General features: G+C 39.4%; 44 protein-coding genes and 1 riboswitch (1 of these 45 running past the window's edge). Of the genes, 32 read left to right on the top strand and 12 right to left on the bottom strand.

Features of this window, described 5'->3' with window-relative positions:
• The 3 genes from H6G59_RS16375 to H6G59_RS16365 form a co-directional block, all read left to right on the top strand.
• Window positions 1–489, top strand: a 489-nt coding sequence (locus H6G59_RS16375; protein ID WP_479686172.1) for a photosynthetic reaction center family protein, incomplete at its 5' end; no start/stop codon positions are given.
• Window positions 490–824: 335 nt separating this feature from the next.
• Window positions 825–3,014 carry an HAD-IIB family hydrolase gene (locus tag H6G59_RS16370; protein ID WP_190716210.1) on the top strand — a complete coding sequence of 730 codons (2,190 nt, stop codon included), beginning with the start codon at window positions 825–827 and terminating at the stop codon, window positions 3,012–3,014.
• A 208-nt stretch (window positions 3,015–3,222) separates the two neighbouring features.
• Window positions 3,223–3,819 (top strand): hypothetical protein, encoded by a 597-nt coding sequence (locus tag H6G59_RS16365; RefSeq protein ID WP_190716208.1) that lies wholly within the window; start codon window positions 3,223–3,225, stop codon window positions 3,817–3,819.
• A gap of 76 nt (window positions 3,820–3,895) precedes the next feature.
• Here the strand turns inward: H6G59_RS16365 and H6G59_RS16360 are convergent, their stop codons facing one another.
• Window positions 3,896–4,327: a hypothetical protein gene (locus H6G59_RS16360; protein WP_190716206.1), complete on the bottom strand. Its 432-nt coding sequence runs from the start codon at window positions 4,325–4,327 to the stop codon at window positions 3,896–3,898.
• Window positions 4,328–4,612: 285 nt separating this feature from the next.
• Here H6G59_RS16360 and psbQ point away from each other — a divergent pair, with 285 nt between their 5' ends.
• Together psbQ and H6G59_RS16350 are read left to right on the top strand one after the other, a co-directional pair.
• Window positions 4,613–5,065 (top strand): photosystem II protein PsbQ, encoded by a 453-nt coding sequence (psbQ, locus tag H6G59_RS16355; protein ID WP_190716204.1) that lies wholly within the window; start codon window positions 4,613–4,615, stop codon window positions 5,063–5,065.
• 280 nt (window positions 5,066–5,345) lie between these two features.
• Window positions 5,346–6,488, top strand: coding sequence for an NAD(P)/FAD-dependent oxidoreductase (locus tag H6G59_RS16350; RefSeq protein WP_190716202.1), 1,143 nt, complete (start codon window positions 5,346–5,348; stop codon window positions 6,486–6,488).
• 287 nt (window positions 6,489–6,775) lie between these two features.
• Here H6G59_RS16350 and H6G59_RS16345 read toward each other — a convergent pair whose 3' ends face one another.
• A complete protein-coding gene (locus H6G59_RS16345) occupies window positions 6,776–7,951 on the bottom strand; it encodes an RNA-guided endonuclease InsQ/TnpB family protein (RefSeq protein WP_190716200.1) in 1,176 nt (391 codons plus the stop codon).
• A 105-nt stretch (window positions 7,952–8,056) separates the two neighbouring features.
• On the opposite strand from H6G59_RS16345, the gene H6G59_RS27625 reads away from it, so the two are divergent.
• Window positions 8,057–8,179, top strand: a complete 123-nt coding sequence (locus tag H6G59_RS27625; RefSeq protein ID WP_256376162.1) for a hypothetical protein — start codon at window positions 8,057–8,059, stop codon at window positions 8,177–8,179.
• Window positions 8,180–8,331: 152 nt separating this feature from the next.
• On the opposite strand, the gene aroA is transcribed toward H6G59_RS27625, so the two are convergent.
• Window positions 8,332–9,681 carry a 3-phosphoshikimate 1-carboxyvinyltransferase gene (aroA, locus tag H6G59_RS16340; protein WP_190716198.1) on the bottom strand — a complete coding sequence of 450 codons (1,350 nt, stop codon included), beginning with the start codon at window positions 9,679–9,681 and terminating at the stop codon, window positions 8,332–8,334.
• A 359-nt stretch (window positions 9,682–10,040) separates the two neighbouring features.
• Here aroA and H6G59_RS16335 point away from each other — a divergent pair, with 359 nt between their 5' ends.
• Complete coding sequence (locus H6G59_RS16335; RefSeq protein WP_190716194.1) at window positions 10,041–10,556, top strand: hypothetical protein; 516 nt, start codon at window positions 10,041–10,043, stop codon at window positions 10,554–10,556.
• A gap of 377 nt (window positions 10,557–10,933) precedes the next feature.
• Here the strand turns inward: H6G59_RS16335 and H6G59_RS16330 are convergent, their stop codons facing one another.
• Window positions 10,934–11,149: a chlorophyll a/b-binding protein gene (locus tag H6G59_RS16330; protein ID WP_190716193.1), complete on the bottom strand. Its 216-nt coding sequence runs from the start codon at window positions 11,147–11,149 to the stop codon at window positions 10,934–10,936.
• Window positions 11,150–11,427: 278 nt separating this feature from the next.
• Here H6G59_RS16330 and xseA point away from each other — a divergent pair, with 278 nt between their 5' ends.
• The 5 genes from xseA to bioF all read left to right on the top strand — a co-directional run bounded on the left by xseA (window position 11,428) and on the right by bioF (window position 16,051).
• The gene (gene xseA, locus H6G59_RS16325) at window positions 11,428–12,678 is read left to right on the top strand and encodes an exodeoxyribonuclease VII large subunit (RefSeq protein WP_190716192.1); all 1,251 of its coding nucleotides are present in this window, start codon (window positions 11,428–11,430) and stop codon (window positions 12,676–12,678) included.
• Complete coding sequence (gene xseB / locus H6G59_RS16320) at window positions 12,672–12,905, top strand: exodeoxyribonuclease VII small subunit (protein ID WP_190716191.1); 234 nt, start codon at window positions 12,672–12,674, stop codon at window positions 12,903–12,905. The genes xseA and xseB overlap by 7 nt, the downstream gene beginning before the upstream one ends.
• 460 nt (window positions 12,906–13,365) lie before the next feature.
• Window positions 13,366–14,112, top strand: coding sequence for a sucrose-phosphate phosphatase (locus H6G59_RS16315; protein WP_190716190.1), 747 nt, complete (start codon window positions 13,366–13,368; stop codon window positions 14,110–14,112).
• Entirely contained in the window at window positions 14,109–14,747 is a 639-nt protein-coding gene (gene ruvA / locus H6G59_RS16310) for a Holliday junction branch migration protein RuvA (protein WP_071191897.1), read from the top strand. Before H6G59_RS16315 ends, ruvA begins: the two co-directional genes overlap by 4 nt.
• A 134-nt stretch (window positions 14,748–14,881) precedes the next feature.
• The gene (bioF, locus tag H6G59_RS16305) at window positions 14,882–16,051 is read left to right on the top strand and encodes an 8-amino-7-oxononanoate synthase (RefSeq protein WP_190716189.1); all 1,170 of its coding nucleotides are present in this window, start codon (window positions 14,882–14,884) and stop codon (window positions 16,049–16,051) included.
• 350 nt (window positions 16,052–16,401) lie between these two features.
• Here the strand turns inward: bioF and aspS are convergent, their stop codons facing one another.
• Together aspS and H6G59_RS16295 are read right to left on the bottom strand one after the other, a co-directional pair.
• Window positions 16,402–18,189, bottom strand: coding sequence for an aspartate--tRNA ligase (gene aspS / locus H6G59_RS16300; protein ID WP_190716188.1), 1,788 nt, complete (start codon window positions 18,187–18,189; stop codon window positions 16,402–16,404).
• 202 nt (window positions 18,190–18,391) lie between these two features.
• Entirely contained in the window at window positions 18,392–18,589 is a 198-nt protein-coding gene (locus H6G59_RS16295; RefSeq protein ID WP_190716187.1) for a hypothetical protein, read from the bottom strand.
• A 155-nt stretch (window positions 18,590–18,744) separates the two neighbouring features.
• Between H6G59_RS16295 and H6G59_RS16290 the strand changes: the two genes are divergently transcribed.
• Both H6G59_RS16290 and H6G59_RS16285 read left to right on the top strand, forming a co-directional pair.
• Window positions 18,745–20,868 carry a pentapeptide repeat-containing protein gene (locus H6G59_RS16290; protein ID WP_190716186.1) on the top strand — a complete coding sequence of 708 codons (2,124 nt, stop codon included), beginning with the start codon at window positions 18,745–18,747 and terminating at the stop codon, window positions 20,866–20,868.
• Between the two features lie 145 nt (window positions 20,869–21,013).
• Window positions 21,014–21,589, top strand: a complete 576-nt coding sequence (locus H6G59_RS16285) for a Uma2 family endonuclease (RefSeq protein ID WP_190716185.1) — start codon at window positions 21,014–21,016, stop codon at window positions 21,587–21,589.
• 44 nt (window positions 21,590–21,633) lie between these two features.
• Here H6G59_RS16285 and H6G59_RS16280 read toward each other — a convergent pair whose 3' ends face one another.
• Together H6G59_RS16280 and H6G59_RS16275 are read right to left on the bottom strand one after the other, a co-directional pair.
• A complete protein-coding gene (locus H6G59_RS16280; RefSeq protein ID WP_190716184.1) occupies window positions 21,634–22,035 on the bottom strand; it encodes a hypothetical protein in 402 nt (133 codons plus the stop codon).
• Between the two features lie 119 nt (window positions 22,036–22,154).
• Window positions 22,155–23,018, bottom strand: a complete 864-nt coding sequence (locus H6G59_RS16275) for a zinc metalloprotease HtpX (RefSeq protein WP_190716173.1) — start codon at window positions 23,016–23,018, stop codon at window positions 22,155–22,157.
• 362 nt (window positions 23,019–23,380) lie between these two features.
• A riboswitch (Fluoride riboswitch) is annotated at window positions 23,381–23,444 on the top strand.
• 88 nt (window positions 23,445–23,532) lie between these two features.
• Between H6G59_RS16275 and H6G59_RS16270 the strand changes: the two genes are divergently transcribed.
• From H6G59_RS16270 to H6G59_RS16255, 4 genes are all read left to right on the top strand, one after another.
• On the top strand, window positions 23,533–25,170 hold the full coding sequence (locus H6G59_RS16270; RefSeq protein WP_190716172.1) for a cation:proton antiporter: 1,638 nt from the start codon (window positions 23,533–23,535) through the stop codon (window positions 25,168–25,170).
• Window positions 25,171–26,481 carry a voltage-gated chloride channel family protein gene (locus H6G59_RS16265; RefSeq protein WP_190716170.1) on the top strand — a complete coding sequence of 437 codons (1,311 nt, stop codon included), beginning with the start codon at window positions 25,171–25,173 and terminating at the stop codon, window positions 26,479–26,481.
• A gap of 109 nt (window positions 26,482–26,590) precedes the next feature.
• A complete protein-coding gene (locus H6G59_RS16260) occupies window positions 26,591–27,895 on the top strand; it encodes an AAA family ATPase (RefSeq protein WP_190716169.1) in 1,305 nt (434 codons plus the stop codon).
• Window positions 27,888–28,487 (top strand): RloB family protein, encoded by a 600-nt coding sequence (locus H6G59_RS16255; RefSeq protein ID WP_190716167.1) that lies wholly within the window; start codon window positions 27,888–27,890, stop codon window positions 28,485–28,487. Before H6G59_RS16260 ends, H6G59_RS16255 begins: the two co-directional genes overlap by 8 nt.
• Before the next feature lie 183 nt (window positions 28,488–28,670).
• Here the strand turns inward: H6G59_RS16255 and galE are convergent, their stop codons facing one another.
• On the bottom strand, window positions 28,671–29,666 hold the full coding sequence (galE, locus tag H6G59_RS16250; protein WP_190716165.1) for a UDP-glucose 4-epimerase GalE: 996 nt from the start codon (window positions 29,664–29,666) through the stop codon (window positions 28,671–28,673).
• A complete protein-coding gene (locus H6G59_RS16245; RefSeq protein ID WP_190716163.1) occupies window positions 29,663–31,066 on the bottom strand; it encodes a sugar transferase in 1,404 nt (467 codons plus the stop codon). The genes galE and H6G59_RS16245 overlap by 4 nt, the downstream gene beginning before the upstream one ends.
• 1,424 nt (window positions 31,067–32,490) lie before the next feature.
• On the opposite strand from H6G59_RS16245, the gene H6G59_RS16240 reads away from it, so the two are divergent.
• The 14 genes from H6G59_RS16240 (at window position 32,491) to H6G59_RS16175 (ending at window position 50,831) form a co-directional block, all read left to right on the top strand.
• Window positions 32,491–34,665: a GumC family protein gene (locus H6G59_RS16240; protein ID WP_190716162.1), complete on the top strand. Its 2,175-nt coding sequence runs from the start codon at window positions 32,491–32,493 to the stop codon at window positions 34,663–34,665.
• 127 nt (window positions 34,666–34,792) lie between these two features.
• Complete coding sequence (locus H6G59_RS16235) at window positions 34,793–36,118, top strand: nucleotide sugar dehydrogenase (protein WP_190716160.1); 1,326 nt, start codon at window positions 34,793–34,795, stop codon at window positions 36,116–36,118.
• Window positions 36,115–37,059 carry a Gfo/Idh/MocA family oxidoreductase gene (locus H6G59_RS16230; protein ID WP_190716153.1) on the top strand — a complete coding sequence of 315 codons (945 nt, stop codon included), beginning with the start codon at window positions 36,115–36,117 and terminating at the stop codon, window positions 37,057–37,059. The genes H6G59_RS16235 and H6G59_RS16230 overlap by 4 nt, the downstream gene beginning before the upstream one ends.
• A complete protein-coding gene (locus tag H6G59_RS16225) occupies window positions 37,052–37,633 on the top strand; it encodes an N-acetyltransferase (protein ID WP_190716151.1) in 582 nt (193 codons plus the stop codon). The genes H6G59_RS16230 and H6G59_RS16225 overlap by 8 nt, the downstream gene beginning before the upstream one ends.
• A 53-nt stretch (window positions 37,634–37,686) precedes the next feature.
• Complete coding sequence (locus tag H6G59_RS16220) at window positions 37,687–38,826, top strand: DegT/DnrJ/EryC1/StrS family aminotransferase (RefSeq protein WP_190716149.1); 1,140 nt, start codon at window positions 37,687–37,689, stop codon at window positions 38,824–38,826.
• Entirely contained in the window at window positions 38,826–40,127 is a 1,302-nt protein-coding gene (locus H6G59_RS16215) for an oligosaccharide flippase family protein (protein WP_190716147.1), read from the top strand. The genes H6G59_RS16220 and H6G59_RS16215 overlap by 1 nt, the downstream gene beginning before the upstream one ends.
• Window positions 40,128–40,237: 110 nt before the next feature.
• On the top strand, window positions 40,238–40,984 hold the full coding sequence (locus H6G59_RS16210) for a class I SAM-dependent methyltransferase (RefSeq protein ID WP_190716145.1): 747 nt from the start codon (window positions 40,238–40,240) through the stop codon (window positions 40,982–40,984).
• 24 nt (window positions 40,985–41,008) lie between these two features.
• Window positions 41,009–42,073: a hypothetical protein gene (locus H6G59_RS16205; RefSeq protein ID WP_190716143.1), complete on the top strand. Its 1,065-nt coding sequence runs from the start codon at window positions 41,009–41,011 to the stop codon at window positions 42,071–42,073.
• 33 nt (window positions 42,074–42,106) lie between these two features.
• A complete protein-coding gene (locus H6G59_RS16200) occupies window positions 42,107–43,507 on the top strand; it encodes a polysaccharide deacetylase family protein (protein WP_190716141.1) in 1,401 nt (466 codons plus the stop codon).
• 44 nt (window positions 43,508–43,551) lie between these two features.
• Window positions 43,552–45,471, top strand: a complete 1,920-nt coding sequence (asnB, locus tag H6G59_RS16195) for an asparagine synthase (glutamine-hydrolyzing) (RefSeq protein WP_190716139.1) — start codon at window positions 43,552–43,554, stop codon at window positions 45,469–45,471.
• Between the two features lie 382 nt (window positions 45,472–45,853).
• The gene (locus tag H6G59_RS16190; protein ID WP_190716137.1) at window positions 45,854–46,873 is read left to right on the top strand and encodes an O-antigen ligase family protein; all 1,020 of its coding nucleotides are present in this window, start codon (window positions 45,854–45,856) and stop codon (window positions 46,871–46,873) included.
• 108 nt (window positions 46,874–46,981) lie between these two features.
• Window positions 46,982–48,124, top strand: a complete 1,143-nt coding sequence (locus tag H6G59_RS16185; protein ID WP_199332054.1) for a glycosyltransferase family 4 protein — start codon at window positions 46,982–46,984, stop codon at window positions 48,122–48,124.
• Window positions 48,125–48,182: 58 nt separating this feature from the next.
• Window positions 48,183–49,325 carry a glycosyltransferase family 2 protein gene (locus H6G59_RS16180; RefSeq protein WP_190716135.1) on the top strand — a complete coding sequence of 381 codons (1,143 nt, stop codon included), beginning with the start codon at window positions 48,183–48,185 and terminating at the stop codon, window positions 49,323–49,325.
• A gap of 120 nt (window positions 49,326–49,445) precedes the next feature.
• Entirely contained in the window at window positions 49,446–50,831 is a 1,386-nt protein-coding gene (locus H6G59_RS16175) for a hypothetical protein (protein ID WP_190716133.1), read from the top strand.
• 35 nt (window positions 50,832–50,866) lie between these two features.
• Here H6G59_RS16175 and H6G59_RS16170 read toward each other — a convergent pair whose 3' ends face one another.
• Both H6G59_RS16170 and H6G59_RS16165 read right to left on the bottom strand, forming a co-directional pair.
• Window positions 50,867–52,102: an LL-diaminopimelate aminotransferase gene (locus H6G59_RS16170; protein ID WP_190716130.1), complete on the bottom strand. Its 1,236-nt coding sequence runs from the start codon at window positions 52,100–52,102 to the stop codon at window positions 50,867–50,869.
• Between the two features lie 447 nt (window positions 52,103–52,549).
• Window positions 52,550–54,041: the 3' portion of a peptide ligase PGM1-related protein gene (locus tag H6G59_RS16165; RefSeq protein WP_190716128.1), read on the bottom strand. Its footprint extends 104 nt past the window's final position; 1,492 of the gene's 1,596 nt are visible here — the last part of the coding sequence; its start codon lies beyond the right edge, outside the window; it ends in the stop codon at window positions 52,550–52,552.

Genomic DNA, 54,041 nt, shown 5'->3' with positions numbered 1-54,041 from the left:
ATGTTGGGAGTAGCAGGTGTATTCGGTGGTTCCTTGTTCTCTGCAATGCACGGTTCTTTGGTAACATCTTCCTTGGTTCGTGAAACAACCGAAACCGAATCTCAAAACTACGGTTACAAATTCGGTCAAGAAGAAGAAACCTACAACATCGTTGCCGCACATGGTTACTTCGGTCGCTTGATTTTCCAATACGCATCCTTCAACAACAGCCGTTCACTTCACTTCTTCTTGGCTGCTTGGCCAGTAGTTGGAATCTGGTTCACCGCTTTGGGCGTAAGCACAATGGCGTTCAACTTGAACGGTTTCAACTTCAACCAATCAATCATTGATTCTCAAGGTCGTGTAATTGGTACTTGGGCTGATGTAATCAACCGCGCTAACTTGGGTATGGAAGTAATGCACGAGCGTAACGCTCACAACTTCCCCTTAGACTTGGCTGCTGGTGATGTTGCTCCTGTTGCTCTCACTGCACCTGCAATCAACGGTTAATCTTTACACAAGAGGCTTGGTTAACCAAGTCTAATTAATAAAAAAGCGTCTTCTGTTAGCAGAAGGCGCTTTTTTTATTATCTACTTATCTGCGTTTCCAATTGCTAGAGATAAAAGGTTGACCGATGTATCTTCACACTGGTAACTCAGTTAATTGCTATGAACTGAAAAACCATAAATTTTCCGAATTTTTTATAGATTCAGATACTTTAAAAAAAGTGTTAAACTGCTCAACCTACCTGTATGATGGATGTTTCACATATAACAGTCAAGTCCATTCAGTATAAAAAGGCTAAAGATAGCCTGCAATACGGTTAATTATGGAGGAAGACAAGATGTCACAAAATCCAGGGTTATACATTCTACTCGTTAGTGTTCATGGTTTAATTCGTGGTAACAATCTAGAATTAGGAAGAGATGCCGATACTGGTGGACAAACAAAATATGTAGTCGAACTTGCCTGCACATTAGCCAACAACCCCAAAGTAGAAAGAGTTGATTTAGTCACGCGGTTGGTGAATGACCCAAAAGTGAGTCCTGACTATGCTCAACCAATAGAAATTCTCTCAGACAAAGCCCAAATTATTCGTCTTGCCTGTGGTCCCCGTCGCTACCTTCGCAAAGAAGTTCTCTGGCAGCATTTAGATACCTTTGCAGATGAATTGCTCAGACACATTCGCAAAGTTGGCAGAATACCAAATGTGATTCATACACACTACGCTGATGCTGGATATGTGGGCTGTCGGGTTGCAGGCTGGTTAGGAACGCCCCTTGTACATACGGGTCACTCCCTTGGACGTGTTAAGCAGCAACGATTACTAGAACAGGGAACCAAACAAGAAGTCATTGAAGATCATTTTCATATCAGTACGCGAATTGAAGCAGAGGAAACCACACTTGGTAGTGCAGCCTTAGTTATAGCCAGTACTCATCAAGAAGTTGAGCAGCAGTACAGCGTTTATGACCACTATCAACCGCAAAGAATGGTGGTAATTCCTCCTGGTGTGGCTCTGGAGCGTTTCTACTCAGTAGGAGATGATTGGCAGAACCCACCGATTCAAAAGGAATTAGAGCGTTTTCTGAAAGAGCCGCAAAAGCCAATGATCATGGCAATTTCCCGTCCGGCTATTCGTAAAAATGTGCGTAGTCTCATCAAAGCTTATGGCGAAGATCCAGAACTGCGTAACTTAGCCAACCTAGTGATTGTACTGGGAAAACGCGAGGATATCATGACGATGGAATCAGGTCCACGCCAGGTATTTATCGAGATATTGCAATTAATAGATCGCTATGATCTTTATGGTCATATCGCTTATCCCAAACACCATAATGCTGACGATGTGCCTGACTTATATCGGCTGACGGCTAAGACAAAAGGAGTTTTCATCAATCCCGCATTGACAGAACCATTTGGACTGACTCTGATTGAGGCCAGTGCTTGCGGTGTACCGATTATTGCTACTGCTGATGGTGGTCCAAGAGATATCCTATCAGCTTGCGAGAATGGTCTGCTGATTGATCCTCTGAATATTCAAGAAATACAAGATGCATTGCGAACCACTCTGACAGATACTGAACAATGGCAACGCTGGTCTAACAATGGTTTGGTTAATGTCTGCAAACATTTCTCCTGGGATAGTCATGTAGAACAATATCTGGAGCGATTGCATTTGTTTCCCCAAAGACGAGTTCAATCTCTGCTTAGTCCGCTGAGTGAATCTCCAGCAGTTGACCATCCAGACTGGAATATACCTGATACAAACCACCTACCAACCGCTGATCGTTTCCTCGTATGCGAAATAGATAACACATTATTAGGTGATGAGGAAGCCTTGCAACAGTTGATTGAGCAAATTGGGAATAAGGGGGATACAACTGGAGTTGGGATTGCGACTGGTCGCAGCCTCGAAAGTACCTTGAGTATGTTGGAGGAATGGCGATTCCCAATGCCAGATTTGCTAATTACATCAGCAGGAAGTGAAATTTACTATGGTCCCCAAGTGGTACTAGATACAAGTTGGCAAAAACACATTGGCTACAATTGGAAATCCAAGATAATTCGTGCAGCGATGAAGGATATTCCTGGGGTTGAATTACAGCCACCAGAAGCTCAAGGCAAGTTTAAAATCAGCTATTTTGTGGATGAAGAAAAATCGCCTAGCTTCCGGGAAATTATCCGTCATCTGCGTCGCCATCAACTTCCTGTCAAGGGCATTTATAGTCATAATATGTATCTTGATTTAGTACCTATTCGCGCTTCTAAAGGAGATGCGATTCGTTATGCGGCTTTGAAATGGGGTTTACCTGTTCAACGGTTCTTGGTGGCAGGGGCATCAGGTAATGATGAATCTATGCTGGCTGGGAATACATTAGCTGTTGTGGTTGGGAATTACAGCCAAGAACTTGAAAAGCTGCGGGGCTGTCCACAGATTTATTTTGCTCAGGGGCATTATGCTTGGGGCATTTTGGAAGCGTTGAATTACTATGACTTTTTTGGTAATTTGTCGCAAACTAAGTCTGGATGAAAACCCTATTTTAACACAGATGCTGTGTATTGGTGCAGTTTCACCTCTGAGAATAACGGTATGGTTTGGAAATGGGTTGAGCATTAGCTTACCGTAGATATCGCTCCGCTGGAAAAGGGTCTATTTCCAGCGAAGTTTTACAATATTTTCTTATGTGGATATAATTATAGAAAATACTTAAAAATTAACACTTTTTTATACAAAAATTATGTCTGAGACAGTAAAAACATCAAATGAATTAACAAAATTGGCTACAGAAAAGGAAAGAGAAGAAAAACTTATGCAAGATGTTCTCCTCTTGTTAGAAAATTTAATTGATAGAGAGGAAATTACAATTAAGTTAATCTTGAACTGTCTCTACGATGTAGGAGCAACTAATCTTATTAATCAAAAGATTCAGTTTCGCACTCTCAATAGAACGCTGAAAGTAATTTCCAAAATGTCTAAACCAGCATTCAGGATGATTGCTTGGCAATGGTTTAAGAAAAATTGCCCTAACTTGATTGCTAATTGGCTGCGAAGTAAAATTGAGTTCACAAGAGTAGAAAATGTAACTGTAGAAATAGTCAGAGAAAATCAAGATGCCAATCTCAATTCTCTTTCACCGACGGAATATCAAATTTATGAAGTGAAACATCTTCGTTCCCAGGTAAAATTGCTCAGGGGTATTTTAGTTGGCGCAGTTACAGTATTAGCTGGTAGCTTTATTTGGGCAAGTTACTTGGTAGAGCGATCGCATATGAACATAGTAGAAGAACTGCAAACTCAGGTCAAAACCTTAGAGGCTAATGTTAACAAGCGGTGACATACTGCCAAGTTTCAAGGGTTTTGGGATGGTTAACCTGAATTATCGCCCCCAAATTTTTTGCTCTCCAACTAATTTAGGGCGCAGGATGTGGGTTAAATATTTCTAATATTTGTCGGCAAATCTGTTTGAGCTTTTCCCCAATTGGATCAGAAGGAACAGACTCACCCACAAAACTCCATTTTTCTATTGTTGAAAGTCGCCAAACTTGACCACGATGGTCAAATCCAGAGACTTCAATACCGATCGCTCGCTGGGATTGATTGATAGGATCTTGATAAAAACGGATTTGAATCAAAATACTGCGACTGCGCCAAGATTTGCTGATTCCCGGAAAATGAAACCCGATGTCTATGGAATCTGGATCTACTAATTCCCTTGTTTCTGGGTCATTATGCCAAGGTTTCAGATCCGATTTGGCATCAGGAAACTCCAATTTGAACAAGTTAACTACCGTGGCAATCTTGCTGGCGAGTTCAAGGTTTGTTGCCTGTTCAGATGCGTTCACGACAAAACACTCCTAATCTTGGGTCAGCTTGTGGGGGATATGAAAACAGAAAAATCGCCAGAAGGCTTATCTTATTAGTGTTTCAGCTTATCAATCCCTTGGAAATTTCGCAACTCTCAATCACCGAAACAGTGCGGAATGTGGGTTATAAGTAGTCGTGCAAACAATTTATGGTGTGGTTAGGAAATTTTCTGCAAAAACCTTTGCTGACAGAACGATAAATCACACAAGCGATCTAAAATGACACTGTAAATCGGCAAACAAACAGCAAATTTATTGGGATTTATGGTGCCTCAACGCTCTATTTTTTCATTGATTCTAGTATTATTGGCAACTTTCCTGATCAGTTGTGGCGGACCTAGTGTCGCAGCTGCACCTCCCACTTATACACCGGCGCAAGTGGCGAAAATTCAGGAATATGTTCCAGATATTCAGGTAGTGCGCGATCGCTCAGAAGAACTAAAAAGCTTGATTAAAAACGGCGAATGGATTAATGTAGGTAATTTTATCCATGGGCCAATCACAGAAGCTAGGCTGAATATGACTTATGTCATCCCCAACCTACTACCTCAAGACCAACCAAAAGCACGGCAGATCACCAGAGATTTATTGAGCCACTTGGTGAAAATTGACCAAGCTGCTACCGTCGGTAACACTAGTCTGGCTTTGAGTAACTACAAGGAAACCGTTGCAGATTTTGATAAGTTCCTGCAACTGATTCCAGAAAGCAGTAACTAAAAAGATGCGGGGATGCGGGGACACGGGGAAAGAGGGACACGGGGATCTGAGTCTCCCAGAAAAATCGAATATTTGGTAGCTAGCTTCCAATTGGTGGATCTTTTAAGCCCCCACTATATCGGAATCCCCCATCTTCCCATCTCCCCATCTCCCCATCTCCGCGTCTCCCCATCTTCTTCAGACTTTCTTAGCGTCTTCAGTCACAAAATGCTGGGGTGATGGGGTGATAGGGTTAAGGGAGAAACTCCTGACTCTTCACTCCTCACTCTTAACAAAAGTCATGAATGTAGTAATTATCGGTTGTGGTGTAGTTGGGGCGGCGATCGCCTATGAACTGAGCCAAGTTAAAGGTTTGAATATCACGGTTTTCGATAAAAACCCACCAGCACAAGGTTCTACCAGCGCTGCTCTCGGTGTGCTAATGGGCGTAATCAGCCACAAAATCAAGGGTAAAGCTTGGCAAATGCGCCAATCTAGTATCCAACGTTATGAAACTTTGATTCCTGAACTAGAAGCTGTTACAGGTCGCAAAATCCCTTATAACCGTCAGGGAATTGTCATGCTGTTGTCGGAAGACGCAGAACACCCTTTGGAAAGTGGGGTAGAAGTAATGAAAGAATGGGAGCAATTACGAGAAGTTCGTAAATCTCAAGGTTGGCAGTTAGCCGTTTGGGACAATGAACAACTCCAGAAATTCTGTCCGCAAATCAATCACCCCAAAATCATTGGTGCTGTCTATTCTCCTCAAGATCGGCAACTGAACCCCACGGCTTTAACTTTAGCTTTAGTGGATGCGGCTCAACGTAATGGGGTTAATTTTAAATTTGGTGTGAGTGTCCTTAGTAGCCCAACTCCATCATCTCAATTATTGCCGGCAGTTATTGAGCAACTTAAATCTATTGAAACTTCCGAGGGTAAAGTTACTGCTGACTGGTTTATCGTTGCTGCTGGCTTGGGTTCTACGCCACTGACTGCACAATTAAATCAAAAGGTGAATATTCGTCCGGTGCTAGGGCAAGCTTTATACCTCAGTTTAGGGCGGATTTTAGGCAATGCTGATTTTCAACCGGTGATTACTGGTAATGATGTCCATCTTGTACCTATGGGTAGTGGTGACTATTGGGTGGGTGCAACGGTGGAATTTCCCAATGAAGGCGATGAGATACCTCCCAACAAAGAATTGCTAGAATTTGTGAAAGCACAAGCGATCGCATTTTGCCCAGATTTAGCTACAGCTAAAATTCTCCGCACTTGGTCGGGTTTACGTCCCCGTCCTGAAGGTAGACCGGCACCAGTAATTGATAAGTTACCAGGTTTTAGTAATGTCCTCTTGGCTACTGGTCATTATCGCAATGGTGTTTTACTCGCACCGGCAACTGCTTTGGCTATTCGGGAAATGATATCTTCTTCAGATTCTCGATAAACAATACTTTGTGCGTAACAGCTAAAATAAACCCATAGATATCAGATGTCATCGCCAAACCCATGACTCTCACCAAAGAATTAGACTCTCCGCTTAATTAGTTATGGGTCTACTAAAAAACCGCTTTATCAGCGGTTAAGGATTTTTTGTTGAATATTTTATTTTAAGATAGTTCTTCCTTATCAAGATTAAGCATAGCAAATTCAGAGCCGGAAGTCAACATCCTCAACACGTGACATACTCCACACACTCACCAGAAAGGGAGTGTGGGCTTCTCAACGACTCCTCTATGAGGACATTGATTGAGCTTTAAGACCGTGTGTCCCACGGTTCTTGATATTTATAGCCGCGTTCAAGTCCCTACACAAACTTGTATGACATACAGGGCAATTGTGCATTCTTTGAGATAGCGGCTTTATTACCTTAGAACCACAATTAGAGCATTCTTGGCTCGTACCGTTGGGATTTACAGATACTACTTTCAAACCAGCATTTTCGGCTTTATTTGAAAGTATAGTGATGAACTGTCCCCAACCAGCATCGTTAACACTTTTAGCCAATATTGTTCTAGCGAGTCCCTTTATATTCAATTTCTCAACAGCTACTACATCATACTTTTTGAGTAAATTGTTTGCAGTTTTAAAGTGAAAATCTTTGCGGGTATCTGATACTTTTTTGTTTTGAATACCCAGTTTTTTAATAGCTTTTTTACGACGATTAGATCCTTTGTTTCTGCGAGAAACACGACGTTGTGCAGATTTTAATTTACGTTCAGCTTTACGCAAAAACTTAGGGGCTGCAATTCTTTCATCGTCTGAGGTGACAATAAAATCAATTAAACCTACATCAATACCAACAATATTATTAGCATTAAAATCAGGTTTAATTTTTGGAACTGTTTTGTCGTCAAGGCTTAGGGTTACATAATACCCGTCTGCTTTTTTAGTGACAGACACAGTTTTAATATCAAACTCATTGGGTATTTGACGATGAACAATTACTTTAATATCGCCTATTTTTGATAGCGTGATCTTATTATTAACAAAGTGATGTTGTTTGAATTGAGGAAACGTAAATGTTTTGTATTGCCCCGCACTTTTAAATCTAGGTCTACCCGATTTTTTGCCATTGCTGTCACCTTTTAGCCATCTATCAAAAGCTATTTCAACTTTCTTCGGAACTTCCTGTAGCACCTGAGAATAAATATTTTTGTACCAAGGACGATCTTTTTTAAGTTGAGTTAATGATGCTTGCTGACTAAAGCGGTTAGGCTTATCTTTCAGTTCTGGTAAATGGCAAACGAAAATGGAACATCTATCTATATAGCAACGATTCTGCTCATACCAATCAAAGCGTTGAGCAAGTTGATAATTGTACTGACACCGCAGCATATCTAGTGTTTTATCAATATTTTCTACTTGTTCTTTTGTTGGCTTTAATCGGTACTGATAAGATATTTTCATTTTATTCTTTTTTTTTCGACCTATTTATAGGATAACATAAAGGATAGCCAATGACCACCCGTTATGAAAAATAAAAGACTAAGCCTGAGAATCAGCGAAAGAAGAATGCAAATCTTGCAAACTTACGCCGCCACTAAAGATAAAACTATTACGTCTTTGGTAGAAGATTGGATAGATTCTCTTAAATCAGAAAATGTTCATTCGTCATTGACCAACGATCCTGATTGAACTGCGTTCAATTTCGCCTGTTGGTTAATTCCTCACTCACGCGCATTCATCCCACACTCCTAAGAGTGAGATGTGGGACTTCTGCTGTTTGTGTTAAAAATTGAAAATTAAAAATTGAAAAGAGTGATGCTTACGGCTCTGTTTTGGAATTGTTAACGACAAACTGCTGCTAAAGTGTGGGTGAAGTTGGGGTAAGAAATAGCCGCAGCTTCGGCGCGGTGAATGGTTGTGGTTCCGGTAGCATTGAGAGCAGCGATCGCTAAACTCATAGCGATGCGATGATCTGTATGGCTATCTACCTGAGTTCCCACCAAGGTCGTACCACCAGTAATTTCCATCCCATCTGGTAATTCGGTTATTTTAGCGCCCATTTGATTAAGCTGTTGCGCCATCACAGTAATGCGATCGCTTTCTTTAACTCGCAATTCCGCTGCATCCCGAATAATGGTAGTACCTTGGGCAAATGTCGCCGCTACAGCCAAAATAGGAATTTCATCAATTAATCTCGGTATAATATCCCCAGCAATGGTGCAGCTTTTTAACTGACTAGAACGCACCCGCAAATCTGCAACCGGTTCCCCAGCTACTTCCCGCTGATTTTCCAGTTGAATATCTGCTCCCATCATTGACAAAGCTTCTAAAATTCCCGTACGGGTAGGATTGACACCGACATTTTCCACCACCAAATCAGAACCGGGAACAATAGATCCAGCCACTAACCAAAAAGCCGCTGAACTGATATCACCAGGAACAACAACTTTTTGACCGTACAATTTTGCATTACCAGTCACCGTAACACTATTGGTTTCTGGGTCTATAGTCAATTCTGCCCCAAAAGCCCTTAACATCCTTTCGCTGTGATCCCGTGATAAAGCAGGTTCAGTGACAGTTGTTTTACCTTCGGTGTTTAAACCTGCAAGGAGAATACAGGATTTAACTTGAGCCGAAGCGATGGGAGAATGATAGTGAATAGGTTTGAGGGCTTGTCCTTGGATAGCTAAAGGTGCTAAAGAGTTACCTTTACGTCCCCAGATTTCTGCGGCCATTTGTTGTAAAGGTTTGACAACACGGGACATGGGACGCGATCGCAAAGAATCATCACCTGTAACTGTAAAAAACCGCCCTGGGTGGGAAGCTAACAGCCCTAACATCAATCTGATGGTTGTACCGGAGTTACCCGCGTTTAACACATCCACAGGTTCTTGGAAATTCCCCAGTCCAATTCCTTTTACCCGCACAAATTCTGTATTTAATTCCGAAATTTGGGCACCTAGCAATCGAAAACAGCTAGCAGTGCTGCGGGGGTCTTCACCTAAAAGCAGTCCTTGAATTTGAGTTTCACCTTCAGCGATCGCACCCAACATTAAAGCCCGGTGAGAAATAGATTTATCCCCAGGAACTTGGAGCCGACCCTGTAGAGACAGTCCAGAGGGGGGTCGCTGAATAGTCAAGTTATGAGAACTGTTTTCTTGAGTTTCTAACGTTATCACAGCAGCCGACATTAGGATACACTGGCTTCTAAATAGACTGAAAATCTTTGAGTGACTTTATTTGCTGTCACTTGGGACTTCCTCCCTAGTATCCTATCGCTTTTTGTTATCTAAAAACACTCCCTCTGTTTTGAGGCAATATTCTCAGGGCTTTCAGAAAAATATTCCCAGACTGGCTATTTGCAGAAAAAGCATCATTTTTTTGTGTTTACCTGGAGATATTAACTGTTTGCATCCGAATTTTTCTAGATTAATAAACCAGTAGATTCAGTTAATATTAAGCAGGTTTTAGCTTAAACAGCAGAAAAAGAATGCTGATTTTCTAGATCCCCTATTGTTGATTTTATTCGCTCCTCACCTTTGTTGCTCCCATGCTCACCAATCACCGCAAACCCGTGTGCTTATCGATTATTTCCACTGACCTACCAGTCTGGTCTGTGGTTGAAACTGCCGGGACGTTGTATCAAAAAGATACTGAGCGCTTTCATTTACTATTGACAGCACCACCCTTAATTAGTTGTGAAGTCGGCAGTTCTCTGAATCCAGAAGATACCCCTAGCCACAATCATCATCAAAGCCTTTATCCTCCCAGCAGTCCCAGAATTTTGTGGCTGGAGATTTCCCCTTATCGAGTAACTATGACTATGCAAGGAAATGGTCAAGTTAGTTACCGTCATTTCTGGGAAGAGGGCGTTTATGGACTTAGTCGTTATTGGTTACCAACTGAGTCATTACAACCTCACAAGCCAATACGTCTCCGCAATTTTACTAAAAGCTTGCACCTGGGCGGAAAAAGTTTACCAGAGCATTTGCGGCTGGAGTATGAATTGTGGTCAGAAAAAGTCCAACTGGGACACTATATCCTCAATTTAGAAATTCACCATTGATCATCAACGCAGGTATTGGAGTTAGGTAAATCTGTACAATTAAAAGTAACTTAGGACTCTTCTTGGAGTTGGAAAATATACGAAAGGTGGGCATTGCCCACCCTACGAGACTTAAAATTTTGCAAATATCATTTATATAGCCGTGGACAGGGTGGTTAGGACATCAATTGATAATGAAACTCTTACTACAAGGGAGTTTTACTCCTGAACCGGAGGTCTGCGAAGCGTCTCCTGACTCCTGCTATAGTATCAAGTCCGGCTAATTGCTTATCAAAAGGCTCGACTCATCCGTGCGTTAGCCCTAATGATAAGTATTTAACCGGACACAATATAAGTATGGCTACGCCACCCCAGCTATGAGCAATCAAAACGGATTCTTATAGATTGGCCAAAACACCAAAAATACCGTGTCCGGTAAATACTTCTAAGGCTATGAGAGATATAAACCCAATCATTGCTAACCGACCGTTGAGCAATTCTGCATAGGGTGTGAATCCTGTGCGATCTCCTTGTTCGTCTACATAAACCTTTGGCTCAATCGCAAAGTTGTTCAGTTTACCTTGGTCGTCAATAATAGCAGTACTTGTACGCATTGGTTTATCCTTTTTTTCTTCTATGTTAAGAACTGTAACATTAAAATTAATATTTGTAAAGTTTTTCGTAAAGTTCGCTCAATTGGAAAAAACAAGATAAATTTAGAGTGTGTACTTGAAAGCTAGTAAAATTTAAATATCAACTTGATATCAAGTTTGGGTAATTGCTTTCAAACTCCCATCTCTGCGTTAGCCTTAAGGATAAATATATCTCTGACGAGACGCTGCGCGAAGAACCGGACAGGATATGATTAGGCTTTTGCTACAAAATATCTGTAATGAATGCTGTCTCCCTAATTGCTGATTCCGCGCTTTCTGTAGCTGGTTTAACTGACTACCTACGCTTGCTGTTGGAACAAGATCAAATACTGAGACAAGTTTGGGTGATAGGTGAAGTTTCCAGCGCTAACCATCATCGCAGTGGCTTATTTTTCACTTTGCAAGATACTGATAGTACAGTGTCTATTAAATGTGTAGCCTGGAATAGCCAATTGGCAAAATTGGCACAGATACCTGTTGCTGGTGAGCAGTTAATTATCTTGGGTAGTATCCGAGTTTACCCGCAACGTGGAGAGTATCAATTAACTGTTTGGCAAGCTTTACCGGCTGGTGAGGGTTTACAAGCGTTACGCTATCAAAAACTTAAGCGTCGCTTACAGACAAAAGGTTTGTTTGAGGTAGAAAGAAAGCGATCGCTCCCGCCTCATCCTCAAATTATAGCGGTTGTCACCTCTGCTACCGCTGCTGCTTGGGGTGATATTCAAAAAACGCTCAAACACAGATATCCAGGTTTACAGGTCTTATTTTCCCCTGCTACAGTTCAAGGGGAACTCGCACCAGTATCTATAACTAAAGCCATTAAACGGGTAGAACAAGATGGACGCGCCGAAGTGCTAATTTTATCGCGGGGTGGTGGTGCAGTTGAGGAATTAGCTGGCTTTAATGATGAAAGGGTAGTCATGGCTGTGGCTAATTGCACTATTCCCGTAATTACTGGAATTGGACATCAACGTGATGAGTCGTTAACAGATTTAGTTGCTGATGTCTGCGTACATACACCAACGGCCGCAGCAGAAAAGGTTGTTCCTTCATTATCGGAATTATATACTCAACATCGGCAGCGAGTGACAAGTTTACAAGAGGCGGTGTCTAGTTCTGGGGAATTTGCTCAAAAGCAATTGCAAGAATTCAAAAATCGGTTGTGTCGGTTGGGTTTAGAGAAACAAGTTCAGCAAGAGACGCTCTTACTGAGTTGGAAACGTCAGAAATTACTACAGGTAACAAGAGGGAAATTGCAGGAATCAAGCCAGCATTTAGAAATGTTACGGCAAAAGTTGGCAAGTATTGACCCGAAAGCAGTGTTACAGCGTGGTTATGCTGTGGTGAGACAAGAAAATGGTGCGATCGCTCGTTCTGCGTCAGAATTAACTGTAGGAGAAGATTTGTTGATTCAGTTGGGGCAGGGTGAGGTTAAAGTAAAAGTTATGGAAGTTGAGGAATTGCCACAGAAGCAGAGGAAATCATGGTGAAGCGAAAGAGTGTAGCTAATTCTGATGCCGTCGCGGGAAGTTATGAAGCTAAGGTAGCAGAGATTGAGAAAATCATCACTAGGATTGAGGCAGGTGAGTTGGATTTGGCAGATGTTTTTGAGCAGTTTGCTAGTGCTGTTGAGTATTTGCGTCAATGTGAAAGTTTTTTGCAGCAGCGACAGCAGCAGGTAGATTTGTTGATTGAAACTTTGCAGGATGATAATTAAACGTTTAGCTGATATGATGTTCGCTTAATTACTTTTCAAAAAAACTCGCTGTCTGTGTCCTAAAGACTCTGCGTACCTTGGCGTTTACCACAGATCAGTCTCTGTCTTTAAAAGTAAAGTTCCCAGCCGTCTTTAATATATATCTATATAGGGGTTGCTGAGAAAGTCTTTCCGTGAGGGGATAGGAGTCAGGAGTCAGGAGACGCTTCGCAGACCTTCGGTTCAGGAGTCAGGAGTCAGGAGTCAGGAGGAGGTTCGAAAATTCCTTTCCCATCTCTGGAAATACCAAAAAATGCACACTTTTTCACGTATACCCTTCAAAACCCTTGCACTTTTTTCCTATTTATCAGCCTCAAACTTTTGATTTATCTGCGTTTTGCATTTTTTCAGCAAACCCTATATACAAGTTGCAAAAACAGCATACACTTTTTGTTGATTAACCTAACAAAAGGAGTGGGCTGTGACTAAGTTTTTATTCGTCACCGATTTAGATCATACCTTCGTAGGCGATGATCAGGCATTATTAGAATTAAGCGATCGCTTGCAAAGACACCGTGCAGAATATGGGACAAAGATAGTTTACTCTACAGGTCGCTCTCCAACTCTATATCAAGAACTCCAACTCCAAAAAAATCTCTTTTCACCAGATGCTCTGGTTCTGTCTGTGGGTACGGAAATTTATTTAGATGGTAGCAACAATCCCGATCCACAATGGTCAAGTATCCTGTCTCAAGGGTGGGATAGCCAAAAAATCTTATCTATCACTGAGCAATTCCCGGAATTAGTGTTACAACCAGATACAGAACAACGTCCTTTCAAGGTCAGCTTTTTCCTGAAGGCAGAATTGTCAGGTATATTACCACAACTTGAGTCTGAGTTGCAAAAAACTAAATTAAATATAAAGTTAATTTATAGTAGCGGAATAGACCTTGACATTTTACCCCTGACCAGCGATAAAGGTCAAGCAATGCAGTTTCTCCGTCAGAAGTGGGAATTTGCAGCCGAGCAGACTGTTGTTTGTGGCGATTCGGGTAATGATATTGCTTTATTCGCTGTAGGTAGGGAACGGGGAATCATTGTCGGAAATGCTCGTCCAGAGTTAATCCAATGGCATAATCAGAATCCTGCGGACTACCGTTACCTCGCACAAAACCGTTGTGCTGCTGGGATTATGGAAGGACTAACATATTTTGGTTTCCTAGAATGATTAGCTATCTCAAAGGTATTGTTGCTGGTGTGCAAACGGTTGGTTCTAATCGCGTCATGTTGACGTTAGAAGTAAATGGGATGGGTTACGATTTATATATTCCCCAACGTCTGGCTAACCAGTTAACATCAACTGGGGATGTGGTACAAATTTTTACCCATTACCAGATTCGGGAAGAAGTACCTTTACTCTACGGTTTTTCTTCCCCTTCAGAACGGGATTTATTTCGTCATTTGCTCAGTGTTACCGGTATTGGTGCAGCTTTAGCGATCGCACTGTTGGATACTTTAGAATTACCAGAGTTAGTCCAAGCCATTATTGCGGCTAATACTCAAATGTTAATTCAAGCTCCCGGTGTGGGCAAAAAAACCGCTGAACGCATTTGTTTAGAACTGAAAAGCAAATTGATTGAGTGGCGCAAATCAGCAGGCTTCTTCGTGGCTACAGGTGGGCCAGCACCAGGAATTTTAGAAGAAGTACAAATGACTCTTTTTGCTTTGGGATATACTGCCCATGAAGTCAGTCATGCTCTGCACGTAGTCAGCGAAAATATTGGTTTACCCAAAGATGCCTATGTGGAAGATTGGATTAAACAAGCGATCGCCCATCTGAGCAATACTGAAGCTGGGGTGTAGGAGTCAGAAGAGTACCGAGTATTGAGTACCGAGTACCGAGTACCGAGTATTGAGTACCGAATGGTTTTAGCTTTGAATTGAGATTCTGTACCTCATTTATTTGCAATCTGCTGTAATACATCAAGTTCTGAGTAATGAATCATAATCCTTATGCTTGGATAGAGGAATCTCTGGCAACTATACATCAGGCTAACTGGTATCGTTCAGTACAGACAATTCACAGTCGTCCCGGTGCAAAAGTGCTATTATCTGGGCAAGAGGTAATTAATTTTGCCAGCAATGACTATTTGGGACTAGCAGCAGATGAACGCTTACAAACAGCCGCTATTGCTGCGATTCAAGAATTTGGAACTGGTAGCACAGGTTCTCGATTACTCAGTGGAAATAGAGAATTACACAGAGATTTAGAACAAGGGATAGCATCTACTAAACAAACAGAAGAAGCAGTAGTATTTAGTTCTGGTTATTTAGCTAATATCGGTGCAATTACTGCCTTAGTCGGTAAACGAGATTTAATCTTATCTGATCAATATAATCATTCTAGTTTAAAAAGCGGGGCGATTCTCAGCGGGGCTACTATTCTTAAATATCCGCATAATAGTACTGCATTACTAGTAGAAAAATTACAAGAACAACGCCACAACTACAGACGCTGCTTACTGATTACAGATAGCGTCTTCAGCATGGACGGTGATTTATGTCCCTTACCAGAATTACTAGATATAGCTGAAGAATTTAATTGTATGCTGTTATTAGATGAGGCGCACGCTACTGGAGTCATGGGTAAAACTGGTGCTGGCTGTGTGGAACATTTCGGCTGTACAGGTAGAGAATTAATTCAAATTGGGACTTTAAGTAAAGCTTTGGGTAGTTTAGGGGGATATGTAGCCGCAAGTAACGCCCTCATTGACTTTTTGCGAAATCGCGCCCCCAGTTGGATTTATACCACTGCTCTTTCACCAGCAGACACAGCAGCAGCTTTAGCAGCAATTAAAATAGTACAACAAGAACCCCAACGCCGTCAGCAATTGTGGCAGAATGTTGATTACTTGAAACATTTGATCAAAGAGTATTTACCTAATTTAAAATTATTACCTACAGAATCAGCGATATTATGTTTTCAATTATCTGATGCAGCGACAGCGTTAAAAGCGGGGAAGCAGTTAAGAGAAGCGGGTATTTTTGCACCTGCAATTCGTCCTCCTACAGTCCCCACAAGTCGGATTAGAATATCAGTAATGGCGACACATGAAAAAGAGCATATTGAGAAATTGGTGGAAGTTTTGAAATCAATGCAATTATAGCCAGAGGCGGAGATGGGGAGATGGGGAGATGGGGAGATGGGGAGATGGGGAGATGGGGAGATGGGGAGATGGGGAGTTTGTTTGAACAGCAATTAGCGGGACTTACAGCGATTTTCGGGTAAATGAACTACATTTTTTTGTCTCACGCAGAGGAGGCAGTGCGTTGCGCGGGTTTCCCGCGTTGTAGCAACTGGCGTAGCGCAAAGGCGCAAAGAGGAATCAAGAGTGTGGTCTAATATCATGTTCGCTTAATTACTTATCAAAAAAGCTCTCCGCGTCCCCGTGTCTTCACCTCCCCGTGTCCCCGCGCGGTTCCTTAATGATAAGTCTTTAACCAAACACGATATTACTTAGGCTTTAGGCTTGAAAGTCGAAGCAACGTGCAGTTCTTTTAATTGTTTTGCATCTACACTTGAAGGTGCATCTGTTAACAAACAACGTGCTTGTTGTGTTTTTGGAAAAGCAATGACATCACGAATTGATTCTTCTCCAGATAATAACATTACCAAACGATCTACACCGTAAGCAATACCGCCATGAGGAGGAGTTCCATATTCAAAAGCTTCTAACAAAAAGCCAAATTTACTTTGTGCTTCTTCTGGTGATAAACCAATTGCTTCAAACACCTGTTCTTGAATTTCACGTTGATAAATCCGCAGACTTCCACCACCTATTTCAAAACCATTTAATACCAAATCATAAGCTTGAGCGCGGGCGGTTTTTAAGTCGTGTAAATCATCAGGATGAGGTGCTGTGAAGGGATGGTGTAATGCTTCCAGGCGTTTTTCATCAGCATTCCATTCAAACATGGGGAAATCTGTAATCCAGAGTAAATTGAGTTTATCTGCTGGAATTAAATTAAATTCCCTGGCTACAAATTGACGGAGTCTGTCTAAAGTTTTGTTTACAGTTGCGGTATCAGCAGCTGCAAATAATAACAAATGACCGGCTTTTGCACCTGTGCGGGTTAAGATTTCCTGCTTTTGTTCTGGTGTGAGGTTATCTTTAATTGCACCGATAGTGTCAATTTCGCCATTTTCCCGAACGCGTATATATGCTAAACCTTTTGCACCGGCTTCTGCTGCTTCTTTGAAGATGTCGCCACCTGGTTTGATGCGAACATTAGAAATTGCGTCATTACCGTTAGGAATGGGGAGGATTTTGACGATACCACCGTTAGCAATAGCTTCTCGAAAAACTTTAAAACCAGAATCTTTTAAAACATCAGAAACATCAACTAATTCCAAACCGTAGCGGGTGTCTGGTTTATCGCTTCCATACTTATCCATCGCGTCAGCGTAGGTGAGACGGGGGAAGGGATGAGGTAAATCGATACCTTTAACGGTTTTGAAAATATGACAAACTAACTTTTCGTTGAGTTCAATAATTTCATTTTCAGACATGAAACTCATTTCCATGTCTAATTGTGTAAATTCTGGTTGTCTATCAGCGCGTAAATCTTCATCTCGGAAACATCGCGCAATTTGATAGTATCTATCCATACCGGATACCATCAATAATTGTTTGAAGAGTTGCGGTGATTGAGGTAAAGCAAACCATTCACCTTCATTAACGCGACTAGGAAGAATATAATCTCTTGCACCTTCGGGAGTGGAACGGGTGAGAATGGGGGTTTCGACTTCGATAAAACCTTCTAAATCTTCCAAATAGCGACGTATAGCTTTGATGACTTGATGACGCAATTGCATATTTTGCGCCATGCGATCGCGTCGCAAGTCCAAATAACGATATTTTAACCGCAATTCTTCCCGGACTGGATCGTTGTTACCACTAGCTACTTGGAATGGTAGTTGCTTGCGAATGGAGTTGAGTAATTCAATTTTATCGGCGTAGATTTCGACTTCGCCGGTGGGAATGCGGGGATTTAGGGATTCTGGGGGACGTTGGGTGACTCTGCCAGTGATAGCGACAACATATTCATTGCGTAAGGTGTTAGCCTCAGAGTAAGAATCGGGAGTACGTTGAGGATCACTGACAATTTGGACTAGCCCAGAGCGATCGCGCAAATCTAAAAATGTCACTCCTCCATGATCGCGGTAACGGTCTACCCAACCGTATAAAGTAACAGTTTCTCCAATATCTTCTTTTCGGAGTTCTCCGCAATAGTGAGTTCGCATAGTAATTAGTTCTTTTTTTCCGGGCTAGATTGGCTAGTAAATGTCAAGGCTTTCCCATTATCCAGCATCAATACTAATTCTAGTAGTTTTAGTCCCAGAAAAATCAGCCAATCTGGCAAACTGAATCTTTGGCAGTCGTTCTCTCGGAAATTTCATGTTTTTATATTTACCAATGCATACTTAGGAAGCTTGTCAACGCAGGTTAATAGACATCTCCATAAAAATCTTCATCTAATAACTGTTCTAAAGTCAAAGGAAAATCGAGGGTATATTCTGATTCATCAGGTTTTCTCACTCCTAATTTAGCATTTTTACTTTCATGGAAATGTTGTTTTTTGATTTTTTCAATAATCGTTTCTCGCCAAAGATTAAAATCTTGTTCATAGAGTTGATTATTCATAATCATCTGGGGAAAGTGAACTCTTATTTTAATTTATTTTAAAAATATTCGTCTACGAGTACCAAAAGCCAAATTTAACAAAATTTTGCCATAATCAGGAATAATACCTGCAAATATGTATAGAATCTAAGCAATAAACTCTTGCTGACGCGATTATGCCGCCAGACTACTCAGGTAAAAATCTCCGAGGGCGCTCTTTTAAAGGTCAAAACCTGACAGGAGCCAACTTTAGCAAAGCCGATATTAAAGGGACAGACTTCACCAATGCTATCCTCAAAGGTGCTGATTTTACAGGTGCTAAGGCTGGACTACAGCGACGTTGGGTAATTGGTTTACTAATATTTACGTTGCTGCTGTCAGCAATATCAGGGTTTTTCTCAATCATCATTGGTGCAATGATTGCATTTATTTTTGATACCAAAAACTCTGAAAACTTTATTGCTAAAATAGTTCTCCTAGTCATGGTGGCAGTCTTTTGTCTTGTCACTATTCGCAAGGTTTTAATAGCCTTCAAGGTGGCCGGAGCAGTAGCAGTAGCCGTAACCGTAGCCGCAGCCGCAGCCGTAGCCTTAACCACAGCCGGAATCGGAGCCTTAGTCGTAGTAGGAGCGGGATCTGTAGCCGGAGCCGGAGCCGGAGCCTTAGTCGTAGTAGGAGCGGGATCTGTAGCCGGAGCCGGAGCCTTAGTCGTAGTAGGAGCGGGATCTGCTGCCTTCAGCGTGGCAGGAGCTATAGCAGGATATATAGCCTTAGGAGTAGCTTTGGCGATAGCTTTGACGGTAGCTTTGACGGTAGCTTTGACGGTAGCCGGAATATTTGGAGCCTTCACCGGATATGGAGCCTTCGCTGGAGCCGTAGTTTTAGTGATTTGTAGTGCTTACATTGGCTGTCGTAGTTTAGCTGGAGATGAAATAGATGATTGGACTCGCTCATTAGCTATTGCCTTTGCTGCTACAGGTGGCACAAGTTTTCGTGGTGCTGATTTAACTGATGCTGATTTTACTGGTGCAACCCTGAAAAACACAGATTTCAGAAAAGCAAATCTAACGCGCACTCGTTTTTATGAAGCCAAAAAACTTGATTTTTCTAGACCAGGTAATACTATACTGAGTAACCCCACCGTTCTCAATTTGCTCATTACTCTAAATGGTAGAAATAAATCTTATGCCGGAGCTAACCTCAGAGGTGCAAACCTGATAGGTGCAGATTTGAAAGAGGCGAATTTAAAAGATGTTGATATTATTGAAGCCACTTTCCAAGGCGCTTGTTTAGAATGGGCAAATCTGACTCTTGCTCAAGCCGTCGGGACTAATTTCACCAAGGCTCAAATGACAGGTGCTTGTCTGGAAGCTTGGAATATTGAAAGTACAACTAAGTTAGATAATGTAGATTGTCGCTTTGTTTATCTTTTAGAAGATCGCAAACCCGTAACAGATAACCGTGAACGCCGTCCTAGTAGTGGGGAATTTCAACCAGGAGAATTTAGCAAATTATTTGAGGAGGTTTTAAATACTGTTGATTTAATTTTCCGCGACGGTATTGACTGGAAAGCTTTTGTTAATGCTTTTGGCAAGGTGCAGAACCAAAATGAAGATACAGAATTATCTATCCAGAGTATTGAAAATAAAGGTGATGGGGTAGTTGTCGTTAAGGTGAATGCACCTGAAGGGGCTGATAAAGAAAAGATTCATAGCGATTTTACTCAAAATTATCAATTAGCATTAGCAGCAGTAGAAGAAAAATATAAAGCACTTTTACAAGCCAAAGATAATGAGATAGTTATTTATCGTCAACAAAGTGCTGATATGAAAGAAATTACTAGCTTGTTAGCAAATAAACCTATAAATGTTCAAGTTGACAACAAAGTGGAGAATAAAAATATGACTAACAGTAATGATTCCAGTCGTAAAGTTGAAATTGGTAGTGTTGGTAGAGATTTGAATGGCATAATTAGTTTAGATCAAATTAGCGGTGTGGTGACAAATACCATTAGCAATTTACCACCTTCATCCGAACCAGAGAAACCGGGAATTAAGGAAATTTTGACACAACTGCAAACAGCAATTGAGGCTGATACTGATTTAACACCAAAAGATAAAGAAAAGGCACTCAAGCAAGTAAAAGCTTTAGCAGAAGCAGCACAAAATCCTCAAGAAAAACAAGATTTAGCAGATACAGCAATTACAATGTTAAAGGGTATTCTCATGAGTGTACCCACATTGCTAGAAGAATGCAGTAAGCTTTTTCCGCTAATTTCTGGTTTTCTGGGTTTAGGTTAAAAATGCCGATATGATGGGAGGTAGAACCTCCTGGAGAGCATTCCCAGTCTCTAACTGGGAACGAGGATTTTAATTCCGGTTCCCCCCTTTTTAAGGGGGGTTAGGGGGGATCAAAACATGATGATATAGTCACGAGGTATGAATCATGACTTCTGTAACTTTACAAATACCAAAATCATTAAAATTCACAGATGATGAATTTGTGGAAATAGTTGATGCTAATAAAGATTTACGTTTAGAATTATCATCTGAAGGGGAATTAGTTGTTATGTCACCAACGGGAGGAGAAACCGGAAATCGCAATTTTGAAATGTATATTGATTTAGGATTTTGGAATCGAACAAATAATTTAGGAAAAGCTTTTGATTCTTCCACCGGGTTTAAATTACCAAAGGGTGGTACTCGTTCCCCCGATGTGTCTTGGATAAAAATAGAAAGATGGAATGCACTCACACCAGAACAAAGAAAAAAGTTTCTGCCTTTATGTCCTGATTTTGTGATTGAATTAGTTTCGGAAAGCGATGATTTAGCAGATACGCAAGCAAAAATGCGAGAGTATATTAATAATGGTTTGCGTTTAGGTTGGTTAATTAATCCTCAAGATAAACAAGTAGAAATTTATCGCCAAAATCAAGAAGTAGAAGTTTTACAATCTCCGACAAGTTTATCTGGAGAGGATGTATTACCCGGTTTGGTTTTAGATTTACAACCAATTTTTTGATGAGGGATACAGTCATCCTACTATATCCCTACATATTGTGATGATTAATCTTGAGGACGAGGGGCGTTAAAGGCTTCCCAGGCGGCTTTAGCGGCATTTTGGCAGCGATCGCTAAAATCTGCGATATCTTTAGACAGTAAGTACCAATTTCTTTCCAATTCTTCTTGAATTCTCGCCCAAGAATATTCTAAGCGATTCCTACGGAGCGCTTCGCTAGCGCGTTCAATGAGTTTGTCTCTTTCAATTACTTCCCGTGCTTGACGCACAGCATTTAAATAGGTTTCACGGGTGAGAGTACCAGCAGATTCAGCTTCAGCTTGGGCGCGTTTTTTAATCGCTTCCAATAGTGCTGTAGTTTCCTGCTTAACTTCATCGGTGTGTCCGTTTTCCCTGGTTTCAAGACTAATTTCTACGATTTCTATAGATTCGATGTTGTTAGTAGTCATGGTTGCCACATCCTGTTGGTAAAGTTTACTTGCGGATGAACATTGCACCTATAATGATCATAATTTGGTCATTAGTTAATTGGGGATTTGCCAAGATACTTATGACCAAAGACAGATTATCAACGACTAATAAGTTGGCCTTCTAATTGAAGTAACGCTGCCACACGCGCTTCAGTGGCTGGGTGACTAGAGAAAAGATTCCCCAAAAACTGTCCAGAAATGGGATGAATAATTAATAATGGTTCAAAAGCTGGATTAGCATTCAAAGGCATTTGTTTGGCTATAGATTCTAACCGTTGCAACGCCCTAGCTAAAGCGCGGGGATTACCTGTTAATTTAGCAGCACCAGCATCAGCAGAAAATTCTCTGGTGCGGGATATTGCTAACTGAATAATTGTCGCTGCTATGGGTGCAAGCATGACTGTTGCCAGCACTCCTAAAGGATTTCCGCCTCTTTCATTATCCCGTGAACCGCCACCAAACCAGAGGCTATAACTCAACATTTGTGCAAGGAAAGAAATCGCACCGGCGACAGTTGCAGCAACTGCTTGAGTTAAGGTATCACGATTAATAATGTGGGTAAGTTCATGAGCAATCACACCTTCTAATTCTTCCTCTGGGAGGATGTTCAAAATCCCTTCAGTGACAGCTACAGCAGCGTGTTCTGGATCTCTTCCTGTAGCGAAAGCGTTGGCAGTTTGTCCAGGAACAATGTAAACTCCTGGCATGGGGATATTAGCACGGGCTGATAGTCTTTCTACCATGCGATAAAGTCCTGGTGCTTGGGCTTCGCTAACAGGTTGGGCATGATAAACAGCTAAGGCAATTTTATCAGATTGATACCAAGAAAACAGGTTAGTAACTGCTGCTAACCCAATGCCTATGATCAAACCTCCCGTACCACCAATCACCCAATAACTAATTGCTATCAATAAGCCACTCAGAGTAGCCAGTAACATAGCGGTTTTCAGTTGATTTCCCATATTGATAACTCTCCTACTTATGCTGTGTTAATTTGTTTAACTTAGTTTGGAAAACAGCATCTTTTTAGCCACTCCTTGATTGTATCGAGTTCAACTTTGAGGTACAGTGATGAAAACCTGTTATTGGAGTACGGTTTTCTCGCTGATAATTGGAAAACATCAACGAATTAGGCATATAAATGTGGATACAGCAGATTGCAGATCAATGAGGTACAGAATCAAAATTGAAACCTATACACCAAGCCAGTTTTACTCCTGAACCGGAGGTCTGCGTAGCGTCTCCTGAACCGGAGGTCTGCGTAGCGTCTCCTGACTCCTGAATTCTGCTTTAACTAAAGACAAAATGATGTAGTGTAGATAAAGATATTAACGGCGATGGAACTCGCCAAAACCGCCTTTTGAAAGGCTGATAGTTCCTACTTTTCCGACTGGCTGCGGGAGAGTAGGCTATGGCTAAAACCTAACTCCCCTGTAGAAAGTATCTATCTACAAATCGCACTTTCAGGAGTTAGGAATGTTATTCAGTATAATTTGGATTTTATTGATGGGCTATTTTAGCGGACAAATTGCCCGTCGTTTAGGCACTCCGCCGTTACTGGGGATGATTTTGGTGGGGATTTTACTTGGTTCTCAAGTAGGGAATGTTATCAGCACAGATGTGTTAAATGCTGCCGATGAGTTAAGAACTGTGGCAGTAATGATTATTTTGATGAAAGCTGGGCTAGGGTTAGATAGAGAAAAACTGGCTCAACAGGGAACTGTGGCGCTGCGTTTGGGTTTTTTACCTGCGACTACGGAAGCGATCGCTATTTCCCTCGCTTCTATGGTAATTTTTCAGTTAGACTTTCCCACTGGCTTGCTGTTAGGCTGTGTAATTGGCGCTGAATCTCCCGCTGTAATCGTTCCAGGAATGCTGAGACTAAAAAGTTTAGGTTGGGGTGTCACCAAAGGTATTCCCGATGCAATTTTAACTGGTAGCGCTTTATCTGATGTCTTGCTGTTATTAGTTTTTAGCCTTTTACTAAGTTTTTTGGGTAAAGGAGGAGTTGAACAAATTACGCTGTTTGGGAGTTTGACTTTAAATGCGCTGCAATTACTCCCACTGCAAATTATCATGCAGATATGCTTGGGGTTGTTGTTGGGTTACTTAGCAGCAAAGTTGTTAGTTTCTCTATTAACCACACAAAATTGGACTCAAAATGCCGTTCAAGATACGATTATTGCGGCTGGGTTAGCTTTGTTGTTGGTAATTGTCGCTCATATCCTACCTTACTTTTCCGGTTATTTAGCGACAATGGCCTTAGGATTTTTCTTAATTGAATTAGATGCACCTTTAGCGCGACGCTTGCGGGGTGGGTTTGATAGTTTATGGGTAGTAGCTGAGATTTTCCTGTTTGTGTTGTTGGGTGCAAGTATTCAACTGCAAGTATTGGGTAATATACTGTTACCCGGCCTGTTAATTCTGGCCATTGGTTTATTTATCGGGCGCACGGTAGGCTGGTATTTATCGACTTTAGGTAGTAATTGGAATTGGCGCGAAAGACTGTTTTTACTACCAGGAAACTCAGCGAAAGCCACTGTACAAGCGGCGATTGGGGCGATTCCCCTAGCGCAAGGAATAGAAGGAGGAGAGATCATTTTAGCGATCGCTGCCCTTTCGATTATAACCACTGCACCAATAGGGGCTTGGGCAACTATGGCTTTTGCACCCAAATTATTAACCAGGGGAGAAGTAGATCCCACAAAGGTTACAGTTGCTACCCATACCCTGTTACTCGCAGCGGTGGATACCTCAGATTTAGCGACAGAAGTCTTGACAAAGGTAGCAGATTTAGCCCGTCGGAGTCATGGAGATGCGATCGTTTTACACGTAGTTAACACCGCAAACGAGCAAGCTATTCAACAATTACAGCAACAAACTAAAAAGCTGCTATCAGATATTAAATATGAGTTTTTAACCGTTACCGGCGCAGTTCCCGAAGAAATTATTCGCATCGCCCAAGAGTATCATGTCACTGCAATTGTCATGGGAAAACGCGGACATCAACCTTGGGAACAAGTGCTGATTGGTTCAGTATCCCAAGCAGTATTAGAAGCAAGTCCCATACCTGTAATCTTGCTGGAGAATCGTAAAAATATCTCTTTTAAGTAAATGAAATACCTGCATCAATTTGAAATATTTACTGCCTTACCTCATCTAATTAAGTGGTTGCCCATTTCCTTTGTAATTGGCATATTTGCTGGCACTGCTTCTGCTGCTCTTTTAGCATCATTAGAATGGGCAACAGATTGGCGCGAAGCTCATAAGTGGATTATCGTATTGCTGCCATTAGCTGGCTTCTTGAGCGGTTTAATTTACCATCGATTTGGTCAGACTGTAGAAGCAGGAAATAATCTTTTACTGGAAGAAATCCATAATCCTAAAGATATAATTCCCTTTCGCATGGCTCCTCTAGTTCTACTAGGAGCAGACATTACTCATTTATTTGGTGGTTCAGCCGGACGCGAAGGTACAGCATTGCAAATGGGGGCTTCTCTGGCAGATCAGTTAACTAAAATATGGCACTTTAAAGGAGCAAGTCGGCGAATTTTGCTAACAGCAGGTATCAGCGGCGGATTTGCTTCAGTTTTCGGTACTCCTTTAGCTGGAACCTTGTTTGGTTTGGAAGTTTTAGCAATTGGTAAAATTCATTATGATGCTCTTTTCCCCTCATTAATTGCAGCGATTGTTGGGAATCAAGTAACTTTGCTATGGGGTTTACATCATACAGCATACCGACACGCTCCAATTATTCCCTCAATTACAATTTTGGGGTTTATATCTGCGATTATTGCCGGCGCAATTTTTGGAATTGTGGCGAGACTTTTTGCTCATTTAACACATAAAATCAATCATTTATTTAAAGTCAAGATATCCTATCCCCCAATGCGTCCATTAATTGGTGGTGCAATGATAGCCGCAATTGTTGGTTTGAGTGGTACAACTAAATATATTGGACTTGGTATTCCAACTATCGTCGATTCTTTTTACACTCAGTTACCTCCTGGGGATTTTGCAGCCAAATTGTGTCTTACTGCTTTAACTTTAGGTGCAGGTTTTAAAGGAGGGGAAGTGACACCGCTGTTTTTTATTGGTGCAACTTTAGGTAATGCTTTATCGTTACTTTTAGCGCTACCCACACCACTATTAGCCGGAATGGGATTTGTCGGTGTGTTTGCTGGTGCAGCGAATACACCTATAGCTTCCACCTTAATGGGAATTGAACTCTTTGGACTGGAATCGGGTGTATATATTGGTATTGGCTGTGTGGTGAGTTATTTATTTTCAGGACATTCAGGAATTTACACTGCACAGCGTATTGGTTTGAATAAATATTCTTCTGTGCATTTGGAAGAAGGGCTGACTGTGGCTACTTATAAACAGGTAAAATCTGAACAATCTGATGATATTAAAGATGAGTAAGTAATGTGAAAAATATTAAAATTAGCTCATATAACTTGATATCCGCTATGCTTAAATTATATATATGTGAAAATTTCACAAATATGCTGTTTAAATGTAGGAGGTTGCTATGCTCATAGAGTTTAGTATTGGTAATTACAGATCATTTAAAGATAAAGTCACTTTTAGTATGGTAGCTGCTAATATTGTCGCTAAAGAAAAAGAACTTGATGATAACAATGTTTTTGCAGTAGACGATGAACTTAAATTACTCAAAAGTGCTGCGGTTTATGGGGCTAATGCTAGTGGTAAAAGCAATCTAGCAAAAGCAATCAAGTTTATGAAATGGTTTATGATTAACTCCTCTAAAGAAACTCAAAGTACAGAAAAAATAGGAGTTGAACCATTTGGGTTAAGTACAGAAACTGAAGTGGAGCCATCTTTTTTTGAGATTGTGTTTATATTAGATGGGAAAAAGTATAGATATGGTTTTGAAGCTACCCAAGAAAGTGTAATTTCAGAATGGTTATTTGTTGTTCCAAAAACAAGAGAAACTCGGCTTTTTGAACGGGGTTATGATGGAAATCCTATTACATTTAATTTATCTAAAAGGTTCAAAGCTGAGGGTATTTATCCAAAAACTAGGCACAATGCACTTTTTCTTTCAGTAGCGGCTCAGTTTAATGTTGAAATAGCAGAAAATATACTAAATTGGCTCACTAGAAAACTGCAAATCGTGTCGGGCTTGCATGATAAAGGTTATTTAGATTATACGGTAAGCTGTTTAGCAGAAAATAATATTAATAAAGAGGAAATTCTTCAATTAATAAAAAGATTAGATTTAGGTATTAGAGAATTAAACGTAAAGGAAACAGTAATTACTCCTGATTCTTTTCCTAAAGAGATACCAGATGAATTGAAAAAACTTATTTTAAAAAGTGGACCTCATAAATCAACTACAGTTAATACTTTGCATCAAAAATTTGATGAACAGGGTAATTATGTTTCTATGGAATTATTTAATTTAGAAGATCAAGAATCTGAAGGAACTAAAAAAATAGTTGCTATTGCTGGTCCTTTAGTAGATACTCTTAAAGATGGTAAAATTTTGATATTTGATGAATTTGATGCGAGACTTCACCCTTTGATTAGTAAGGCAATTGTTGAATTATTTAACTCAAAAGTAACCAATTATAACAATGCACAAATAATTTTTATGACTCACGATACAAACTTGCTGAGTAACAAACTCTTTCGTAGAGATCAGATTTGGTTTACCGAAAAAAATAAATATGGTGCTACAGATTTATATTCCCTAGTTGAATATAAAATTAGAAATGATGCCTCATTTGAAAGTGACTACATCAAAGGTAGGTATGGCGCTATTCCTTTTATTGGTAATTTAAGTCAAATCATCGGTGAATCTAATGCCTAGAAGAAGTTCGAGTGCATCATCATCTCGTGGTTATTCTGATAGAAAAGTTGACACTACAGATACAAGAGACACATTCCTAATTATTTGTGGAGGTATAGAAACAGAAGTAAATTACTTTGAAAGTTTTCGTGTTCCCACAACGGTTAAAGGATTTGGTTATAATCCAAGTAAATTAGTGCAAGAAGCAAAAGGATTAAAAGCTCAAGGAGATTATGATCAGGTTTGGTGTGTATTTGATAGGGACGATTTTCCTAAGCAAGATTTTAACAATGCTATTGCAAGTGCTGAAAGCGCAGGATTTAAAGTTGCCTATTCTAATGAAGCTTTTGAATTATGGTATGTATTGCATTTTGAATTTCTCAATACTGGAATTCCTCGTAAAGATTACATCTCTAAATTAGACATATTCCTGAAAAAGAAATACGAGAAAAATAGTAATACAATTTATGAGGAGATAGAAAATCTACAACCTACAGCTATCAGAAACGCTAAAACTCTTCTCAAGCAATATAACCCTTCTAATCCAGAAAGTGATAATCCTTCAACTACAGTGCATTTGTTAGTTGAGGCGCTAAATAAATTTATTCGATAATGCTTACTCCTTTCCCACCAGAAGAATACCGATTAAATGTATCCCTTACGGGACAATACTGTTTGGTTATAGGCGAACTGCCATCATATACCCGATCATATTCGCTCTCGTCCAGGAACATAATAGTCCGATCCAAAAATCAATAAAATTCAGCACTTCTCAACTTCCGACATATCAAAAAGCTCATTTTGTCCCAGACACCATTTCTCGCTGTCTTTCCCAAGCCAAAGTGGTAGACACGATGAGATCCAAATCATTATATTTGGGTTGCCAGCCCAGCACCTTGTGAATTTTATCGGCACAAGCTGTAACACAAGCTGGATCACCATCACGACGGTCAGTTTCAATAACGGGGAAATCTACTTCAGAAATTGCCTTAACTCGTTCAATGACTTGACGCACACTGTAGCCTTGCCCATAACCGCAATTCAGAATTTGGCTTTCTCCACCCATTTCCAGATAGAGTAAAGCCTCCAAGTGCGCTGTAGCCAAGTCTTCCACATGGATATAGTCTCGAATTCCGGTGCCATCTGGTGTGGGAAAATCAGTACCAAAAATTTGCATTTGTGGCTTACGTTTAAGTGCTGCATCACAGGCAGATCTAATCAAATGATTTGTCTTAGGTGATATCTGCCCCAGCTTTCCACTAGAATCGGCTCCTGCTACATTAAAATAACGTAGAATTACGTAACGCAGAGAAGAAGTAATTGCATAGTCCTTAATCAACCATTCGCTCATCAGCTTTGAGCGCCCATAGGGGTTAATAGGCATGGTAGGGGTAAACTCACTAACTGGATTTTCCCCTACCTCTCCATAAACTGCTGCTGTACTGGAAAAGATGATTTGATTAACACCCATCACATGACAACAGCGGAGTAAATTCAAAGTATTGCGTGTGTTGTTAGCGTAGTAGTCAAGGGGATGGATGATTGATTCTGGTACAATCAGACTGGCGGCAAAGTGCAACACGGCACTAAATTCATGCTTGGCAAAAACTAGATAAAGATGGTCTAAGTCTGCTAAATCGCCAATAATCAAATCGCCGTAAAGCACTGATTTTGGTGAACCTGTAGAGCAATTGTCATAGACTATAATGTCGTAACCTGCGGTACCAAGTTGGCGGACAACGTGGGAGCCTATATAGCCTGCTCCACCAGTGACTAGAACTTTTTTTCTCATCTACCTTTACCTAAAAAAACGACTCGTATGGTTTTGAAGGCGATCGCTAAATCTAACCAAATGGAATAGTTCTTGATGTAATAGAGGTCGTAAGCGAGCTTTTCATAGGCATCTTCAATTGATGCACCGTAGGGATAGAGTACCTGGGCCCAACCTGTTATTCCTGGTTTGACCAAATAACGCAGTTCATAGTAAGGAATCGCATCTTTCAGCTTGGCATCAAACTCTGGACGTTCTGGACGTGGGCCAATCAAGCTCATTTCTCCCCTCAGCACATTCCAAATCTGCGGTAGTTCGTCGATTCGCAACAGGCGTAGCCAACGTCCTACTCTAGTTACACGAGGGTCATGTTTATCTGCCCACTGTACCCCGCGTTTTTCAGCATCTTGATGCATGGAGCGGAATTTATAAACTCTAAAAGGCTTGCCATACAAACCTGTTCGTAACTGGCTGTAGAATACTGGGCCTGGACTATCTAATTTAATTGCCAGTATCACGAGCAACATTAGTGGTGATAAAATTACTAGTAAAATGATTACAAGAATCAAATCTACAAACCGCTTAAGCTTCATAGTGAAGTAACCAGGCATCAGGTGAAACCCAGGGCTAAAAGCGAACCACTTATCCTGTAGTAGGTACGAAGGGAGTTTATACCATAAGGTTTCATAAAAATCTGGAAGCCTGTAAATGGGAATACCCCGCAACCGGATTTGCATCAATTGTTGTACCTGTGTATCAGAAAACTGAATATTAGTGGCTATGATTACGGCAGACCAAGATTCTTGAATCCATTTGGATAAGTCATTGAAGTTTCCTACATAATTCAGATTATCCAGTTCTGAACGAGTAGGTTTTTGATCAGCTTCAGGAGTTAGCACAACTAACTTTCCCAATAGATTTAGCTGTAATAGATTTTGTGTAAATTTGATGGCGCTGTCACCTGCACCCAGCATCAACCAACGACTTTGCTCAGTACGCGATCGCACCCATCTCGCTGCCAATAATCTTAACATCACTGCCCAGATGCTAAAAATTCCCAAGCTTGATAGCAAAACGCCCCGTTTAACCAATGTGTGATCCACCCAAGCCATTAGCGCAAAAATAAAAAAACCACTTGCTAAAATGCCGATTAGGGTGCGAGCGGGTGTCCTTAATCCCGCAATCTGTCTCTCTGGATGGTAAGTATCAGCCAAATAAAGTCCCACTAGCATTAATAAGACAAAACAGTAAAGAAATGGGTCAAATCCGTTAATTGGTTGGCCTAACCGTAACCAAAAAGCAAATAATAAACAAACATACAAGCCAAAAATATCACCTAAAAAAAGCATTATAGGCAGAGTACGTGGTATGTTTGGCAGCTTAGTATTATTTGGAGAACTAATGTAACTGGTAAGATTCATATATTTTATTAGCTTGTGTTTTGCTCATTTTTGTACAGGTTTTAAATTTCATACGAACTTACACATTGATTTGGATATAACTGAGGTTAAAACCTTTTATCCTGCTGTTATTACCCCAAAAAAATGATCAATTTTCTAATTTTGAAATCCAGATTCACACAATGTTGCCAAGATTTAAGTTCCACAAAAAAACAACATATTGGTGAATATGCTCAAACATTGGTAAATAATAAGCTGGGATTTTTTTAATCTCAGATTTGTATGTAGCGAACGGACAGAAATGAGGATTATCAATACCCTTCAGTTAAAGTTCAAAATTAATTGAAAGAAAACTCAATATTACCCAAGACTTATTTGAGTATTTCTGTTTTCCCACTACGCGGAAGCAAGCTAGAATTTTTCTTAACTGAACCGTTCAGGATTGCTATACCATTCCCAAAACTCTAAATACAGATTGAAGAAAAGTCGTATTAGCCAGTAAGGATTACGGGTTCAACATCATTGAAAGCCTTATTCCACAGGCATTTCATTGAGAACAAGAGCATAATCCTTTATAACTCTTGCCCAGTAAAGGTTTTGTTATAATCAATCCTCAATCACCATAAAAGAGGTGAAAGATCCAGATTAATATAAATTATGTGTACAGCACATTACGAGAATTAGGATTATACCTTTTGATATATTTCCCTGATTGGACAGAAATCTCAGGTACTCTTTAAACCAGAACGTTTCAAGGTATAGCTAAATTCTTCCAACAGTTGATATCAGATCTCGTCAAGACAAACTACTGCAAGTTTAGGTCGTTTGGTTCGTCCTACAAATCTGGTAAAGCTTACACCCATAATCCATTGAGTTTTTCTTGAGAATGTACTTAAAGTACACACATCACAGCTTTTGTGTCTAGCTTTATGCAACGATATTTTAGAAAAATTGGCGTTGTAGAACTTACGCCAAATTGCGCCATTAGATATCTCAAGAAGAAAAATAAATTTTTAGTTCATAATGCTCCTATTAATTTACTGGACAAAGCCAATCATTAGACTGCACAAAGTTTTTAGCAAGATTAGCATCAAGTAATTGTGAAATTTAAGTTCATGTTGCATAAGGACTAGACAAATGAATTATGGTATGTGTATTTTAAGTACATCCTCTAAGCCCATAGATGCTACAAATCAATTAAAGATACGTATCAGTCAGGAATAGTCTTCCCTATTTAAACCTGTAAACGAAGTTATTTGCAGTAAATTTAAGGCTCAAAGGCTACAGTTAGGATAGGGATAGTCGAGTAAAATTTCTTCTAGTTCAATACAGTTAAAAATAAGGTATTTTTTTGCCAAAAAATATGCCCTTTGGTATGGCAAGTAAAACAAATCCTTTATTTTTAGCAATTAAAATTAAATATATGGCAGCGACAAAGTTTGAATATGGAATCTAAACAAGAAGACCAAAATTTATTGGAATTTCAAAATTACTCACTGGTTTTCAAAAAGCATTGGTTAGTGATAGTAACAGTGATTGCCTGTGTCTTGGGATTGACCGGGTTATTCACTTTCATACAAAAACCTATTTACGAAGCTAAAGGTAAACTACTTTTAAAGCAAAGTGACGCTTCTTCTTTGACGGGTTTGAATCAAAAATTGGGAGGATTGACAGGTCTGAGTAACACAAGCAATCCAGTGGATACAGAAGTACAAATAATTCGTTCTAATTCCATTGTTCAGAAAACTATTGACAGACTTAAATTAAAAAATAAACAGGGTAAACCTCTCACAATTGAGGAATTTATCAAAAAACTAAAAGTCACCGGGATTCGTGGTACAGATGTGATGGAGTTAACTTACCAAAGTAATAATGCAACAGAAGCTGCGGCAGTTGTTAATACCCTCATGAAAACTTATTGGGAAGATAATATTCTGATTAACCGAACAGAGACGACATCTGCGAAGGAATTCTTAAGTAAGCAATTGCCTCAAATTGAAAACAGAGTGGCACAAGCAGAAGCAGCTTTACGTCATTTTAAAGATAACAATCAAGTTGTTTCCTTAGAAGCCGAAGCAAATTTAGGTGTGCAAGAAATCAAAAATCTATTAAGTGAGATTACCAAAGAACAGGCACAACTGGAGGCAGCTAAAAGTCGTTCTATGGGTTTGCAAAATCAGTTGAGCTTGAGTACTCAACAAGCCTTCAATCTTTCTATTATAAGTCAGTCTCCTGGTGTGCAACAGGTGCTAACAGAATATCAAAAAGTTCAAGATGATTTGGCCGTAACACAAACTCGCTTGACAGATGAACATCCAACAGTCAAGAATTTGATGAGAAAAGAACAAGCCTTGAAACAGCAACTAGAAAAGCGAGTAGGAGACATTGTATATAGTCAAGAATCTATACCAGAAAAAAATTTGCAGATTGGACAATTGAAGCAAACACTGACAGCCGAATTGGTGCAATCGCAGGTAGATAAGTTGGCATTAGGAAACAAAATCAGAGTCTTACAAAATGCATTCTTGACCAGCCAAACACGATTAAGAATGTTACCCCAACTGGAACAACAACAGCGAGCGCTAGAGCGACGCTTGCAAGTAGCACAAACGACTTATCAACAAGTATTCAAGCAATTACAAGAAATGGAGGTGGCAGAGAAGCAAAAAGTTGGGAATGTGCGGATAGTTTCAGAGGCTTTAATTGCTGACAAAGCTATTTCTCCCAAGATTATCCTCAACTTGGCTCTAGGTGGATTTTTAGGAGTGCTATTGGGGATTGGTACAGCACTACTGTTAGAAGCTATGGATAAATCACTGAAGACAGTTGAAGAAGCTAAACAGTTGTTGGGTTATCCCTTATTGGGGAGTATTCCTAGCCTAAGTCACAAAGAAGGAATTGGATCAGAATTGCCTATCCGAGACAATCCCTATTCGTTGGCCAGTGCTGCCTTTGAGATGCTGATGACTAACTTGAATTTCACCTTCTCTGACAAAGAATTACGGGTAATTTTAGTGACTAGTTCCATCCCGAAGGAAGGTAAGTCTTTTGTTGCTGCTAACTTGGCAGTAGCAAAAGCACAGATGGGATACCGAGTGCTGTTGCTGGATGCAGATCTGCGTCGGCCTCGGCAACATGAAATTTGGGAATTGCCTAATGTCATGGGGTTGAGTAATCTGTTGGTAGGTCAGGGTGAATTGACAAAAACGGCACAAGTAATGGTTGGGTTGGAAGTATTAACATCAGGAACCATTCCACCTAATCCTGTTGCACTGATTGATTCTCAGGGTATGGATTTGTTAATTAAAGAATATGCTCAAGAATATGATTTTGTTGTTATTGATGCTGGCTCACTAGTGATAAATGCGGATACACAAATTCTCGGCAAATTGGTGGATGGAATGTTGCTAGTTGTACGTCCGGGAATGGTTGATTCGCGTACAGCGATCGCAGCCAAGTCTCTGGTGGAGCAGTCAGGGCAGCAAGTTTTGGGAATGGTGGTGAATGGGGTAGCGAGTGACAGTGACTATGGCTACTACTCTTATCAACAATATTCTCAAAAATCACGTATTAACGAAGGCAGAAGGCAGGAGGCAGGAGGCAGAAGGCCGTTTTTGTAACGGGGATTTATGCCAAACTCCAAAAACTTTGGACGAAGTCCGGTTTTAGACCCGATTGTTTCGATAAAAAAACAGAGAAAAAGTTGCCGAATATTCGGGTGTCATGAAGTTTATTGATTGATTAATCATGTCTAATATTTCAACAGCTTTAATTACTCTTGAAGAAAAGATTATTAACCGTACTGCCATTGTCGGGGTGATTGGCTTAGGTTATGTTGGTTTACCTTTTGCAGTGGAAAAAGCCAAGGTAGGATTTCAAGTTATTGGTATAGAACAAAATCCTGTCAGAGCAGAAAAAGTCAATCGCGCTGATAATTACATTCCTGATATTAATGATGATGATCTCAAGAAAGTAGTAACTGATGGCAAATTACAAGCCACTACTAATTTTGACCAAGTATCAGAAATGGATGTGTTGGTAATCTGTGTACCGACACCATTAAGCAAAAATCTCACTCCTGATTTAAGTTATGTAGAAATAGTGACTCAGGGAATTGCCAAAGGATTAAGAAAAGGGCAATTGATCACCTTGGAATCAACGACTTATCCCGGCACTACAGATGATGTCATCCGTCCAGTATTAGAGCAAACTGGTTTAAAGCAAGGAGAAGACTTTTTTCTAGCTCATTCTCCTGAAAGAGTAGACCCTGGTAATCAGCGATATACCACTAAAAATACTAATAAAATAGTGGGTGCTTCTGACCCAAATTCTCTAGCTATTACCAGGTTATTTTATGAGCAAACGATAGAGAAAGTTGTCACAGTAAATAGTGCCAAAGCCGCTGAACTAGTAAAGGTTTTTGAAAATACATTTAGAGCCGTGAATATTGCTTTGGTGAATGAATTAACCTTATTATGCGATCGCATGAGTTTAAATGTCTGGGAAGTGTTAGACGCAGCTAATACTAAACCTTTTGGCATCATGCCTTTTTACCCAGGTCCAGGTGTGGGCGGACATTGCATTCCCATAGACCCACATTATTTGGAATGGAAAGCCAAGGAATTTAACTTTGAAACCCACTTTATTGCTTTAGCAGGAGAAATTAATCGCCGGATGCCGGAATTTGTCCGGGAAAAAACCTGGCGCATTTTGAATAGCTTGGGTATAGCACCAACAAAAGCAAAGGTACTAGTAATTGGCGTTGCTTACAAGAAGGATTTAGGAGACTGGCGAGAATCCCCAGCTATATCTCTCATCAACAAATTATTACAAGATGGGGTGGATATTGGCTATCACGATCCTTATGTACCGGAAATTACAATAAATGGTCAGAAACTTTACTCTGTGCCATTAACTGAGGATACCCTAGCAATTCCTGAATTAGTTATCATCATCACCGACCATAGCCAAATTGATTACATTCACTTGGTGCAAAAAGCTCAGACTGTCCTGGATACAAGGGGAGTGACTCGACATTTAGATTGCGCTCAAGAAAAGGTGACACTATTGTGAAACAAGTTATTGTAGTTGGTGCAGGCAATTGGGGTCAGAACCTGATTCAGAACTTCTATGCCTTAGAAGCTTTAGCAGGAATTGCAGAGATTAACCCTGAACTTAGAAGCAAAGCACAAGCTAGATATCCTGATGTTGTTAGCTATGCAGATTTACAGCAAGCATTGGCAAGTGATATTCCCGCAATTGTCTTTGCTACTCCAGCTCCGACCCATTATCAATATGCAATGGCGGCTTTGGAAGCAGGGAAAGACGTATTTATCGAAAAACCCATGACTCTGCAAACAGAAGCAGCTCGAAAGCTTGCAGAATATGCCGATCAGCATTCCCAGATATTAATGGTGGGGCATTTATTGCTTTATCAACCTGCAATTACTTGGATGCGAGACTATTTAGCCAGTGGTAAAGCCGGAAAGGTACTCCATGTAGCTACCCAAAGAACCAAATTGGGTAAAGTGCGGCAAGAAGAAAATGTCTGGTGGTCATTTGCACCCCACGATGTTTCCATAGTCTTAGATTTGCTGGGCAATCCGCAAGTGGAACGAGTACAAGCTCATGGACAAGCAATGTTACAGCCAGAAATTGAGGATAATGTCCATGCAGACATCAGATTTCGGGGTGGTCAAACTGCTCACCTCCACACTTCCTGGTATTGGCCTCTGTTGCAACGTAGTACGACAGTCATTACTGAGCGGCAAATGTTGGTATATGACGAAATAGCTCAACAAGTCACAGTGTATGACAAGGGTGTTGATGAGCAGCTAAATAATCGAGACGAGGGCAGTTCAGTTGTCAACATAGCTGCTTCAGAACCCTTGAAAATAGAGTGTCAACATTTTCTGCAATGTTTGCAGACTCGTGAAACACCTCGTTCCGATGGCTGGAATGGTGTAGCTGTGGTGGAGATTTTAGAGAAAGCTCAGGAGGCATTACATGACTAACTATTTTATCCACGAGTCAGCTTATGTGGATGAAGGGGCTGAAATTGGTCAAGGGACGAAGATTTGGCACTTTTCCCACGTCTGTAGTCAAGCGAAGATAGGACGCAACTGCTCCTTTGGGCAAAATGTTTTAGTTGCAAATAATGTGATTATTGGCGATTACTGCAAAATTCAGAATAATGTTTCTCTTTACGAGGGGGTAATTCTGGAAGATTACGTCTTCTGTGGACCGAGTATGGTGTTTACCAACATCAAAACCCCTCGTTGTGAGTATCCTCGCAATACCAGCGACCATTATCAGAAAACATTGGTCAAGCGAGGCGCAAGTATTGGGGCAAATGCAACCATTGTCTGTGGCATAACTTTATATGAATGTGCCTTTGTTGCTGCTGGTGCAGTTGTGATCAAGGATGTTCCAGCTTATGCAATGGTAGCAGGAGTTCCTGCACAAATTATTGGCTGGATGAGTGCCTATGGCGATGTTCTGGAATTTGATGAACATGGTTATGCTATTGACTCCATCGGTGCTAAGTATCAGCAAGTTTCTGATCAAGAAGTGATAAAAGTTTCTTGATATTTAAATCTATTTCCAGTCCGCTTACAAATAAATTTGGTTTGTAGAAGCTGATGAAAATTCCTGTACTAGACTTAAAACCCCAATATGAAAGCATCAGGGCAGATATTCAAGAAGCAATAAATCGCGTACTTGAATCAGGTGCATTTATCATGGGGCCAGATGTGAAGCTATTTGAGCAAGAAGTAGCCGAATACCTGGAAGTTAAACACGCCATTAGTGTAAATTCTGGAACTGATGCCTTAGTAATTGGTTTGAAAGCTTTGGGCATTGGTGAAGGAGATGAGGTAATCACCACTCCATTTTCCTTTTTTGCTACCGCAGAATCAATTGGTAATGTCGGAGCAAAGCCAGTATTTGCTGATATTAATCCAAAAAGCTTTAATATCAATCCAGAAGAAATTAAAGCCAAAATTACACCATCTACCAAGGCAATTATGCCAGTTCACCTTTATGGTTGTCCGGCAGCAATGGGGCAAATTATGGATATTGCCCTGGAGTATGAACTAAAGGTAATTGAAGACTGCGCCCAATCTTTTGGTGCGCGTTATTACGAAGCAAGTTCTGATTTCAACAGTAAATTTACTGGTACAATAGGTAATGTTGGTGCTTTTTCATTTTTCCCTTCCAAAAACTTGGGAGCTTACGGTGATGGCGGTTTGATTGCTACCAACAATGACCAAGTGGCAGAGTTAGCTAAAGCTTTACGGGTGCATGGAGCCAAGAAAAAGTATCACAATGAAATGCTTGGTTATAATTCTCGCTTGGATACCCTGCAAGCCGCAATTTTAAGGGTGAAATTACCTCATATTGATGCTTGGAATGATGGTAGGCGCAAGGTAGCAGAAATTTATAACGAATTACTGGCAGATGTGCCAGGGATAATTACGCCAGAATTGGCTGATGGTCATGTGTTCCACCAATATACTATTCGCGTCATTGATGGGAAACGCGAGCAAGTACAGCAATATCTTGCCTCACAGGATATTAGCACGATGATTTATTATCCAATACCGCAAGACCAATTGCCAGTTTACAAGGGTCAATATCCGGTAAATTCTGTGAGCATTCAACTGTCAAAAGAAGTGTTAAGTCTGCCGATTTGGGCAGAGTTAGAGCGTCAAACCCAAATTTATATTGCAGATTCTTTAGTTAGAACAACTCAGCTTAAAACTTTGGAAGCAGCAATCTAGTGATCAAGATCCTTGAAAAAATCCGAAAAAAAATACCCACTAGTGGTTTTGCCCGTCACGTCATAACTCTCATGACGGGAACAACACTTGCACAGGTAATTACCGTTGGCAGCGCTCCTGTCCTGACAAAGATTTATATGCCTGAAGAGTTCGGTGCATTTGCTCTACTACAAGCTATTAGTGGAGTGTTTGCGGAAGTCGCAACAGGTCGTTATGAACTAGCGATTATGCTTCCTAAGAAAGATGAAGACTCAATCAATTTGGTGGCTTTATGTGTTGTGATTGCAAACTCTGTATGCATCGGGCTGCTTCTGTTGATATGGCTATCTAACACACAAATTGCCAAACTTATAGGGAATTCTAATATTTCAGTTTGGCTATATTTGATCCCACTACAAGTGGTTTTATCAAGTACCTATCAATCTTTTAACTATTGGTCAAATCGAAAGAAGCAGTATAAACGCTTGGCATTATCCAGAATGCTCCAATCAGCTTCTATGGCTTTAGTAAGTATTTGGTTAGGATGGATAGGTTTAGGTCTTTTTGGACTAATACTAGGTAGTCTCTTGGCTCAGGCATTAGCTACTGGATTGCTGGGATTTCAAATTTTGCGAGAAGAACGATCAATTCTTAGGTTTATTTCCCTAAAAAACATGAAGAGTCAAGCTAAGTTATATGATAAATTCCCAAAGCACTTGACTCTATCTCACTTCATTGGCATGGTTCATTTCCAAGCCCCGACCTTATTTATTTCTCGCTTATTTGGAACTGACACTCTGGGTTTCTATTCTCTTGCTGTTAGATTTATTAGTCTACCTGGTACAATTATTGCTAATGCTATAGGGGAAGTTTTTCGTCGAGAAGCCACAGAACATTATTGGCGCGACGGGAAGTTCAACTCTTTATTGCAGACAACTGTCAAGAAAACTTTCTTAATCGCTTTACCCATTTATTCGACTTTAGTCTTCTTCTCTCCTCAGATTTTTTCTCTTGTCTTTGGTCAGACATGGAAAACATCTGGTGAGTATGCATCAATTTTTGCAATTGCTAGTTTTTTCTCCTTTGTTATCACCCCTATAGATAGAGGAGCCGTGATAGTTGGGGCAACAAAGTATATATTCTTATGGCACTTTTCAAACTTAATATCGAATATTTTGCTAGGGCTGATTTTTGTCAACTTTAACTTGGGGATGACCTCATTCTTATGGTGTCTTGTCGGAGTAAAAATTATTCATTATACCACTGAATATTTCGTGACATTAAAGTACAGCAGAGGAGAAAAATTTACTCAACCCAGCTAAGAGTTCGATTACAAGAACAAAGGCTCAAGTTCTACTGCTTAAAGTACTGACCAAACCTAAGTTCGATATAAAAAATCGATTCTAATATATTCACATGATTTAGGAAAAATATGAGTCAATTACAGAACAAAAATTTTTGGGAAGAGGCTTGGTTAAAACACATAGAAAACTATTTGAAGACAATTCCTAGAACTGGTTTTTTTATCAAAACCCTACTAAGAAATAAAATCAGCAGCACCCTTGAAATCGCCTGCGGTAGTAGTCGTGATAGTATCTACCTAGCCAACGAAGGATACAAAAGTACTGCTTCTGATTTTGATGACAAAACAATTGCTTATTTACAGCACAGGTTTGGACATCTTGAAAACTTAAACTATCAGATTGCAGATGCTTTTAATTTACCTTTTGATGATAATAGTTTTGATTTGGTTTATCACAATGGATTTTTTATATATTTTCATAATAATCAAGATGTGTTTGATTTGCTGAAAGAACAGGAGAGAGTCACCAGAAAATACATTTTAATCTTGGTACATAATAGATTAAACTCAAAGCTTGTATCTGAATTTAAAAAGCTATCAAATGAAGACAAACTTTATGATATTAGATTTTTTGATCCTATTGAGTTAGAAGAATTAATATTTAATCTATCATTAAAAATAAAAAAAGTAATTATTTTAAAATTTGGTAGTTTTGGGAGATTTGGAGTTGATTCATATCTATCTAAGATATTTAAATTACCTTTTATTAACTCCTTCATCGAAACAATTTTGCTCAACTTAATTTTTAAATTATATCAGACCCAAATGTGGGAAGATACTGAAAGAATAGCCTGTTTAATAGAGCTAGATAAATAGGAAATCACAAGTTCAATAGTAAGCATGATTTTAGAGCAGATATTAGAGTTATCCATAATAAGGAATTTGATGATGAACTTGAATAACATAAGTACGCGATACGTAAACGGTTGGACAATATATAAAGCTATCATTAGCTTAGGAAAAGATGGAAATAAGGCTAAAAAATGGCTCTTTTTTACAGAAGAGAACAGCTTAATGGAAGCCATGAATAACAAAAATAATGAATACTTTTACAAGCCAAAAATTTGTGAAGGATTAATTGATGATAAACTAGCTTTTCATGATTTTATTATTTCTATAAATGAAAAGCCAGTGCCATCATATAAAATTGATGAAGACTATCATGAATATCCTGTGTACCTTAAGGCTAAACACTCTTGGAGAAATGGGATAAAAGTACCAAGAGGATGGGTATGCTACAACTTGGAAGAACTGTATCTCAGGATTGAAAAAATTAGAGAAGAAGGCTGGGATAAGGAATATTTTTTCCTGCAAAAATTTTTAGATTACCCTGTACATAACAATATTTCTGTTTCCGGCTATTTTGATTACTTGAAACCGGAAAGAAATCTGTCATTAGTGACCAGAAAAACTGTAGGTAGTAGCGACAGAATAGCTGGAGGGGTAATTGTTGAATCTATCCTTGACCCCCAGTCCTTAGTTCAGAGAACTTATAGTATTTTGTCAAACCTTCAATACGATGGTTCCTTTGAAATGGAATATTATCTAGATGAAAGTCAAGGTATATATTATGTGCTTGAGTTAAACCCCAGGTTTTGGATGCAACATGGCATCTTCTTTAAATTTTTCGATAATGGCTTGATCAAGCGTTACTTGAATTTGGATACTTGTGAAGATCGTAATCAAGCTTACAGTAAGTACAACTCTATAGCATGGGTAGACACTATAGGTATGATAGTCAGTTGTTTGAAGGGGAATTTTCAACCATTAGCAAAATATATTCACTTAATCAATAATCAAGTTCCTATTTTTCTGGCTCCAGATATAATCACAGCGTGTAAGTTTGTACTGAAAAGGGCATCTAATGAGGTTTTAAAAACAAAATTTAATGAAGATTTATTTTGATTTTTATATCATAATTATTTGGATTTTGGCATTATGATTACAGTTCAAATTCCTAAAACTCATGAAGTCGAACGTCGCTATATTCTCGCGGTATTTTTTACTGAATTTTTAGGTTTAGACATCCAAATTCAAGTCAGCGATAGAGACAATTTACTGATTACACTCAATGATAATAGAGAACTATTAATTGCTGATGGACTTTTCACCACTTCACCCGAACAATGGTTACAACCTGCTTCTTTACCAAAACAACCCTTAAAAGTTTGGAATCTAGATACTACTAAACTGAATGCTATAACAGTCAATTCTCAGATTGCTGTCATCTATGGAGATGATCCAACTAATCCCGACTTTTTCCACCAGTCCGAATCGACAATTTATTTGGGTCTTGATATATTTGGTTCTGCCTTCTTCATGCTAACCCGTTATGAGGAAGTTATAAAATCAGAACGTGACCAAAATGATCGCTTTCCCGCTACCGCCTCCTTAGCTTATCAGGAAGGATTCTTAGATCGTCCTATTATCAACGAATATTTGGAAATACTCTGGGCTTGTCTCAAACATCTCTGGACTGGATTAAAACGTAAACCTCGCCAGTTTCAAACCTATGTTAGTCATGATGTGGATCAGCCGTTCAAGTATGTATTTGCCGGCATTTCAAGTTTAGTTAGACGGTGTGGAGGAGACTTAATTAAGCGTCGTAATCCAGGGCAAGCCTTGAATACCATCTGGCAATGGAATCAGGTTAAGGCAGGGAATTCTAATTCAGATCCCTGTAACACCTTTGACATGATTATGGACATCAGCGAAAAGCACAATCTCAAAAGTGCTTTCTACTTTATTACTGACCATAGTTCTGGTACAATTGATGGGGATTACAGTATGGATCATCCCTTAATTCGTGGTTTACTCCGCAAGATTCACCAACGTGGTCACGAAATTGGCTTACATACTAGCTACAATACATATAAAGATCCTGCACAAACCAAAAGAGAATTTGAAATCTTAAAGCAAGTTTGTGCTGAAGAAGGTATTCAACAAGAATATTGGGGAGGACGGCAACATTTCTTACGCTGGAAAACCCCAAACACTTTCAATAACTGGGAAAATGCTGGACTGGACTACGACTCAACTTTATCCTTTGCTGATGTAGCAGGATTTCGCTGCGGTGTCTGCTACGAATTTTCTACTTTCAACATTAATACTCGTCAGCCTTTAAAACTTAGGGAACGTCCTCTAATTATTATGGAATGTACCATCACTGATGATTTTTTTATGAACCTTAATCTCGATGATGAGACAACTTTTCAGAAAATGGCGAAATATAAACAGCACTGTCGTTTTTTTAATGGAGACTTTACACTTTTATGGCACAATGATCGTCTAATTGACAAACGCGAAGTCGAGATTTATAAACAATTGGTTTCCGCCTAAAGTATTTATAATTCATCAAATAAATTTGTAACAACTAATAAATTATGTGTGGAATTGCTGGAATATTAAAATTAGACCGCTCAAAGATTGATTCACAACTCTTAAAAAGTGTGAGTAGTTCTTTATATACTCGTGGTCCTGATGATTTTGGATTTTTAGGTTGGTCAGGAGAATCACCCGTACAGCTTTCCCGCAATCCTGATGAATTGCAAAACTGTTTGGTTGGCTTGGTTCACCGTCGTCTTTCCATTCTCGACCTCAGCGAAGCTGGTTGGCAACCGATGGTAACGCCGGACGGACGTTATGCGATTGTTTTTAATGGGGAAATATATAACTATTTAGAATTACAAGCAGAACTTAAGGCATTAGGTCACACATTTCATTCTCATTCAGACACGGAAGTTCTGCTCACCGCTTACGCTCATTGGGGAAATCAAGCACTAAATAGGCTGGTGGGAATGTTCGCCTTTGCAATTCTGGATACCCAGAAACGTTCGATATTTATTGCTAGAGACTTCTTTGGTATCAAGCCCCTTTACTATACTCATTGGCATAATGGGTTTGCCTTTGCTTCTGAAATCAAAGCTCTTCTAGAATTTCCAGGTTTAAATCATCGAATCAATCCTCAAAGACTCTACGATTATCTGTGTCTTGGACTAACAGATCAAGGAGGAGAAACCCTTTTAGCTGATATTCGGCAATTGCCTGCCGCTCATTATCTAGAATTTTCTCTAGACGCTCCCTACAAATTTGATCCAGTGCGTTATTGGCAAGTTAATCTCAACCAACGCTTAGAAATTTCCTTTGAAGAAGCGGCAGAACAATTGCGGGAACTATTTCTTAATAGTGTCAAACTTCACCTACGTAGTGATGTAGCAGTGGGAGCAGCCCTTTCAGGAGGAATTGACTCATCCAGCATTGTCATGGCAATGCGCTACTTAGAGCCAGATTTAGAAATACACACCTTCAGTTACTTAGCAGATGACCCCAAAGTGAGCGAAGAGCAGTGGATGAAGATCGTCAGCAAGGCTGCTAACTCAATTATGCACACAACTCAACCGACTCCGACTCAATTAGTAGAAGATTTAAATCACCTGATCCAGGTTCAAGATGAACCCTTTGGTAGTACTAGTATTTACGCCCAAAATCGAGTATTTCGATTGGCTCAGGAGGCAGGAATTAAAGTCATGCTCGATGGACAGGGAGCGGATGAAATGTTAGGAGGTTATTCTGGTTATTTAGGTGCGCGATTAGCCTCATTGATTCGTCAAGGACAATTGGGTAAAGCAACTCAGTTTCTACAAAAAGCATCTAGTTTGCCTAATATTAGTAGTCTGAAGCTACTGCTAATTGGAGGAGGATTTTTATTACCTGAAAATCTCCAAGGTGCAGCTAGAGATTTAGTGGGAAAAAGCTTTACTCCATCTTGGTTGAATAGTACTTGGTTTACTGAACAGGGGGTAATGCTTGCTTCCACAACACAAAATTACAAGCGAGAAGTATTCTGGGAGCGACTTAAACACGATCTTGAAAATAGTTTGATTTCACTATTACGCTATGAGGATCGTAACTCTATGGCTTTTTCCATTGAAAGCCGCGTTCCTTTTTTAACGCCAACTTTAGTTAATTTTATGTTCTCTTTACCTGAAGAATATATTATTGCTCCTGATGGCACTAGTAAGGCTGTATTTAGAAGGGCGATGCGTGGCATTGTTCCAGATACAATTCTGAATCGCCGGGATAAGATTGGTTTTGCTACTCCTGAGTTTAGTTGGTTAACTGCTTTAAGTCCTTGGGTAGAAGAAGTACTACATAGCAAACCGTCGATTCCTGTACTCAAAATTGATGTCGTAGAGAGGGAGTGGCGAGCAGTTATTGAAGGACGCAAGCCTTTTAATTTCCGTATATGGCGCTGGCTGAATTTGATTCGATGGGCTGAAAAATATGCTGTAAATTTTGGATAGAGTTATAGATAAAAAATATAACTTTATATGACTATTTTATTCGGTTAGTACATACAAGCTTCATTTATTTTCTAAAGAAAATATTTGAATATGCTTTCTAGATTTGAACTTTTCAAGTGAATAAATTTATTTTTTCTGAAAATAGATGAAGATTTTTTACTCCTTGTTCAGCATCTTAGTATTATTATTTATAATAATATTTCTCCCCTTTTATTTTTACTACGAAGATGAAAGTATCCTTCTATTAAGAAATATTTATTATTTAATTTCTCTTCTTGCCTCCAATATTCTAATATTTTTGTTTTTTTTAAGAGTTAAATCAAAATCTAAGTTATTTCCCATTTTTTCATTCTTTTTATTTGCCTTTTTTTCTTGGACTCTTATGAATTTAGTAATTAGTTATAGTTACTTTGCTACTCCAGGTTCAGATAGCGATATAGTTGCTTTATCATATTGTTTTATGGCACTTGCATTCAGTATAAACTTTGTACAAATTTCTCAAAAACCATATTTTTCGAGCTTGCTTTTCATCATATGGACAATCATTAGCTATTTTATAATTTCTAAAATAGACCCTATATATTTTCAATCTATTTATGGTGTAAATAATCCCAAATTCGCTGGCGTTTATCAATATATTGGTGATACATTTGCGCTTGTATCAATAGCAATAACTGCCAGAATATCAACTTTAAAAGGATTGCCAAAATTTAGCTTTCTTTCGAGAAATGCAAAATATACTAATCAATTAGTACGGTTAATAGTGGTCTTTTCAATATTGGTTTCATCTATTATTATTCTATTCTTCAATAGTTCAAGAGCATCATTTTTTTCTTTTATTATAGTTAGTACATATATGCTTTATTGCTTATTAGTGACATTGAGGAATAAAAAGTTTATTTTATTATTTATCATAATTTCATCGCTAATTTTATTTTCTACGTTTGCCGATAGTTTCAATAATATGATGATAGAATACAATTTATTGTCGAATAGAAATCTTTCAGCAGTAGAGACAGGCTCAGATGGTTCTTTAGATTTGAGAATGGATTTCTATGCATCAGGTATTAAAGATATAATCAACAACCCTATTTTTGGTAATTACTCAGAACGAACTCTAGATAGTGGAAGGGGTACATACATACACAATTTTTTAGCCGCATTTCAAGATTTTGGATTTCTCACTTTTTTTGCTTATTTGGGTTTAGTCATTTTCTGCGTAAAACAATTTTTAAATTCATGGAAATCTGTCAATGATTATGAGTGCATTTTTTTTAATAGCCTTTTAATTTTTAATGTTATCCAAATTTTAATATTTAGACACCCTTTAGGTTTATATGCTATATTTGTTAATTTCGGAATAGCATTAAAGAGATTATGCAAAAGCACTGTAAATTTATGACTAATAAATCTTGAAATAAAAACTAACAGGCTAGACATTAGAGCTATAAGCTGGAAGGAAATTTAGGGTAATTCTCCAATTTAAATAATGTATTAACTTCCTATAAAAATGTTGGAAAAACAAAAAAAGCCAATTAGAGTTTGCCATCTCACATCAGTTCATCCTTACCAAGATACACGTATTTATGTTAAAGAATGTTCTACTTTAGTTGGTGCAGGTTACGAAACACATCTAGTGGCTAATGATGCACCAAATGAAGTTATAGAAGAAATTCACCTTCATTCTGTTCCAAAAATAAAGCAAAACCGTTTATTACGTATGACTAAAACGGTTTGGCACGTTTATCAACAGGCTTTGGCAATTCAAGCAGATATTTATCATTTCCACGATCCGGAATTAATTCCACTTGGACTTCTATTACTCAATCAAGGTAAAAAAGTTATATACGATATTCATGAAGATGTGCCAAGAGATATTTTGAGCAAATACTGGATTCCTAAAATTTGGCGGAGGATGATTAGTTGGCCTGTTGAAAAATTAGAAAATTTTGCAGCGAAACGCTTCACTGCTATTGTGGCAGCAACGCCATTCATCTGTGATCGTTTTTTAAAACTAGGGTGTTTTGCGGTCAATGTTAATAATTATCCGCTCCTCGATGAATTATCCTTAACAAACACCAGTTGGGAGCAAAAGGAAGCCGTTGTCTGTTATGTAGGCTCGATTACAGAAACGCGAGGGATTTTTGAAATGATAGAAGCTATTGGGAAAACGGATAATTGTTTGCTGCTGGGTGGTAAGTTTGCATATCCCGATCAACAAAAAAAAGCAGTGAGTATGACTGGATGGGCAAATGTCAAAGAATTAGGGTGGCTTGGTAGAAAGGAAGTAGCTCAAACTTTAGCAAAATCAATGGCAGGTTTGGTTTTGTTACATCCAACAGTTAGTTTATTAGATTCACTTCCAGTGAAGATGTTCGAGTATATGTGTGCTGGCATTCCTGTGATTGCTTCTAATTTTCCTTTGTGGAAAAAAATCATTGAAAGTAACCAATGCGGCATTTGTGTTGATCCTCAAAATCCTCAAGCAATTGCTACTGCAATCCAATGGGTAATTAATCATCCCCATGAAGCAAAACAGATGGGTGACAATGCTAGACAAGCAATAATAGAAACATACAATTGGGAACAAGAATCAAAGGTATTGCTGAAACTCTACAAAGATATTAGTGAGCAAATTCTCACAGGTTTGTAAGTTTCAATAAATATGCAATTTTTACTTTTAACAACATTTGAATAAGGGGTATAAACATATGGAATCGAGAACATCAGTAAAACAAGTAATTTCACCCTCTGTTTCTATTGCTATTCCTGTTTATAATGAAGCACATTATATAGAAAAACTTGTGTACTCATTTCTAGCAACACTTTATCCAAATTTGGTTGAAGTTATGATTGCAGATGGTGGTAGCACTGATGGTACTCAGGATATCATTCAACATCTCTCAACTGAAGATTCACGAGTGCGACTTTTGCATAATCCTCAAAAAGTTCAATCTGCGGGTCTCAATTTAATTTTGCTACATTGTACAGGTGATATTTTCCTCAGAGCAGACGCTCACTCAGATTATGCCTCTGATTACATTGAAAGATGTGTGGAACTACTCCTGGAATCGCAAGCACTCAATATTGGTGGAGCAACTCGTTTTGCTGCTAAAACACCTTTTCAAGCAGGAGTAGCACTAGCATCAAAAAGTTTTTTAGGAGGGGGAAGTGCAAAGCATCGTAATCCTGATTATGATGGCTATGCTGACACACTTTTCCTTGGATGTTTCTGGAGAAAAACGCTGCAAACAGTATCCGGATACAGCACTGACGCAACAACGAATGAAGATGCTGAATTGAATCTGAGGTTGCAGAAGTTGTTTGTTGATATGAATCAAATACCGAGTCAAGATACTGGAGTGCAGCAGAACTTAATGGGTAAAACTTACGGAGCAGTTTATGTGAGTTCTAAAATTAAAGTCTGGTATTATCCCAGAAATACATGGAAATCTCTGTTAATTCAATATTTTAAGTATGGAAGAGGTCGATATCTGACAGATGTAAAGCATCCTAAATATTCACCAATTCGAGGTAAATTACCATTTGTGGTAATTTCTGGAACTATTATCATGGGAATAATTAGTTTTTTTGTACAATTTTTACAACCTTTTTTTAAAGCTTTAATTCTAGTAGGTTTGTTGTCAATAATACTAGAAGGATTACGAGTAACTAGCAAATTTAGTAAAAATTTTAGTAAAGAAATTTGGCGGGGTGTCGAACATCAATTACCTTCCACTTTGAGTTGTTGGTTTTTTTGTGTAGTATCGTTAACAACAATGCTGATTGCACATTTTGCAGGATATGCTTACCAAAATTTTCGTCATAACATTTTAAAAATTAGTGGTTGGTAAATTATAGAAAAACATATCAACTTTAGATATTTATGTTTTTCCAAATAGGAAAAAATATGTATTTATTTTTTCATGTAAACTCTGAGCAATTCGTCATGATTAGTTTATTTAGGATTGACTATGAATTCAGATAAATCTGTTATATTACTGGAATTTAATGAGCTTTGCCCTTCATTAATTGAAAGATTTATTCAAGAAGGAAAGTTACCTAACTTCCAGAGACTCTATGAAGAATCAGAAGTTTATATAACCGATGCAGAAGAAGAACCACCATATTTAGAACCTTGGATTCAATGGGTGACAGTACATTCTGGTGTCCCTTATAGTGAACATCAAGTATTTCTTCTGGATGAGGGATATAAACTCAAGTCAAAATCGATTTGGGATATTCTTTCAGATGCAGGATTAAAAGTTTGGATTTGTGGCAGTATGAACATTAGCTACAATCCCTCATTAAATGGTTATATCATGCCCGATTTTTGGAGTACAAAAATTACTCCAAATTCTGAAGAATTATTGCTATATTTCCGATTTGTTCAAAAACAAGTCCAGGAACACACAAATGATTCTGTTCCCCTTAATACTGGAGATTATCTGAGGTTTCTGGACTTTATGAAGAATCATGGACTTTCACTAGATACAATTAGTGCTATTATCCAACAATTAATTCGTGAGAAAATCACAGGAAAATACCGTTGGCAACGTGCAACTATCGCAGACAAGCTTCAGTTTGATTTATTTCGCTCCTACTATCACAAAATTCGTCCGCGGTTTTCTACTTTTTTTATTAATAGTACAGCCCATTTTCAACATATGTACTGGCGGAATATGGAGCCAGATAAATTTCAAATCAAACCATCAGTAAAAGAACAGATTGAATATGAAAATGCAATTTTGTATGGCTATCAAGAAATGGATAAACTGATAGGTAAATTTCTGAATTTATCAGATGATAAGACTACTTTTATTTTATCTACAGCTTTAAGTCAACAACCTTGTTTTACCTATGAGGAAACTGGAGGAAAACGTCTTTGTAGGCCGCGTAAGTTTGAAAGTCTCTTAGATTTTGCAGGTGTGAAGAGTAATTATATTTGCTCTCCAGTCATGGCTGAAGAATTTCATGTCAGGTTTGAAAATGAACAAGATGCAACTGAAGCAGAACAAAAACTGATAAATTTACAAATAAATCAGCGTCAGATAATGCGATTAAGACGCAATGGTAACGATATTTTCGGTGGCTGTGGAATTTTTGAAGAAATACCACAAAATGCAATTTTGAATATTGCCAACAGCAAAAAATCAATCCCATTCTTTGATATTTTTTACCAAATAGAAGATATAAAAAGCGGAATGCATCACCCAGATGGTATTTTATGGATTCGTAAGCCAAGCTGTAAGCATTCGATTCATGAGGGTAAAATTTCTCTGTGTTCTATTGCTCCAACTATTTTAGAGTTATTAGAGATTCCTAAAGCAGATTTCATGAAGGGAACTGCACTGGTTTAAGCAGGGTGGGCATTGCCCACCAAAACTTACTAAACCTAAACCTTAAACTTTTCAGTAATGCGTTTCATTGCTTCTTCCACATTTTCCCGACTATTAAATGCAGAAATGCGGAAATAACCTTCACCCGCAGCACCAAAACCAGAACCAGGAGTTCCCACAACATTTACAGTTTCTAGCAGCTTATCGAAAAATTCCCAACTGGATAAACCATGAGGAGTTTTCACCCAAACGTAAGGTGCATTTACGCCACCATAAACTGATAAACCAGCGGCTGTTAATTGCTCCCGAATGATTTTGGCATTTTCTAAATAGAAGCTTACCAAAGCTTTAATTTGCGCTTGTCCTTCTTCAGAATAAACCGCTTCCGCACCCCGTTGGACAATGTAAGAAACGCCATTAAATTTGGTAGACTGGCGGCGGTTCCACAACTTCCACAGTTCTACATTGGAACCATCAGCGGCTTTAGCTGTGAGTGTTTTGGGAACGACGCTTAAAGCGCAACGTGTACCGGTAAAGCCGGCATTTTTAGAAAAGGAACGAAACTCGATCGCACAATCTCTTGCACCTTCAATCTCGTAAATCGAGTGGGGAAGGGAAGAATCGGTGATATAAGCTTCGTAAGCAGCGTCAAAAAAGATGATTGAACCGTTGGCTTTTGCGTAATCTACCCAAGCTTTTAGGTGTTCTTTGGTGGCAGTTGCGCCTGTGGGGTTGTTGGGGAAGCAGAGATAAATTAAGTCAACTTTTTGGGAAGGAATTTGTGCGGTAAAGTTGTTTTCAGCGGTGACAGGGAGATAAACTAAACCGTCAAATTCGCCTTTATCGTTGGCGTTCCCGGTGTTTCCCGCCATGACGTTAGTATCGACGTACACAGGGTAAACTGGGTCAGTTACGGCTATGGTGTTATCATGACCAAAAATATCGAGAATATTGCCGTTATCGCACTTGGAACCGTCGGAAATGAAGATTTCATCAGCTTCTATTGCTGCTCCCCTGGCTTGGAAATCATGAGCGGCAATTTTCTCCCGTAACCAAGCATAACCTTGTTCTGGGCCATAGCCTTTGAAAGTTGTGCGATCGCCCATATCTTCTACAGCTTTAATCATAGCTGTGCGGCAAGCTTCTGGCAAAGGTTCGGTAACATCACCAATCCCCAACCGGATGATTTTAGCATCAGGATTGGCTTGTGCAAAAGCATTTACCCGGCGACCAATTTCGGGAAATAGATAACCGGCTTTTAGCTTCAGGTAGTTGTCGTTAATAGTTGCCATATTAGATATTGAAAAAAATGCACTTTTATCAGCTTATATCATGTTCACTTAATTACTTATCAAAAAAACTTAAACCATCAGTCTTAATTGTAAGTTTTTAGGACTTACGCAAGACTAACGGGAAAAACGAACTGCGTATCCCTTAGAGGATGTCTGAGAAGTATCAGAATTGATCAAGATCCCCCCTCACCCCCCTTTCCCAGGGGGGATAAATTACTCAAAGTCCTCTTTTTTAAGGAGGATTTAGGAGGATCTACAAGTGTTAGATCCCACACGAAAAAGTTTTCAGACATCCTCTTACGGAACCGTAAGGAAAGACGCAAAGGACACAAAGAAAAGAGGGTTTGAGAGATATTTTGCGTAAGTCCTGGTTTTTAACCAAACACGATATTAAACCTTACCAACATCTACCCCTTGGGAATATGTTGAATTTTGAATTGGTATTACTTAGACATCCCCAGCAATGGGAAAAGCAAAATCTGAAAACAGGCTATAACTATTATTGTCGCCGCTAGTTTCTTGATCGAGAACTTCGATAACTTTGTTATATATATCTTCCGCTTGTTGGGGAGAATCACCAATACTGGTTAATCCCAACTTGCCGAATTGGGAAAGGCAACCCATAAGATGAAATACTGTACCTGTCTCGGTTCCGCTATCAAAATGTAATCTGTGATGGGCGATGATATCCATTAAATCGTTAGGTAATAATCCCCGATAACGGTCTTTTTGTAAGTTGTCTGTAGCAATGTAATATTTAGCTCGTCCTTGCTGGCTATAAAATAAGCCAGTGGATAGGTCATAGTTGCCATTAGTTAATAATTTCAAAGTCATAAAAGGGTGAGTAGTTCCACCTTTGCGGAGGTTAATTTCAATTGCTTGAATATCCCACTTACCATTACCTTGATCAACTGTGACAAAATCAACACCAAATCTTTCTAATGCGCCTTTTTGTGCCAGTTGTTTGCCAACTTTTAAGCCTAATTCTTGCAATTGTAATCGATAGCTGGCATCTGCGGGAAAGCGACAACCCAGATAAATTTGTCCGTCTGGGCCACCGAGAATTTGGTCATGGGTGGAGAGGATTTCTACTTCTCCAGCTGGTGTAATGCGTCCTTGCACACTGGGAGAACGCTTGATTTCTCCTTCTACAAATGCTTCAACTATTGCACCTAACTCTGGGATACGTTGAGAGAAATTTGCCCAAGTTTCTTGTGGGGCTTGGAAGCGCATAGTTGAGAAGCGATCGCTAATTGCTGCTACTCTTTCACCATGAGAACCTTGACCGGGTGCAACATCTATCAATGGGCGGAGATCCAATAGTGCATTTCCTTCCCCAGAAATCCCCTCATTTAGCTTCACTACCATCCGTTTTAATGTCGGTTGACGTTCCCATAAATCAGCCGCTGCTATGGCTAAATCTGGGAAATTGCCAATTAATTCGCTACCATCTGGATGAGGAACATCGCTTTGTCCAAAAATTTGCCTTCCTCCACTTTTTGTCCCCCAAATCTGCAAATCTGGTGCAGCCGCATAAAGGGGTACACCTAATTGTAGTGATAATTCAGCTTCCCAAAATGTGGAATTGTAACAAGTCATAAAAGCTTTATCTAAACGTAAAGCTTGGCGAATTCGTTCTATTAAGCGAGGACGTTCTAAAATCTTTTGACTTAGAGGTTTAAGGGAAGAATCATAAGTCGAAAGTAGTAATAAGCGATTACGAGCATGGGAAAATGGGATTCCTGGCAGAAGTTGTAGATAGTAATCGATAATACTGGGATGTAGGGGAATAGAGGTAATATAAATTAACCGCGTGCGAGGGTTTCGTAAGCGGATTAAAGAAAATAGCAATCTTTCTTCATAATGTTCACAACCTTCTACCTTTTGTAGTTCCCGTTGGTCGATGCTTAAAGAGGGGATAATTAAGATATCCGCTTCG

Source organism: Anabaena lutea FACHB-196, from assembly GCF_014698305.1.
GTDB classification, from domain to species: Bacteria; Cyanobacteriota; Cyanobacteriia; order Cyanobacteriales; family Nostocaceae; genus Anabaena; species Anabaena lutea.
This window is presented reverse-complemented; position numbering and strand designations above follow the sequence as displayed.

Coding starts and splice junctions, on each gene's coding strand:
- H6G59_RS16370 (WP_190716210.1), top strand. CDS start 825: ATGTCACAAAATCCAGGGTTATACATTCTACTCGTTAGTGTTCATGGT.
- H6G59_RS16365 (WP_190716208.1), top strand. CDS start 3,223: ATGTCTGAGACAGTAAAAACATCAAATGAATTAACAAAATTGGCTACA.
- psbQ (WP_190716204.1), top strand. CDS start 4,613: ATGGTGCCTCAACGCTCTATTTTTTCATTGATTCTAGTATTATTGGCA.
- H6G59_RS16350 (WP_190716202.1), top strand. CDS start 5,346: ATGAATGTAGTAATTATCGGTTGTGGTGTAGTTGGGGCGGCGATCGCC.
- H6G59_RS16345 (WP_190716200.1), bottom strand. CDS start 7,951: ATGAAAATATCTTATCAGTACCGATTAAAGCCAACAAAAGAACAAGTA.
- H6G59_RS27625 (WP_256376162.1), top strand. CDS start 8,057: ATGCAAATCTTGCAAACTTACGCCGCCACTAAAGATAAAACTATTACG.
- aroA (WP_190716198.1), bottom strand. CDS start 9,681: ATGTCGGCTGCTGTGATAACGTTAGAAACTCAAGAAAACAGTTCTCAT.
- H6G59_RS16335 (WP_190716194.1), top strand. CDS start 10,041: ATGCTCACCAATCACCGCAAACCCGTGTGCTTATCGATTATTTCCACT.
- H6G59_RS16330 (WP_190716193.1), bottom strand. CDS start 11,149: ATGCGTACAAGTACTGCTATTATTGACGACCAAGGTAAACTGAACAAC.
- xseA (WP_190716192.1), top strand. CDS start 11,428: ATGAATGCTGTCTCCCTAATTGCTGATTCCGCGCTTTCTGTAGCTGGT.
- xseB (WP_190716191.1), top strand. CDS start 12,672: ATGGTGAAGCGAAAGAGTGTAGCTAATTCTGATGCCGTCGCGGGAAGT.
- ruvA (WP_071191897.1), top strand. CDS start 14,109: ATGATTAGCTATCTCAAAGGTATTGTTGCTGGTGTGCAAACGGTTGGT.
- bioF (WP_190716189.1), top strand. CDS start 14,882: ATGAATCATAATCCTTATGCTTGGATAGAGGAATCTCTGGCAACTATA.
- aspS (WP_190716188.1), bottom strand. CDS start 18,189: ATGCGAACTCACTATTGCGGAGAACTCCGAAAAGAAGATATTGGAGAA.
- H6G59_RS16295 (WP_190716187.1), bottom strand. CDS start 18,589: ATGAATAATCAACTCTATGAACAAGATTTTAATCTTTGGCGAGAAACG.
- H6G59_RS16290 (WP_190716186.1), top strand. CDS start 18,745: ATGCCGCCAGACTACTCAGGTAAAAATCTCCGAGGGCGCTCTTTTAAA.
- H6G59_RS16285 (WP_190716185.1), top strand. CDS start 21,014: ATGACTTCTGTAACTTTACAAATACCAAAATCATTAAAATTCACAGAT.
- H6G59_RS16280 (WP_190716184.1), bottom strand. CDS start 22,035: ATGACTACTAACAACATCGAATCTATAGAAATCGTAGAAATTAGTCTT.
- H6G59_RS16275 (WP_190716173.1), bottom strand. CDS start 23,018: ATGGGAAATCAACTGAAAACCGCTATGTTACTGGCTACTCTGAGTGGC.
- H6G59_RS16270 (WP_190716172.1), top strand. CDS start 23,533: ATGTTATTCAGTATAATTTGGATTTTATTGATGGGCTATTTTAGCGGA.
- H6G59_RS16265 (WP_190716170.1), top strand. CDS start 25,171: ATGAAATACCTGCATCAATTTGAAATATTTACTGCCTTACCTCATCTA.
- H6G59_RS16260 (WP_190716169.1), top strand. CDS start 26,591: ATGCTCATAGAGTTTAGTATTGGTAATTACAGATCATTTAAAGATAAA.
- H6G59_RS16255 (WP_190716167.1), top strand. CDS start 27,888: ATGCCTAGAAGAAGTTCGAGTGCATCATCATCTCGTGGTTATTCTGAT.
- galE (WP_190716165.1), bottom strand. CDS start 29,666: ATGAGAAAAAAAGTTCTAGTCACTGGTGGAGCAGGCTATATAGGCTCC.
- H6G59_RS16245 (WP_190716163.1), bottom strand. CDS start 31,066: ATGAATCTTACCAGTTACATTAGTTCTCCAAATAATACTAAGCTGCCA.
- H6G59_RS16240 (WP_190716162.1), top strand. CDS start 32,491: ATGGAATCTAAACAAGAAGACCAAAATTTATTGGAATTTCAAAATTAC.
- H6G59_RS16235 (WP_190716160.1), top strand. CDS start 34,793: ATGTCTAATATTTCAACAGCTTTAATTACTCTTGAAGAAAAGATTATT.
- H6G59_RS16225 (WP_190716151.1), top strand. CDS start 37,052: ATGACTAACTATTTTATCCACGAGTCAGCTTATGTGGATGAAGGGGCT.
- H6G59_RS16220 (WP_190716149.1), top strand. CDS start 37,687: ATGAAAATTCCTGTACTAGACTTAAAACCCCAATATGAAAGCATCAGG.
- H6G59_RS16210 (WP_190716145.1), top strand. CDS start 40,238: ATGAGTCAATTACAGAACAAAAATTTTTGGGAAGAGGCTTGGTTAAAA.
- H6G59_RS16205 (WP_190716143.1), top strand. CDS start 41,009: ATGATTTTAGAGCAGATATTAGAGTTATCCATAATAAGGAATTTGATG.
- H6G59_RS16200 (WP_190716141.1), top strand. CDS start 42,107: ATGATTACAGTTCAAATTCCTAAAACTCATGAAGTCGAACGTCGCTAT.
- asnB (WP_190716139.1), top strand. CDS start 43,552: ATGTGTGGAATTGCTGGAATATTAAAATTAGACCGCTCAAAGATTGAT.
- H6G59_RS16190 (WP_190716137.1), top strand. CDS start 45,854: ATGAATTTAGTAATTAGTTATAGTTACTTTGCTACTCCAGGTTCAGAT.
- H6G59_RS16185 (WP_199332054.1), top strand. CDS start 46,982: ATGTTGGAAAAACAAAAAAAGCCAATTAGAGTTTGCCATCTCACATCA.
- H6G59_RS16180 (WP_190716135.1), top strand. CDS start 48,183: ATGGAATCGAGAACATCAGTAAAACAAGTAATTTCACCCTCTGTTTCT.
- H6G59_RS16175 (WP_190716133.1), top strand. CDS start 49,446: ATGAATTCAGATAAATCTGTTATATTACTGGAATTTAATGAGCTTTGC.
- H6G59_RS16170 (WP_190716130.1), bottom strand. CDS start 52,102: ATGGCAACTATTAACGACAACTACCTGAAGCTAAAAGCCGGTTATCTA.